Annotated in this window: 41 protein-coding genes, 3 tRNA genes and 5 pseudogenes; 32 read left to right on the top strand and 17 right to left on the bottom strand. The window is 39.9% G+C overall.

Annotated features, from left to right (window positions below):
- Nucleotides 1-266 precede the first annotated feature (266 nt).
- Entirely contained in the window at nucleotides 267-584 is a 318-nt protein-coding gene (locus tag FTV09_RS06160) for an MGMT family protein (RefSeq protein WP_067762337.1), read from the top strand.
- 71 nt (nucleotides 585-655) lie between these two features.
- Here FTV09_RS06160 and FTV09_RS06165 read toward each other — a convergent pair whose 3' ends face one another.
- Together FTV09_RS06165 and FTV09_RS06170 are read right to left on the bottom strand one after the other, a co-directional pair.
- On the bottom strand, nucleotides 656-1,096 hold the full coding sequence (locus tag FTV09_RS06165) for a universal stress protein (RefSeq protein WP_067762339.1): 441 nt from the start codon (nucleotides 1,094-1,096) through the stop codon (nucleotides 656-658).
- Nucleotides 1,097-1,367: 271 nt separating this feature from the next.
- Nucleotides 1,368-1,772, bottom strand: coding sequence for a hypothetical protein (locus FTV09_RS06170; RefSeq protein ID WP_067762341.1), 405 nt, complete (start codon nucleotides 1,770-1,772; stop codon nucleotides 1,368-1,370).
- Nucleotides 1,773-1,951: 179 nt separating this feature from the next.
- Here FTV09_RS06170 and FTV09_RS06175 point away from each other — a divergent pair.
- Nucleotides 1,952-2,028: transfer RNA gene (locus FTV09_RS06175), tRNA-Met, on the top strand.
- 241 nt (nucleotides 2,029-2,269) lie between these two features.
- Here the strand turns inward: FTV09_RS06175 and FTV09_RS06180 are convergent.
- The gene (locus FTV09_RS06180; RefSeq protein WP_180057340.1) at nucleotides 2,270-3,895 is read right to left on the bottom strand and encodes an NAD+ synthase; all 1,626 of its coding nucleotides are present in this window, start codon (nucleotides 3,893-3,895) and stop codon (nucleotides 2,270-2,272) included.
- A 415-nt stretch (nucleotides 3,896-4,310) separates the two neighbouring features.
- Nucleotides 4,311-4,811, bottom strand: a complete 501-nt coding sequence (locus FTV09_RS06185; protein ID WP_180057342.1) for a hypothetical protein — start codon at nucleotides 4,809-4,811, stop codon at nucleotides 4,311-4,313.
- A gap of 163 nt (nucleotides 4,812-4,974) precedes the next feature.
- On the opposite strand from FTV09_RS06185, the gene FTV09_RS06190 reads away from it, so the two are divergent.
- The 5 genes and pseudogenes from FTV09_RS06190 (at nucleotide 4,975) to FTV09_RS06210 (ending at nucleotide 11,606) form a co-directional block, all read left to right on the top strand.
- On the top strand, nucleotides 4,975-6,477 hold the full coding sequence (locus FTV09_RS06190) for an AAA family ATPase (RefSeq protein ID WP_180057344.1): 1,503 nt from the start codon (nucleotides 4,975-4,977) through the stop codon (nucleotides 6,475-6,477).
- Nucleotides 6,465-7,901 carry a VWA domain-containing protein gene (locus tag FTV09_RS06195; RefSeq protein WP_180057346.1) on the top strand — a complete coding sequence of 479 codons (1,437 nt, stop codon included), beginning with the start codon at nucleotides 6,465-6,467 and terminating at the stop codon, nucleotides 7,899-7,901. Before FTV09_RS06190 ends, FTV09_RS06195 begins: the two co-directional genes overlap by 13 nt.
- Nucleotides 7,902-8,140: 239 nt before the next feature.
- A pseudogene (locus tag FTV09_RS06200) lies at nucleotides 8,141-9,097 on the top strand (metal-dependent hydrolase).
- Nucleotides 9,098-9,111: 14 nt separating this feature from the next.
- Nucleotides 9,112-9,978, top strand: a pseudogene (locus FTV09_RS06205) (SDR family NAD(P)-dependent oxidoreductase).
- Nucleotides 9,979-9,980: 2 nt separating this feature from the next.
- The gene (locus FTV09_RS06210) at nucleotides 9,981-11,606 is read left to right on the top strand and encodes a flavin-containing monooxygenase (protein WP_373684996.1); all 1,626 of its coding nucleotides are present in this window, start codon (nucleotides 9,981-9,983) and stop codon (nucleotides 11,604-11,606) included.
- A gap of 295 nt (nucleotides 11,607-11,901) precedes the next feature.
- Here FTV09_RS06210 and gltA read toward each other — a convergent pair whose 3' ends face one another.
- Nucleotides 11,902-13,179, bottom strand: a complete 1,278-nt coding sequence (gene gltA / locus FTV09_RS06215) for a citrate synthase (protein ID WP_067762358.1) — start codon at nucleotides 13,177-13,179, stop codon at nucleotides 11,902-11,904.
- A gap of 1,028 nt (nucleotides 13,180-14,207) precedes the next feature.
- Here gltA and sdhC point away from each other — a divergent pair.
- From sdhC to FTV09_RS06265, 10 genes are all read left to right on the top strand, one after another.
- Complete coding sequence (sdhC, locus tag FTV09_RS06220; RefSeq protein ID WP_162270468.1) at nucleotides 14,208-14,606, top strand: succinate dehydrogenase, cytochrome b556 subunit; 399 nt, start codon at nucleotides 14,208-14,210, stop codon at nucleotides 14,604-14,606.
- Nucleotides 14,606-14,971: a succinate dehydrogenase, hydrophobic membrane anchor protein gene (gene sdhD, locus FTV09_RS06225; protein WP_067762362.1), complete on the top strand. Its 366-nt coding sequence runs from the start codon at nucleotides 14,606-14,608 to the stop codon at nucleotides 14,969-14,971. The genes sdhC and sdhD overlap by 1 nt, the downstream gene beginning before the upstream one ends.
- A gap of 12 nt (nucleotides 14,972-14,983) precedes the next feature.
- Nucleotides 14,984-16,882 carry an FAD-dependent oxidoreductase gene (locus tag FTV09_RS06230; protein ID WP_067762364.1) on the top strand — a complete coding sequence of 633 codons (1,899 nt, stop codon included), beginning with the start codon at nucleotides 14,984-14,986 and terminating at the stop codon, nucleotides 16,880-16,882.
- Nucleotides 16,883-16,896: 14 nt separating this feature from the next.
- A complete protein-coding gene (locus FTV09_RS06235) occupies nucleotides 16,897-17,604 on the top strand; it encodes a succinate dehydrogenase iron-sulfur subunit (protein ID WP_067762365.1) in 708 nt (235 codons plus the stop codon).
- A gap of 798 nt (nucleotides 17,605-18,402) precedes the next feature.
- The gene (locus FTV09_RS06240) at nucleotides 18,403-21,225 is read left to right on the top strand and encodes a 2-oxoglutarate dehydrogenase E1 component (RefSeq protein WP_067762463.1); all 2,823 of its coding nucleotides are present in this window, start codon (nucleotides 18,403-18,405) and stop codon (nucleotides 21,223-21,225) included.
- Nucleotides 21,226-21,241: 16 nt separating this feature from the next.
- Nucleotides 21,242-22,462 carry a 2-oxoglutarate dehydrogenase complex dihydrolipoyllysine-residue succinyltransferase gene (gene odhB / locus FTV09_RS06245; protein ID WP_067762367.1) on the top strand — a complete coding sequence of 407 codons (1,221 nt, stop codon included), beginning with the start codon at nucleotides 21,242-21,244 and terminating at the stop codon, nucleotides 22,460-22,462.
- A 60-nt stretch (nucleotides 22,463-22,522) separates the two neighbouring features.
- A complete protein-coding gene (gene lpdA, locus FTV09_RS06250; RefSeq protein ID WP_067762369.1) occupies nucleotides 22,523-23,953 on the top strand; it encodes a dihydrolipoyl dehydrogenase in 1,431 nt (476 codons plus the stop codon).
- 180 nt (nucleotides 23,954-24,133) lie between these two features.
- Nucleotides 24,134-25,300, top strand: a complete 1,167-nt coding sequence (gene sucC, locus FTV09_RS06255; RefSeq protein ID WP_180057350.1) for an ADP-forming succinate--CoA ligase subunit beta — start codon at nucleotides 24,134-24,136, stop codon at nucleotides 25,298-25,300.
- 13 nt (nucleotides 25,301-25,313) lie between these two features.
- Nucleotides 25,314-26,204 carry a succinate--CoA ligase subunit alpha gene (gene sucD, locus FTV09_RS06260; RefSeq protein ID WP_067762374.1) on the top strand — a complete coding sequence of 297 codons (891 nt, stop codon included), beginning with the start codon at nucleotides 25,314-25,316 and terminating at the stop codon, nucleotides 26,202-26,204.
- Between the two features lie 377 nt (nucleotides 26,205-26,581).
- Nucleotides 26,582-26,956 carry a hypothetical protein gene (locus tag FTV09_RS06265; protein WP_245668197.1) on the top strand — a complete coding sequence of 125 codons (375 nt, stop codon included), beginning with the start codon at nucleotides 26,582-26,584 and terminating at the stop codon, nucleotides 26,954-26,956.
- 300 nt (nucleotides 26,957-27,256) lie between these two features.
- Here FTV09_RS06265 and FTV09_RS06270 read toward each other — a convergent pair whose 3' ends face one another.
- The 3 genes from FTV09_RS06270 to FTV09_RS06280 form a co-directional block, all read right to left on the bottom strand.
- Nucleotides 27,257-28,969: a flotillin family protein gene (locus FTV09_RS06270; RefSeq protein ID WP_067762378.1), complete on the bottom strand. Its 1,713-nt coding sequence runs from the start codon at nucleotides 28,967-28,969 to the stop codon at nucleotides 27,257-27,259.
- A 169-nt stretch (nucleotides 28,970-29,138) separates the two neighbouring features.
- Nucleotides 29,139-29,777 carry a YqiJ family protein gene (locus FTV09_RS06275; protein WP_067762380.1) on the bottom strand — a complete coding sequence of 213 codons (639 nt, stop codon included), beginning with the start codon at nucleotides 29,775-29,777 and terminating at the stop codon, nucleotides 29,139-29,141.
- 438 nt (nucleotides 29,778-30,215) lie between these two features.
- Complete coding sequence (locus FTV09_RS06280; protein WP_180057352.1) at nucleotides 30,216-30,758, bottom strand: hypothetical protein; 543 nt, start codon at nucleotides 30,756-30,758, stop codon at nucleotides 30,216-30,218.
- A 322-nt stretch (nucleotides 30,759-31,080) separates the two neighbouring features.
- Here FTV09_RS06280 and cysD point away from each other — a divergent pair, with 322 nt between their 5' ends.
- From cysD to FTV09_RS06315, 7 genes are all read left to right on the top strand, one after another.
- Nucleotides 31,081-31,995 carry a sulfate adenylyltransferase subunit CysD gene (gene cysD / locus FTV09_RS06285; RefSeq protein WP_067762384.1) on the top strand — a complete coding sequence of 305 codons (915 nt, stop codon included), beginning with the start codon at nucleotides 31,081-31,083 and terminating at the stop codon, nucleotides 31,993-31,995.
- A gap of 114 nt (nucleotides 31,996-32,109) precedes the next feature.
- The gene (cysN, locus tag FTV09_RS06290) at nucleotides 32,110-33,726 is read left to right on the top strand and encodes a sulfate adenylyltransferase subunit CysN (protein ID WP_180057354.1); all 1,617 of its coding nucleotides are present in this window, start codon (nucleotides 32,110-32,112) and stop codon (nucleotides 33,724-33,726) included.
- A gap of 147 nt (nucleotides 33,727-33,873) precedes the next feature.
- A complete protein-coding gene (locus FTV09_RS06295) occupies nucleotides 33,874-34,140 on the top strand; it encodes a hypothetical protein (RefSeq protein ID WP_180057355.1) in 267 nt (88 codons plus the stop codon).
- Nucleotides 34,141-34,179: 39 nt separating this feature from the next.
- Entirely contained in the window at nucleotides 34,180-34,590 is a 411-nt protein-coding gene (locus FTV09_RS06300; RefSeq protein ID WP_150923031.1) for a hypothetical protein, read from the top strand.
- Between the two features lie 128 nt (nucleotides 34,591-34,718).
- The gene (locus FTV09_RS06305; RefSeq protein WP_180057357.1) at nucleotides 34,719-35,240 is read left to right on the top strand and encodes a PadR family transcriptional regulator; all 522 of its coding nucleotides are present in this window, start codon (nucleotides 34,719-34,721) and stop codon (nucleotides 35,238-35,240) included.
- Complete coding sequence (locus FTV09_RS06310) at nucleotides 35,237-35,557, top strand: DUF3861 domain-containing protein (protein WP_180057359.1); 321 nt, start codon at nucleotides 35,237-35,239, stop codon at nucleotides 35,555-35,557. Before FTV09_RS06305 ends, FTV09_RS06310 begins: the two co-directional genes overlap by 4 nt.
- Before the next feature lie 10 nt (nucleotides 35,558-35,567).
- On the top strand, nucleotides 35,568-35,849 hold the full coding sequence (locus FTV09_RS06315; RefSeq protein ID WP_180057361.1) for a DUF2798 domain-containing protein: 282 nt from the start codon (nucleotides 35,568-35,570) through the stop codon (nucleotides 35,847-35,849).
- Nucleotides 35,850-35,861: 12 nt separating this feature from the next.
- Here FTV09_RS06315 and FTV09_RS06320 read toward each other — a convergent pair whose 3' ends face one another.
- The gene (locus FTV09_RS06320) at nucleotides 35,862-36,206 is read right to left on the bottom strand and encodes a co-chaperone YbbN (protein ID WP_067762398.1); all 345 of its coding nucleotides are present in this window, start codon (nucleotides 36,204-36,206) and stop codon (nucleotides 35,862-35,864) included.
- A gap of 132 nt (nucleotides 36,207-36,338) precedes the next feature.
- Here FTV09_RS06320 and FTV09_RS06325 point away from each other — a divergent pair, with 132 nt between their 5' ends.
- Entirely contained in the window at nucleotides 36,339-37,331 is a 993-nt protein-coding gene (locus FTV09_RS06325; RefSeq protein ID WP_180057363.1) for an NAD(P)H-quinone oxidoreductase, read from the top strand.
- A 159-nt stretch (nucleotides 37,332-37,490) separates the two neighbouring features.
- On the opposite strand, the gene FTV09_RS06330 is transcribed toward FTV09_RS06325, so the two are convergent.
- Together FTV09_RS06330 and FTV09_RS06335 are read right to left on the bottom strand one after the other, a co-directional pair.
- Nucleotides 37,491-37,576: transfer RNA gene (locus FTV09_RS06330), tRNA-Leu, on the bottom strand.
- A 10-nt stretch (nucleotides 37,577-37,586) separates the two neighbouring features.
- Nucleotides 37,587-37,660: transfer RNA gene (locus FTV09_RS06335), tRNA-Cys, on the bottom strand.
- Nucleotides 37,661-37,812: 152 nt separating this feature from the next.
- Here FTV09_RS06335 and folD point away from each other — a divergent pair.
- On the top strand, nucleotides 37,813-38,661 hold the full coding sequence (folD, locus tag FTV09_RS06340) for a bifunctional methylenetetrahydrofolate dehydrogenase/methenyltetrahydrofolate cyclohydrolase FolD (protein ID WP_067762402.1): 849 nt from the start codon (nucleotides 37,813-37,815) through the stop codon (nucleotides 38,659-38,661).
- Nucleotides 38,662-38,926: 265 nt separating this feature from the next.
- Complete coding sequence (locus FTV09_RS06345; RefSeq protein WP_180057365.1) at nucleotides 38,927-39,595, top strand: methyltransferase; 669 nt, start codon at nucleotides 38,927-38,929, stop codon at nucleotides 39,593-39,595.
- A gap of 80 nt (nucleotides 39,596-39,675) precedes the next feature.
- On the opposite strand, the gene FTV09_RS06350 is transcribed toward FTV09_RS06345, so the two are convergent.
- From FTV09_RS06350 to FTV09_RS06360, 3 genes and pseudogenes are all read right to left on the bottom strand, one after another.
- Nucleotides 39,676-40,104 (bottom strand): hypothetical protein, encoded by a 429-nt coding sequence (locus FTV09_RS06350; protein WP_180024130.1) that lies wholly within the window; start codon nucleotides 40,102-40,104, stop codon nucleotides 39,676-39,678.
- Nucleotides 40,105-40,262: 158 nt separating this feature from the next.
- Nucleotides 40,263-41,612: an MFS transporter gene (locus FTV09_RS06355; protein ID WP_373684995.1), complete on the bottom strand. Its 1,350-nt coding sequence runs from the start codon at nucleotides 41,610-41,612 to the stop codon at nucleotides 40,263-40,265.
- 259 nt (nucleotides 41,613-41,871) lie between these two features.
- A pseudogene (locus tag FTV09_RS06360) lies at nucleotides 41,872-43,192 on the bottom strand (MFS transporter).
- 303 nt (nucleotides 43,193-43,495) lie between these two features.
- On the opposite strand from FTV09_RS06360, the gene glpD reads away from it, so the two are divergent.
- The gene (gene glpD, locus FTV09_RS06365; RefSeq protein WP_180057369.1) at nucleotides 43,496-45,013 is read left to right on the top strand and encodes a glycerol-3-phosphate dehydrogenase; all 1,518 of its coding nucleotides are present in this window, start codon (nucleotides 43,496-43,498) and stop codon (nucleotides 45,011-45,013) included.
- Between the two features lie 636 nt (nucleotides 45,014-45,649).
- Here glpD and FTV09_RS06370 read toward each other — a convergent pair.
- The gene (locus tag FTV09_RS06370) at nucleotides 45,650-47,479 is read right to left on the bottom strand and encodes a phosphoenolpyruvate carboxykinase (GTP) (protein ID WP_067762414.1); all 1,830 of its coding nucleotides are present in this window, start codon (nucleotides 47,477-47,479) and stop codon (nucleotides 45,650-45,652) included.
- A gap of 413 nt (nucleotides 47,480-47,892) precedes the next feature.
- Between FTV09_RS06370 and FTV09_RS06375 the strand changes: the two genes are divergently transcribed.
- The 4 genes from FTV09_RS06375 to groL all read left to right on the top strand — a co-directional run bounded on the left by FTV09_RS06375 (nucleotide 47,893) and on the right by groL (nucleotide 51,777).
- Entirely contained in the window at nucleotides 47,893-48,831 is a 939-nt protein-coding gene (locus FTV09_RS06375; protein ID WP_180057371.1) for a diacylglycerol kinase family protein, read from the top strand.
- Nucleotides 48,812-49,573 (top strand): metallophosphoesterase, encoded by a 762-nt coding sequence (locus FTV09_RS06380; RefSeq protein WP_180057373.1) that lies wholly within the window; start codon nucleotides 48,812-48,814, stop codon nucleotides 49,571-49,573. The genes FTV09_RS06375 and FTV09_RS06380 overlap by 20 nt, the downstream gene beginning before the upstream one ends.
- 206 nt (nucleotides 49,574-49,779) lie before the next feature.
- Nucleotides 49,780-50,070 carry a co-chaperone GroES gene (gene groES, locus FTV09_RS06385; protein ID WP_180057375.1) on the top strand — a complete coding sequence of 97 codons (291 nt, stop codon included), beginning with the start codon at nucleotides 49,780-49,782 and terminating at the stop codon, nucleotides 50,068-50,070.
- A gap of 72 nt (nucleotides 50,071-50,142) precedes the next feature.
- Nucleotides 50,143-51,777 (top strand): chaperonin GroEL, encoded by a 1,635-nt coding sequence (gene groL, locus FTV09_RS06390; RefSeq protein WP_180057377.1) that lies wholly within the window; start codon nucleotides 50,143-50,145, stop codon nucleotides 51,775-51,777.
- Nucleotides 51,778-51,844: 67 nt separating this feature from the next.
- Here groL and FTV09_RS06395 read toward each other — a convergent pair.
- A pseudogene (locus tag FTV09_RS06395) lies at nucleotides 51,845-52,030 on the bottom strand (copper resistance protein NlpE); the annotation flags it as partial.
- 28 nt (nucleotides 52,031-52,058) lie between these two features.
- Nucleotides 52,059-52,158: pseudogene (locus tag FTV09_RS06400) on the bottom strand (IS1 family transposase); the annotation flags it as partial.

Consider the following 52,158-nt stretch of genomic DNA (forward strand, 5'->3'; position numbering starts at 1 on the left):
AAACTTTAACTGTATTGAGTGTGGTTTTAGCGAGAATGCGGATATAAATGCTTCTCGCAATATTTTGGCGGTGGGACACACCGTTTTGTCTGTGGAGGGTGGATGCGGTAAAGGTCGCCTTGTGAAGTAGAAAGCAAGTGAAATCCGTGAGGAAGTCGCCTAAGAGCTTTTGCTTTTAGAATCCTCCACTTGAGCTAGTCGAAAGTGGTGGGAGTATGTCAATAAATCATTGTGTAAGATGCGCATGGGAAGGAAAGGAACAACATTTGAAAAATAGTAATGAGTTAGCTATTCCAATTTTGGCTGTGATTCAACAGATTCCAAAAGGGAGAGTTGCGAGTTATGGACAAATTGCAAAATTAGCAGGTTTACCTAAACATGCTCGTTTAGTTGGCTATGTCCTCAAACATCTTGATCCTGCATCGAATATCCCATGGTATCGCGTGATTAATTCACAAGGTAAATTGAGCCTGGCTAAATTAGATGAGTATGGGCAAAACATTCAGCAATTGAAGTTACAAGATGAAGGTGTATACATGCTGAATGGCAAAGTAAATTTAAAGCATTATCAGTGGCAACCATAGCTCAGTGAATTGGGACATTAAAAAAGCCATCTACAATGAGAAGGCTTTTTGTACTTAGACTTTAAGTTAGCTTATTTGCGTACTACAAGTACTGGCACGTCAGATGCACCCAATACACTTTGAGCTACGCTGCCTAAGAAGAATTTTTTGATACCTGTACGGCCGTGCGAACCAATAATAATTAAGTCTGCATGGCTTTCTTCAGCAGCTTTTACAAGCTCAGCATGTACAACTTGTCCTTCAAGTAAGCGAGTTTCTACTATTACACCTTCAGCCGAAAATTTTTCTTTCGCTTCTTCAAGTGTATTTAGAATTGAAGCACGTGCGCGTTCAATTAAGTCATTGGTTTGAGATGCAGAAATATATTCAGCGGCAATATAAGGGTCAAGTGTGAGTACTTGCACCACAGTAATTTTACTGCCAAATGCTTTGGCAAATTCAACAGCTTTAGCAACCGCTGCATAAGAAGTTTCTGAACCGTCAACTGGAACTAAAATATTATTTAAAGCCATTTTATTTCTCCTTCTAAGATGAACTACGCTCATCAATCAAAACAACATTATTAACATTAAAATATTGGTTATAGTTTAATCATACGCTGTTTTGAAACTGAATAAAACCTAGTAAATACATAGGGATAAATAACTAAACATAAAAATAAACGATATAAAGCATGGGCTTAGCTTAGCCAAATTATGCAATGGCAAAACGCTTTGAAGTTGTAAAAATATTTAACCGAATGAGAACTCCAAGTTGCATGAATTTATAAGCATTTAAAGAATATTATTCACATTGAATAGATTGGGCATCGAGTTTAAATTTTGGTGCAACCTGTTCAAATTGCTTTAATTTTTCAAAGTCAGCGGGGTTAAAAATTTGTTCTTGTAGCTTTTTAATCTTGTTTGCACTGACATGATGTATTTGTGCACAGTGGAGCGCAATTTGATTATTCTTCGCAATGTTATGAACAGCAATAGAATCATTTAGATTTAAACGGACAATTGGTTGCTGCGCTTTGCTAAGTTGAGCGAGGCTGCGCTTCTGTTGCATGCTTAGTAAAGTCTGTCCATTGATCCATTGTGCTACATCACGGCGCACACCGTTATAATCGACAAATATAGGAGAGATCAATTGGCAGCCTACCAGACTACTGATGACACAGCTCAACACTAAGATTGATTTTTTCATATTATGCTCAATGGGTAAAACCCTAATATCTAACAATAAAATGTGATAAATACGATAAAAATTGTCATATTTGATTAAATAATATCATGTTGAAGTCTGCTTGTTTAAACTCTGAACAAATACGCATATTTATGCTTGACGCTGCTGCATGAAATCTACATAATGCCAACACAGTTTAAGGCTATGTAGCTCAGTTGGTTAGAGCACCGCACTCATAATGCGGGGGTCACAAGTTCAAGTCTCGTCATAGCCACCATTTTTATAGACCAAGCTCTCAGCTTGGTCTCTTTTTTTGTGCTTTAAGAAAGTAAAAACAAGATTCAGTATAACGTTATTAATAATGTAGTTTGCAAAAACGATCAAAACAGATTTTATATTTAAATTTTCAAGTTCAAGTTCAAGTTCAAGATTGAAATGCAATTTATCCTTTAAATTGTATTTAAAATTCACAGATATAATAAAGCCCAGTCGAAACTGGGCTTTTAGTCATCTTTAAATTAGATGCCAGGTTTCCAACCATTCACGATTGGGTAGCGGCGTTCACGGCTAAAGGCACGTGAGCTAATACGTGGACCAATGGCACCTTGGCGACGTTTGTATTCATTTAAATCGACTAAACGAATGACTTTTTTCACGACGTCAGCATCAAAGCCTTTTGCAATAATGTCATCTTGGCTCATATCTTCTTCAATGTATGCATACAAAATTGCATCCAATACATCGTATTCAGGAAGTGAGTCTTGGTCTTTTTGATCTGGACGAAGCTCAGCAGAAGGTGGGCGTGTAATTACACGTTCTGGAATGACTGGTGTCTCAGAAATGCTATTACGGTATTTGGCAAGTTCAAACACAATCGTTTTGTATACATCTTTTAAAACTGCATAACCACCGACCATGTCACCATAAAGCGTGCAGTAACCGACAGACAATTCAGACTTGTTACCTGTTGATAGAACCAAGTTACCAAATTTGTTTGAAAGTGCCATTAACAGTGTGCCACGTGAGCGTGCTTGAAGATTTTCTTCTGTAGCATCGGCAGGTGAGTCACCAAAGAATGGGAACAATGTTTGCATGAAACCGTTCACAATTGGATTGATCTCAGCAATACCAAATGTAACGGCCATGTTTTTCGCTTGTTCAGCAGCATCTTCAACACTGATTTGAGCTGTATAGGTGTATGGCATCATCACAGCTTGAACTTTATCTGCACCAATCGCATCAGCAGCAATGGCTAGTGTTAATGCAGAGTCAATACCACCAGATAAACCAAGAATCACACCAGGGAAGCCAGAACGTTGAACATAGTCACGCGTTGCAATTACAAGGCTTTGATAAATTTCAGCCATAGTGTCGAGTACGGGAACAATATTGCCTTTCTTATAGGCTTTTTGATCGGCATCGTATTCTACAAAGTAAAGGTCTTCGACAAAACTTGGTGCTTGTACAACGACTTCACCTGCATTGTTGATCACAAAACTTGTACCATCAAATACAAGGTCATCTTGACCACCAACTTGGTTGCAATAAACCAAATTAATATTCAATTGTTTGGTTAATGCAGACATGGTTTCAATACGATGTTGTGGTTTACCTACTTCGTAAGGAGACGCATTAAGTACGAGTGCTGTTTCTACATTGAGTTGTGCCAATTGTTGTACGGTTGGGAGAGCCCAAACGTCTTCACAAATAAGTACACCAAATTTATGACCTAGATATTCAAATACAAGATGTTGATGGCCTTCGTTGAAATAACGTTTTTCATCAAATACGCTGTAATTCGGTAGGTTTTGCTTGTTATAAATACCCAACACTTGACCATTTTTCATGACTGCTGCTGAGTTATAACGCTGACCATCTTCAGTTTGATTAACAAAACCAAACACTAAAACGATATCTTGGATTGACGCCAATTGTTCGAACGCTTGTTGAGTGCGTTTATTTAAACTTGGGCGTAGCAATAAGTCTTCAGCAGGATAACCTACTGTAGATAGCTCAGGAAAAACAATAATATCTACATTCTGTTCTTTTGCAGCATTGGCTTGTTGAAGCATTTTTGCTGCATTTGATTCTAGGTTACCAATATGTGGAGAGAACTGAGCAAGTGCAATTTTAAAACTATTCATTCCAACTAAATCCTATTCCTATAGGTGAATACACTTAACACACTGATTTGTATCATTGTAATTATTCAGCGAGTGTATTTAGATACGAAAAATACTGCCGAAAGGCGAAAACTAAATACCATCATCGTATGATAATCAAACCGCATTTATTGCGTGGCAAAAAAGGCTAGCCCTATTTTATCTGAAATTAAGCGAGATACTAGGGTTATTGATAGCTTTTAAAAGGTTGACCATAGATATTCATAATAAATGTGACCATGATGCGGCTTTTTTATTCAATATGGCTATCTTTGGACTCATTTTCCCCCCAAGCTTTATGCATGTTTAATCGTAATTTTTAGCTGCTGATGGTGAGTTGTGAATTTGCTTTAAGTGTCGGTTTTTACTTAAGTCATTACAGCATTTAAACTAAAAATCAATGTGCTGATTCCTTCATTAAAATAATGTTTTCAATACGCTTAAGGTAGATGTCGCGGGCGATATCGCCTTGTTGCTCAATGTTGTAATCAAAATAGGCTTTGTTAGGTTTTAGCTGGTAGTGATATGGATTGTATTTTTTGAAACTACAAAAATAAGCCAACTGTAAGATTGCCCCGAAAACTAGAACATTGATGTTTTTTTGATGTTGATAAACGTGGGCCATCTCGTGGATAAAAAGAGCACGATAGCCTAAGCGTTCTTGTGAATAATCATCTTTATACAATAAATTTCGCGCATGGATATAGCCACTCGGTGCCATGACCACATTGGATGCTTGCCAAGGCAAAAATGGATGATTCATGATTTTGACCTGCTGATAATCAATTAAATCCCCAAATACTTCACGGCACATGGTGATTTCACCTTGTGTCAACATTCGCCATTTAAAACTTTCGAGTTTTAATAGCTTAATGAGTGGAGGTAAGTAATTTAGCATAAAGGGGAGTGATAAAAAATAGCCTATTTACAATCTACTATAACCTGAATATGTCGTTGAAATGTGTATTTATAATGCTAAATCGCACAGGAAAATGTAGCTAAATGCAGCATATTACTTGATACAGCGCTACAATTTCGTTTTCGGTTTTATAGATAGCAGCATGCAAGCACGGATCAATACTTTAATTTCTGAAATTAGTAAAAATATGTATGAACGTGAGCAAATTATTGCTTTAAGTTTGCTTGCTGGTATTGCTGGAATGAATACCTTTTTGTATGGTCTACCAGGTACTGCAAAGAGTTTGATTTCAAGACGCATCGCTTCGGCCTTTGAAGTGCACGACTATTTTGAATATTTGATGAATCGTTTTAGCACACCTGAGGAAATTTTTGGACCCGTATCTATTAAAGCCTTAAAAGAAGATCAATACATTCGTAAAACTGAACACTATTTGCCGCGTGCTGATTTTGCTTTTCTCGATGAAATTTGGAAAGCTAGTCCTGCGATTTTAAATACATTATTAACTTTGGTGAATGAACGCAGTTTTAAAAATGGTGAAATCATTCAAAAAGTACCTTTAAATGTATTAATCAGTGCCTCTAATGAAATTCCAGAACAGAATCAGGGTTTGGATGCATTATATGACCGTTTCATTCTGAGATTAGAAGTACCGCCGATTACCGAAGCAAATAATTTTCATGCTTTATTGCAAGCGAAACCATCTAAAGTGACTGTAGAGGTCGATGCAGCATTAAAAATTAAAAAAGCTGAGCTTGACGATTGGCGTGAGCAAATTTATGCCATTGAATTGCCTGCGCCGATTTTGCATATTTTTGACTTAATCAAACATCGACTTAAGCATAACGTTGAAGATCATGTGATTTATGTTTCAGATCGTCGTTGGCAGCGTGTGGCATATTTGGTGAAAGCATGTGCTTTTTTGAATGATCGTCAGCAGGTGATCGTCAGTGATCTATTGATCTTAAAGCATTGTTTATGGAATCAACCGGAAGATATTGAATTTATAGCCACACAGTTAGATGACATACTGGCTGAACAAGCTTTGAATGATGGCTTGGACTATGAGAAATTAGTATCTGAAAAAGATCAGCTTGAGCAGCGCGTTTTAAATTATTTTTATTATACCGATGATGTGTATGAGTCATATCTCATTCAGGGCAAGGATTATTTGCGTGCGGTAACCAATTTAGATCGCCATTATAAAGATAAATTACTTTACCTTGAGCTGGATAAAATGGACACCAAAAAGGACTTTTTTGCCTTGGATGAAACAGGTGAAGAAGTGCGAGGTATTGTGTGTAATTTTAATGGCGTGCGAGTATGTACATTAAAAGGTGGTTATTATGGTTTAGAAGAGGTCGTCACGCCGTATATTAAATATCATAAGGGCGCTGCACGAAGCACATTGTCAGCACAGGATAAATACACTTTATTGCAGGAAGTACAGGCACTAAAATCGAAATTTTTACATGCATTCCATACACATGCTGAACGCTATAAAGTACAAAAAGATCAGTTCCAGTCGGCTTTTGTAGTGAAAGATGATATTGAAAAATTACAACAAGCCATTGAGCAACAACAAGCGCGTTATCAGCTTCAATTACAGGATTGTGAGCGTCTGGAACAGTTATGTCGCAATTAAAACCGACACGACAACAAACCCAATCGGCACTCGATGAATTAAGTTCGCAGCTTTATGATGAATTAAAACAATCCAGCTTAAAACATTGGTTGGATGATCATAAAGTGGCAAAAAAGCTCGATCAAAAAATTCAGGAATGGGCCTTTCAGGCAAAGTCGAGTTTAGATCAGCAACATCCTTATTTACATGCTCAACAGCAGCTAGAACATTGGTTAAAGGCTGAGTTCTCTGTTGCTGAATTAAAGCAGTTGATGGATGAATATGCCGACTTTAATCAAAGTTTGGGACAACTTGAGTTAACTGGATATTGGCAAGTTCAAAATGATATTCAGTTATTGTCGCCACAAAACATTGCCTTGCAAGCTGCTTTGGTAAAACAGAAATGGCAACGTAAGTTAATGGAAGCTGTCGCACATTGGGAGTTTGAGCAACTCAGTTTGCAGCGAGATACTTTTTTAGAAGAAATAAAAGACTTTCTGGCGACCTTGGCGAAAATGGCAAAATATCAAGATAGCTTGGGTTTTGAGACAGGAATTTTCATTGATTATTCTAAGGGGCAACTGACTGAACAAGACATGCAGCATTTTGAGCAGTGGGCCAGTTGTTTAGAGCAAGATGCTGAGTTAAAGCGTTTATGTCATCAAATTGGTAGTGCTCAGCCGCACAAACCTCGTAAGCGCTTAAATGCAACACTCAGTGCAACGCCAGAGCAATATGTAGAGCAATCGGCACAAGAAGAAATCACTGGTATTAAATTGGCGCATGACTTAAGTCTGGCATTGCCAAGTGAGCTAGCATTATTGTCAGATCCAGATTTACAGATTTTATTTGATTTAAAATTTCTAGAAGCCAATTTGATGAGCTTTAATATGCAAGGCCAGCAACATGGTCGTGTTATTGAAGACCAGCATCAGAAGCGACAACGAATGGGGCAGAAAGGTCCGATGCTGATTTGTTTAGATACCAGTGGTTCTATGAATGGGCAGCCTGAACTGATCTCTAAAGCCATTTGTTTATATTTGAGTATGCAAGCCTTACGTGAAAAACGTGCAATGTATATTGTGAATTTTTCGACCAATATTACGGCGCTGAACGTAAAGCGTGACGGTGGGCTCGATGATGTTATTCATTTTTTGGCACAGTCGTTTCATGGCGGGACGGATATTTTGCCAGCAATGAGTCATGCTGTAGAAATGCTAAAACAGCTACAATTTGCTCATGCCGATGTTGTGGTCATTTCCGATTTTATTATGGGACATTTGACAGACGAGTTAATGCAGGAAATTAGTCAGTATAAAGAGCAAGGCAATGGTTTCTATGCAGTGGCCATTGGCAATATTCGATTAGATCATTTGGATGAAAGCCTGTTTGATCATCAATGGATCTACCAATCAAATCGTGGCGAAGTAGTGCAACTGCACTGAATTTAAACTCAGAACTTAAAATTACGCTGACCTTAAATGATAAGGTTTTGAGTCCTTTAGCAGTGAAGTTTTAAAGATTGTCAGACAAAGAAAATCTTTGAGCAAATTTGCAAATCGATAGGTTGATTTTGCTAATGGGTTCACATTTTTTCTACCTTAGTTTGTTCTCAATACATGTGTTTTGACCTGTTACCAACATGATGTCAGTGCAGGAAAACACCCATATTGAGAGACGAACTATGAGCGCTTTTCAACCGATTAAAAAAACATTAGCTCGCGTATTTTCATCGCCTGTATTTGATGCGACGAAGCAGTCTGCTGTTGTTCCGATTCGCCATATGAAATTTGATTTTGAAGCGGATAAAATTGACCCTAAATTTTATATGAATGCGGAATTGGCTAGTGCCTATTTTGGCTCTTTGTCTATTTTCTTAACACACGGTGAAGATTTAGTGATTGATACGGCGCGCTACCACCGTGATTTCATTGATGATCCTATACTTAAGCAACGTGTAACATCATTGATTGGTCAGGAAGCCATTCACTCACGTATGCATGAAGAATTAAATGAAGCATATAAGTTACAAGGTTTGCCAGTATCAATCTTTAGAAAATTTGAACACTACGTATTTGAGTATGGATTTGAGCGTTTACCCCAACCGATGAAATTGTCTTTAATGGCAGCAATTGAGCATTTTACGGCAGTCCTTGCTGAATACATGATGAATCATGAAGAAGTGTTTTTTAGCTCATAAGATGAAAAGCAGCGTGCGATTTGGATGTGGCACATGCTAGAAGAATCTGAACATAAAGATATTGCTTATGATGTCTTCCAAAAACTATCAAATAATTATGCTTTACGTGTCGCTGGTTTTTTTCCGGCTTTAATTACTATCTTATTATTAATTTCATTTGCTTCATTCTTTGCACCGTTTTATCGCAAACCTTCGAACTTAATAAGTTTGGATTATTGGAAAGATTTGCCACGTAGCGTTGGACTGATTTTTGGGCTTAAAGATGGTGTATATGGCAGTAGCATCAAACACATATTTGATTATCTGCGTCCAAGTTTCCATCCAAATGATTATGACACTTCAGCCTTTCTTGAATACTACAAAAAACGGCTATTAAATCCAGTGGATGGGGTGTTGACGCCATATTTTGTTAAAGAATTTACCCCTGCATTAAAAGTATAAGAAAGGATAAAACCATGGGTCTATTTGGAAAAAAGAACAAGCCAAGCGAAAATGCCTATGCAGTGGTCACTGGTGCAGGTAGTGGTATTGGGCGAAGCTTTGCTTTGGAGTTGGCACGTCGGGGCGGGACAGTGGTCTGTGCCGATATTCATTTAGAGGCAGCGCAAGAAACAGTTGATCAAATTCAGTCTACAACCTCATCAAATGCTTATGCGGTGCAGTGTGATGTGGGTAAGGCTGAACAAGTGCAAGCACTGGCAGAGCAAGCAGAGCAGTTGATGGGGCACGACGTGACCTTGGTGATCAACAATGCAGGCGTCGGGCTTGGTGGTAAATTTGATGAACTCACCCTAGATGATTGGCAATGGTGTATGCATGTCAATCTTTGGGGTGTCGTACATGGCTGTCACTACTTCGTACCAAAGTTAAAACAAAATAAGCAGGGTGGTGCGATTATTAATGTTGCTTCTGCTGCGGCATATACTGCTGCACCTGAAATGACAGCATATAACGTGACGAAGTCGAGTGTGCTGGCATTGTCTGAAACTTTATCGGCAGAGCTGTGATCGGCAAATATCCGTGTGAATGTACTGTGCCCAACATTGGTGCCGACCAATATCATGAAAAATGGTCGCTTACCTAAACGATATTCAGGCCTGGCTGATCAATTGCTGATGAATCATACATTTACGACTAGCCATGATGTAGTCAATTTGACCTTGAATAATTTAGATGCAGGGAAGTTGTATACCATTCCACAACCTGATGCCAAATTATTTTGGTGGTTAAAACGTTTATCCCCGCAAACCTATACCCGTTTATTGGGGGTGGGTTATCCCATATTTAACAACTATATTAAAAAGTCGGGAGCAAAAGCATGAACATGCCGACACAATTACATGACGATGATGTAAAAGCATTAGATCAAGAGAAAACTCAAACTAAAAAGCCTACAACGCATACTAATGCACGTCGTTCTGCATCGTCTTCTGCCAAAGCTAAAAAAGCCGCACAAGACCGATCAGACTCAGAACCAAGCCTAGAAGTATCAAGTCTAGAAAATCAAGTGCGTATCTACGATACCATTGTGATTGGTGCTGGGATATCAGGTTTAGCTGCCGCTCATCAAATGAATGAACGAGGTTATACCGATTATGTGGTTTTGGAAAAAGCCAATCGCGTGGGGGGAACATGGCGCGACAATACCTATCCTGGCTGTGGATGTGATGTGCCCTCAGCGTTGTATTCGTTTTCATTTGCGCCGAGTCATAAATGGAGTCATTTATTTGCCAAGCAACCTGAGATTCTGACCTATTTGGAAGATGTTGCAGAGCAGCATGCGCTTTATCGCAACATTCAGTTCAACTGTGAGCTAATTTCAGCGGAATGGAATGAGCAATTAAAGCAATGGCAATTGGAGACGAGCAAAGGTCAGTATGCGGCAAGAACAGTGATCTTTTCCACTGGGCCGATTACTGAACCACAAATACCTAAAATTAAAGGTATTGAAAGCTTTAAAGGGGAAATGTTCCATTCTGCGCGTTGGAATCATGATTATGATTTAACCGGTAAGCGTATAGCTGTGATTGGTACTGGAGCATCAGCCATACAATTTGTGCCGCAAGTACAACCTTTGGCCAAGGAGTTAATCGTTTTTCAACGGACTACGCCATGGGTATTACCTAAGGCTGATTTCCCACTGAATGATCGTGCAAAAGGTGTGCTGACACGTTTCCCTGCCATTCAGCAAACATGGCGTAAAAGTGTATCGGGTATCCTAAATGGGATTAACCTAGGCCTACGTAATCCTTCTTTGCTTGAACCAGTAAATTATTTAGGCAAGCAATTGCTGAAAAGCCAAATTCAGGACGATGAATTGCGTGAGAAAGTTACACCAAACTTTTCTATCGGCTGTAAGCGCTTACTCTTTGCTAATAATTACTATCCTGCATTGCAACAAGCAAATGTTGAACTTGTGCCACATGGCCTGGTAGAAATAGAAGGAAATACAGTAATTGCAGCCAATGGTGAGCGGCACGACGTTGATGTGATTATTTGGGGTACAGGCTTTGAGGTGTCGCATCCACCGATTGGAAATCGTGTACGGAATGCACAAGGTCAATTATTGTCAGAACTGTGGAAAGATAGCTCGCCTGAGGCCTTTTTAGGCACAAGTATTGCGCAAGTGCCAAATGCTTTCTTGGTGCTTGGGCCAAATATTTTGGTTTATGATTCCTTTATTGGAATTGCAGAAGCACAAGTTGGTTATATCGTTGATGCTTTGGTACGGATGAAGCAGCAGCGTATTGAAATTAAGCCTAATGTTCTAGCTTATCATAATGCCAAAGTGCAAACGCATTTGCAGACGACAGTGTTCAATCGAGGTGGTTGTAAGAGTTACTATTTGGATGCCAATGGGCGTAATTTTGCTGCTTGGCCATGGTCGCTTAATCAGTTGAAACAGCGTTTAAAACATGCAGATTTGAGTCATTATGATACGGTTGCTTAGATTAGCAGGCGTTGAGTATTTTTTATTTATATGGAACGAGACCTAATTTCTTAGAGAAATTGGGTCTTTTTTAATATATTTGGCTGACTCAACTTTTATGATTGCTTGGAGCTGTATACATAAGCAGCACTTGTTGTGATTGACGATACTTTATAACTTGTGCTTCATTATTAAATCAAATGATGAATGTTTTATTTAATCGGTATTGAGTGTTTGTTTTGAGGCAATAGAGTTTCATGGCAATAAAAAACCACCCGAAAGGGTGGTTTTTTCAAAATCGGATAATTCTTTCGAATTAACGACCTTGGATATCGCGTTGAGTTTCGCCAGTGTAAAGCTGACGAGGACGACCGATTTTGTATGCAGCGCTGTGCATTTCTAACCAGTGGCTGATCCAACCAACTGTACGTGCAAGAGCGAAGATTACTGTAAACATTTCAGTCGGGATACCAATCGCTTTAAGAATGATACCTGAGTAGAAGTCTACGTTAGGGTAAAGGTTACGTTTGATGAAGTATTCATCAGAAAGCGCAATGCGTTCAAGTTCCATAGCTAAAGCTAATTGTGGATCGTTGATACCAAGTGCAGTTAACACTTCGTCGCAAGTCTCTTTCATTACTTTCGCACGTGGATCGAAGTTTTTGTAAACTCGGTGACCGAAGCCCATAAGTTTAACTTCTTTAGTTTTCACTTTTTCCATGAACGGAGCAACGTTTTCTACAGTGCCGATTTCATCAAGCATCTTAAGAACAGCTTCGTTTGCACCACCGTGAGCAGGACCCCATAGAGCCGCAATACCAGCAGCGATACATGCATACGGGTTAGCACCAGTAGAACCAGCTAGACGTACTGTAGAAGTAGACGCGTTTTGTTCGTGGTCAGCATGAAGCGTGAAAATACGGTCCATTGCTTTCGCAAGAATTGGGTCAACTTTGTAGTCACGGTCTGCAGGAGTAGCAAACATCATGTACAGGAAGTTTTCTGCGTAAGTCAAATCGTTACGTGGGTAAACGAATGGTTGACCAACTGTGTATTTGTAAGTCCAAGCAGCCAGTGTAGGTACTTTAGCGATCAAACGAATCGCAGTGATTTCACGATGGTCGATGTTTTCGATGTCAAGGCTGTTGTGATAGAACGCAGAAAGCGCACCAACAACACCACACATGATCGCCATAGGATGCGCGTCACGACGGAAACCATTGAAGAAGCGGCTAACTTGGTCGTGAACCATAGTGTGGTTACGAACTTTAGCGTCAAATTCAACTTTCTGTTCAGCAGTTGGAAGCTCGCCATTTAGAAGAAGGTAGCAAGTTTCTAGGTAGTCTGCTTTAGTCGCTAACTGGTCGATTGGGTAGCCACGGTGTAAAAGAACGCCTTTACCACCATCGATGAATGTAATTTTAGATTCACACGCCGCTGTAGATACGAAACCAGGATCAAAAGTAAAGTGGCCTGCAGCCAATACATCTTTAACATCAATTACATCTGGGCCCAGAGTGCCACTGTAAATTGGTAAGTCAATTTCTTTGCCATCAAGCTGTAAAACGGCTTTTTTGCCAGTTGCTTCAGACATTCAATAGATCTCCTGTCCTGGTGAATGTATATCTGACTCTGAGTGCTAATCTTTTAATGCTCGAATCAGACGGATCAAAAATTTGCTATAAGATTAGTGAGTACTGAAATTTTGTCAATTATACTTATGGATAAAAGTGACGCCTTAATAGAGGCTTGGTCAGAAATTATACATTTAAAAAAATGAGTAAAATCACAGCACGGACGCAGTATAATAAGTCAAATTGCAGGGGAGGTGCAGAATAAAAAAAGCCTGTTGGATTAATTGTAAGCAATTTTTAATTCTTAAAAACTCTGACACTTTTGGATTTATCAAGAGTTACATTTAGCTAAATTATTATAATTTTCGTAACTTACACGCATTCCTTAAAATAAATCGGTCTTTTCTTACTCATAATTAAAACGACTAACTGAGCCTTTTAAAAAAGTTCGTTTGGTTAAAAAATAGCTAATTAAATAGCGAAAAATGATTAAAAAAGGTACTAATTGACGCTATAAATACGAGTTGATGATGGATAAATGATCGGTTTTAGAGGTTTGTAGAATTTTATGCACAGACTAAGTGCTTATTTCATTTAATGATCTTTCTATTTAATCATTAATATAAATACCAAACATTTATTTGAGTGATTAAGTCTTGGCGAATGGCGAAGATGCTTTTAAAATGTAGTAGGAAAATAAAGGTTTAGATTTGTTCATCTTTAGTCTAAATAAATTTTTCTGCTTATAAACACAAAAACGAAAAATAAAATATCTATTTAACTTTTTAAAACCAATGACATAGTGGAAATTTGTTAGATCTACAGCTTCTATGTTGGCACCAATGTTATTGTTAATGATTCTTATTTAAAGGTTTTTTGTTCAAATCATATATTGTCATCGTTTGTATTTTAATAGTTCACGTTTTATAATTCCCTGTCGTTTATAAGATCAGACAGCTGCAGAGTTTATTATATTGTGTCGTCTGACTATGCCAGCTTTCCTACGAATTAATTCCAACAAACTCCGGATGGAGTTTTTACTTACAGGATGCCCGCTGTGAAAAGCAACAGACCTGTCAATTTGTCCATGGGTCAAGTTTTAGAAGTAAACTTAAAATCCCCTGTGGCTATTGCATCAATATTACACCGTCTATCTGGTGTTATCGTATTTTTACTTGTACCAGTCCTTTTATGGATTCTAGACAAATCACTTTCTTCACCTGAAGGTTTTGCGCAAGTTCAAGAAATCTTCAGTGGTTTCATTGTGCGTTTTGTTGTATGGGTATTTGTAGCCGGCTTACTGTATCACCTCATTGGTGGTATTAAGCATCTACTTGCAGATCTTGGTATTGCCGAAGAACTTCAAAGTGGTCGTATCGCAGCTACTATTTCATTGATCTTGTCTGCAATTAGTATTATTGCAGCGTTTGTATGGATTGTTCTCTAATGAAAAGTGCTACAGGTTTAACAGGATCAGGTTCTCGCGATTGGTTTATCCAACGTGTAAGTGCTGTTGTATTGGCTGTTTATACTATTGTTGTACTGGGTTGGATCCTTTGTAATAGTGGATTTAGCTTCGAACAATGGTATGGCTTTATGATGACAACTCCAATGAAGATTTTATCTTTGTTGTCAGTCTTATCTCTTGTTGCGCATGCTTGGATCGGTATGTGGCAAGTATTCACAGACTATGTGACTACTCGTCAAATGGGTCCTTCGGCGAACGGCTTGCGTTTGGTGCTTACTTCAGCAGTGATTATTGCTGTACTTGCATACGCAATCTGGGCGATCCAGATTTTTTGGGCAAATTGATAGGAAGATATCATGGGCGCTATAACCCCTAAAGAAGATTACACAAATATTCCGCACCAAACTTTCGATGCAGTCATCGTTGGTGGTGGTGGTTCAGGTATGCGTGCTTCTTACCAACTTGCTCAAGCTGGTTTGAAAGTAGCAGTACTAACTAAAGTATTCCCTACGCGTTCACACACTGTAGCAGCGCAGGGTGGTATTGGTGCATCTCTTGGTAACATGCAAGAAGATAACTGGCACTACCACTTCTACGATACAGTTAAAGGTTCTGACTGGTTAGGTGACCAAGACGCAATCGAGTACATGACTCGCGAAGCGCCACAAGTTGTTTATGAACTTGAACACCTAGGTATGCCATTCGACCGTAATGCTGACGGCACAATTTACCAACGTCCATTCGGTGGTCACGCTGCGAACTATGGTGAAAAACCAGTTCCACGTGCTTGTGCTGCTGCTGACCGTACAGGCCACGCACTTCTTCATACGCTTTATCAAAGCAACGTGAAAATGGGCACTCAATTCTTCGTTGAATGGATCGCGCTTGATCTTATTCGTAACGAAGCAGGTGATGTGCTTGGTGTAACAGCGATTGACCAGGAAACAGGTAACATTGCAGTATTCCAAGGTAAAGCAACATTGTTTGCTACTGGTGGTGCTGGTCGTGTTTACCGCGCATCTACAAACGCTTATATCAATACTGGTGATGGTCTTGGTATGGCTGCTCGTGCGGGTATTCCATTACAAGATATGGAATTCTGGCAGTTCCACCCTACAGGTGTAGCGGGCGCTGGTGTATTGTTGACTGAAGGTTGTCGTGGTGAAGGTGCAATCCTTCGTAACGATGCTGGTGAGCCGTTCATGGAACGCTATGCTCCGACACTGAAAGACTTGGCTCCTCGTGACTTCGTTTCACGTTCTATGGACCAAGAAATTAAAGAAGGTCGTGGTTGTGGTCCTAAGAAAGATTACATCTTGCTTGATATGACGCACTTGGGTGCGGATACGATCATGAAACGTCTACCATCTGTATTTGAGATTGGTCGTAAGTTCGCGAACGTTGACATCACGAAAGAGCCGATTCCTGTAGTACCTACTATTCATTATCAAATGGGTGGTATTCCTACAAACATTCATGGTCAAGTGGTTCTTCCAGAAAGCCGTGAAACTGAAGCACTTGTAGCGAATTACAATAAAGAAACTGATGTGTATTCACACAATGGTGGTGAACGTAACTTCACTAAGCCAGTAAAAGGTTTCTATGCAATTGGTGAATGTTCATGTGTATCTGTACACGGTGCGAACCGTCTTGGTACGAACTCACTTCTTGATTTGGTTGTATTTGGTAAGGCAGCTGGTGAACACATCATCGATTACGTGACTAAGCATCACGGTGATGAATATGCGCCACTTCCTACAACTGTTCTTGAGAATACGTTTAAACGTATTAAACAACTTGATGAATCTACTTCAGGTGAGAATGCTCAAGAAGTTGCTGATGCAATCCGTGATATCGTTCAAGATCACGCTGGTGTATTCCGTACATCTGCACTTCTTGAAGAAGGTGTGAAGCAGATTCTTGCAATTGAACCGCGCGTACGCAATATTCACTTGAAAGACAAATCTAAAGTATTCAACACTGCACGTATTGAAGCACTTGAAGTTGAAAACTTGTATGAAGTTGCTAAAGCGACATTAATCTCTGCGGCTGCTCGTAAAGAGTGTCGTGGTGCGCATACAGTTGTTGATTTCGAAGAATCTCCGGATCATCCAGCTTACCCTTATGGTCGTCGTGATGATGAGTGGATGAAGCACACATTATGGTTCTCTGTTGATAACCATCTTGAGTACAAGCCTGTGCGTTACAAACCATTATCGGTTGACGCGATTCCACCTAAACCACGTACATTCTAATTAGGAGAAGTAAGATGAGTAGAGGTACTCGTACATTTAATATCTACCGCTACGATCCTGATAAGGATACAGCACCGTACATGCAAACTTTCAAATTGGAGTTGACTGACAAGCACCGTATGTTGCTTGATGCACTTCTAGCATTGAAAGTACAAGATGAATCTTTAACGTTCCGTCGTTCATGCCGTGAAGGTATCTGTGGTTCTGATGGTGTAAACATCAACGGTAAAAATGGTTTGGCGTGTCTTTGGAACCTAAACGATTTGCCAAACGAAATTACAATCCGTCCTTTACCTGGTTTGCCAGTGGTTAAAGACTTAGTTGTGGATATGAACCAGTTCTACGATCAGTATGACAAAATTCACCCATTCCTAATCAATAATCAACCTGCACCAGCGAAAGAGCGTTTACAGTCTCCAGAAGACCGTGAACATTTAGATGGTTTGTATGAATGTATTCTTTGTGCATGTTGTTCAACTTCATGCCCATCATTCTGGTGGAACCCTGATAAATTCTTGGGTCCTTCAGCATTGTTGAATGCATACCGTTTTATCATCGACTCTCGTGATACAGCAACTCAAGAGCGTTTGGCTCGTCTTGACGACCCATTCTCGTTGTTCCGTTGTAAAGGTATTATGAACTGTGTGTCTGTATGTCCTAAGGGTCTTAACCCAACTAAAGCAATCGGTCACATCCGTAATATGCTTTTAGATTTAGGCTAATAGAGTTAGCAGAAAAAAAGAGCGCACCTTGGGTGCGCTTTTTTTTGTCATAGTAAATAGTGATCGTCACGAGAGGAAAAAATTGTAAAAGGTGATGTTTTATTAAGCGTATGATTTTATGGGGAAAGATATTTTTAAAGTATAAAACGATAAGTATGTGGTTATTTATTGATGAAACGGACAAGCAAACCTGTCAAATGATTAAGAAAATGTTATTATGTAACGTAATTAAAAGGGAGAGGATAGTAATGTCAGCTCTCTTTTGTTTTATGTGGATATGATGGGGTAAATCTGACGTAGACTTTGGTCTCAATTGAAAGATATTTTTATATGTAGCACCATATCATAGATGAAAATACATACTCTGTATTTAGCTAATTTATGAATGGTATGTGTCAAAAAAATCAATTGAAAATGCCCGAACGTGTTAGCATTTATAGCATCAGTGTATGTAAAAAATAGGCTTGATATAGGTACATTTTTTCAACAAATTTAGTGCTTCAGACAGTATATAAATGTGCTTAAGTCGGTTTAGAAAAGCCAAATGGTCAATATTTGATTTTTCCAAGACGATTTGCAAAAAATTGCCCGATTAATGTCGGGTATTTCTCAATGAGTAATGATGCCGCTGAGGGCGTTATTGTTCATTAATCACATCAGGTATTCCTGATGTTGTGATAACGCCTCATGGCTTCAGCCTGATGGGGATTAATGTCATGTTACCAATTTGACATTATTAATCATGGGTTCGCTTAAAAAGCATCCTGAAATGTTTTGCAATAGGAAATGGGTCCACAAATGCAAGAAGTTGCTGACGCACTGCGTCTTGACACTGAACTTAGCGCTGACAGTGCAGCGTATATTGAAGAACTTTATGAGCAGTATTTAACGGCTCCAGATTCAGTAGAAGCTGACTGGCGTGCATACTTCGATAAATTCCCGAAAGGTGATCAACCACACAGCAATGTACGCGAGCAATTCCTATTATTAGGCCGTAATTCAAGCCGTGTTCAACCTGTCGTTCAAAGCGCAGTAAGTTCTGAACACGAGCGCCGTCAAATCGGTGTTTTACAGTTAATCGCTGCTTATCGTAACCGTGGTCACCAAAACGCTAAATTAGATCCACTTGGTCTTGCAAAACGTGAAATCGTGCCAGATCTTGATCTTGCTGCACATGGTTTGACTCAGTCTGATCTAGATACAGTATTTAATACTGGTAATCTAGCAATTGGTAAGTCTGAAGCAACTCTAGGTGAAATGGTTCAGGCAATGGAAGCAACTTATACAGCTTCTATTGGTGTTGAATACATGCACATTGTTGATACCAAAGAAAAACGTTGGATTCAACAACGCCTTGAAGGCGCACGTGGTCAATTCGGTTTCTCTGCTGAACAAAAGAAACATGTATTAGAGCGTTTGACTGCTGCTGAAGGTCTTGAAAAATACCTTGGTAATAAATTCGTTGGTGCAAAACGTTTCGGTGTTGAAGGTGGTGAATCATTCATTCCTATGGTGAATGAACTTATTCAACGTGCAGGTTCAGTTGGTTGTAAAGAAGTGGTTATCGGTATGCCTCACCGTGGCCGTTTAAACCTTCTTGTCAACATCATGGGTAAAAACCCAGCAGACCTTTTTGGTGAATTTGAAGGTAAAGCACTTCATAAGAAAGGTTCTGGTGACGTTAAATACCACCAAGGTTTCTCTTCAAACGTAATGACTCCAGGTGGCGAAGTTCACTTAGCATTAGCGTTTAACCCATCTCACTTAGAAATCGTTGGACCTGTAGTTGAAGGGTCTGTACGTGCGCGCCAAGTACGTCGTAAAGACATTGGTGGTGATGACGTATTGCCAATCATTGTTCATGGTGATGCTGCATTTGCTGGTCAAGGTGTAAACCAAGAAACCTTCCAGATGTCACAAACGCGTGGTTACACCGTGGGTGGTACAGTTCATATCGTTGTAAACAACCAAGTTGGTTTCACAACTTCAGATCCACGTGATGCTCGTTCTACAGAATACTGTACTGACATCGCGAAAATGATCCAAGCGCCGATTTTCCATGTGAACGGTGATGATCCTGAATCTGTATTGTTTGTTTCTCAATTGGCACATGACTTCCGTCATACCTTCCGTAAAGACGTCGTTATTGACATGTTCTGCTACCGTCGTCGTGGTCATAACGAAGCGGATGAACCTGCTGCAACTCAGCCAATGATGTATCAAGTGATCAACAAAAAAGCGACAACTCGTACGCTTTATGCAGATCAATTGGTTCAAGAGGGTGTATTAGATCGTGCAGCTGCTGACGCAATGGTTGAACAATATCGTTCAGACCTTGAAGCAGGTAAACACGTAGCGAATGCACTTGTTTTAGAGCCAAATACTAAAATGTTTGTGGATTGGAAACCTTACCTAGGCCACGAATATACAGATAAATGGGATACTACTTTCCCAATCGAACGTCTGAAAGAGCTTGGTGCCAAAATGCGCGAGCTTCCAGAAGGCTTCGTAATGCAACGTCAGGTTGCGAAAGTGATTGATGACCGTCTGAAAATGCAGACTGGTGAAATGCCATTGAACTGGGGTGCTGCAGAAACTTTAGCTTATGCATCTATCTTAGACGAAGGTTTCCTTGTTCGTTTAACAGGTGAAGATGTTGGCCGTGGTACATTCTCACACCGTCATGCAAAACTACATAACCAAGTAGATGGTTCAACTTACATTCCATTATGTAACTTGAAAGAAAATCAACCACGTACTGCAATTTATGACTCATTATTGTCAGAAATGGCTGTATTGGCATTCGAATATGGTTATGCAACGACTCTTCCTAAGAGCCTTGTGATTTGGGAAGCGCAATTCGGTGACTTCGCGAACTGTGCGCAAGTTGTAATTGACCAATTCATCGCTTCTGGTGAAACCAAATGGGAACGCGTATGTGGTTTAACTATGCTTCTTCCACACGGTTTTGAAGGTCAAGGTCCTGAGCATTCATCAGCTCGTTTAGAGCGTTTCTTACAGTTATGTGCTGAAGAAAACATGCAAGTGATCACACCGACTACACCAGCGCAGATTTACCATGCGATGCGTCGTCAAGCACTTCGTCCGATTCGTAAGCCAATGATCGTGACTTCACCTAAGTCGCTTCTTCGTCACAAACTTGCAACGTCTACATTAGAAGAACTTGCAAATGGTACATTCCAAACTGTGATCGATGAAATCGACAACATCAACAAGTCTGACGTAACACGTCTAGTACTTTGTGGTGGTAAGGTTTACTACGACTTACTTGAAAAACGTCGTGAAAAAGAATTGAACAACACTGCAATCGTTCGTATTGAACAATTGTATCCGTACCCAGAAGCACGTCTTGCTGAAGTTCTAGCTCAATATCCAAACGTAACTGAATTGGTGTGGGCGCAAGAAGAACCGAAGAACCAAGGTGCATGGTTATTCATCGCTCCGCGTCTATATGACGACGTGATGAAAGCGGGCAAACAAGTTCGTATTAGTTATGCAGGTCGTGAAGCTTCTGCTGCACCGGCTTGTGGTTCACCATATTTGCATGCAAAACAACAAGCTCAGCTCGTAAATGATGCTTTAGCTATCGTAGCTGAATAACAGGAGATTCTTAAAAATGGCAACCGAAATTAAAGCACCGGTATTCCCAGAGTCAGTTGCTGACGGTACAGTTGCAACTTGGCACAAACAACCGGGTGAAGCAGTATCACGTGACGAAGTTATCTGTGATATTGAAACTGACAAAGTTGTTTTGGAAGTTGTAGCTCCTGCTGACGGTACAATTACAGAAATCGTTAAAAACGAAGGTGATACAGTTCTTTCTGCTGAAGTTATTGCAACTTTTGAAGAAGGTGCTGCTGCATCTGGTGCTGCGCAAACTCAAGCAGTTCAATCTGAAGCTCAAGTTGAACAAGCAGCTGCGCAAACTCAAGCGGGTGCTGCTCCTGTTGTTGAGCGTGCACAACCAGTTGCTGATCAAGCTCCTGCTGTTCGTAAAGCATTAACTGAGTCTGGTATTGCTGCTGCTGACGTGGCAGGTACTGGTCGCGGTGGTCGCATCACTAAAGAAGATGTTGCTGCTCATCAAGCGAAACCAGCTGCTCCTGCTGCTGCGCCATTAAGCGTTGCTGTAGGTGAACGTATCGAAAAACGTGTTCCTATGACTCGTCTTCGTAAACGTGTTGCTGAACGTCTTCTTGCTGCAACTCAAGAAACTGCAATGTTGACTACGTTTAACGAAGTGAACATGAAACCAATCATGGAAATGCGTGCACAATACAAAGATGCGTTTGAAAAACGCCATGGTGCTCGTCTTGGCTTCATGTCATTCTTCGTTAAAGCTGCAACTGAAGCACTTAAACGCTACCCAGCTGTAAACGCTTCAATTGATGGTAACGATATCGTTTACCACGGTTTCTATGACATCGGCGTAGCTGTTTCTTCTGATCGTGGTCTAGTGGTTCCGGTACTTCGTGATACTGACCGCATGAACTATGCTGAAGTTGAAAACGGTATCCGTGCATATGCTGGTAAAGCACGTGACGGTAAATTAGGTATCGAAGATATGACTGGCGGTACATTCACTATTACTAATGGTGGTACTTTCGGTTCATTACTTTCTACGCCAATTTTGAACACACCACAAACTGCAATCTTGGGCATGCACAAAATCCAAGAGCGTCCTATGGCAGTAAATGGTCAAGTAGAAATTCTTCCAATGATGTACTTAGCGCTTTCTTATGACCACCGTCTAATCGATGGTAAAGAAGCTGTAGGTTTCCTTGTAACAATCAAAGAATTGTTAGAAGAACCAGCTAAGCTAATCCTTGATCTTTAATACTTCAGAATAATGCAATGGGCTTAGAGTGATCCTCTAAGCCCATTTTTGGAGATACACATGTCTCAATTTGATTTAGTTGTTATTGGTGGCGGTCCTGGTGGTTATGAAGCTGCTATCCGCGCTGCTCAATTAGGCTTTAAAGTAGCTTGTATTGAAAAACGTATTCATAAAGGTAAACCATCTTTAGGTGGTACTTGCTTAAACGTGGGTTGTATCCCATCTAAAGCATTACTTGATTCATCTCACCGTTACGAAGATACAGTTCATCACTTAGATGACCACGGCATTACAACTGGTGAAGTGAAGTTTGACCTTGCAAAATTACTTGCACGTAAAGACAAAATCGTTGACCAATTAACTGGCGGTATTGACCAGTTATTAAAAGGTAACGGTATTGAATGGTTAAAAGGTACTGGTAAATTACTTGCTGGTAAAAAAGTTGAGTTCGTATCTCACGAAGGCGAAACTCAAATTTTAGAACCTAAATACGTGATTCTTGCGACTGGTTCTGTACCTGTAAATATCCCTGTAGCTCCTGTAGATCAAGACATCATTGTTGATTCAACTGGCGCTCTTGAATTCCAAGAAGTGCCTAAACGTCTTGGTGTGATTGGTGCAGGCGTAATTGGTCTAGAACTTGGTTCTGTATGGCGTCGTCTTGGTGCGGAAGTTGTTGTATTTGAAGCAATGGATGCATTCTTACCAATGGCTGATAAAGCTTTGGCAAAAGACTACCAAAAACTGTTAACTAAACAAGGTCTTGATATCCGTGTTGGTGCTAAAGTTGCTGGTACAGAAATCAACGGTTCTGAAGTTACTGTTAAATACACACAAGGTGGCGAAGAAAAAACTCAAGCATTCGATAAATTAATCGTTTGTGTGGGGCGTCGCGCTTATGCTGAAGGCCTATTGGCTGATGACTGTGGTATTAAACTGACTGAACGTGGTTTGGTTGAAGTTAATGATTGGTGTGCAACTTCTGTTGAAGGCGTATATGCAATTGGTGACTTAGTACGTGGTCCAATGCTTGCGCATAAAGCAATGGAAGAAGGCGTAATGGCTGTTGAACGTATCCACGGTCATGCAGCTCAAGTGAACTATGACACAATCATTTCTGTTATCTACACACACCCAGAAGCGGCGTGGGTTGGTTTAACAGAACAGCAAGCTGCTGAAAAAGGTCATGAAGTGAAAACAGGTCAATTCGGTTTCGCTGTAAATGGTCGTGCGTTGGCTGCTGGTGAAGGCGCTGGTTTCGTTAAGTTTGTTGCTGATGCGAAAACAGATCGTCTACTTGGTATGCACGTGATTGGACCAGCAGCGTCTGACATCGTTCACCAAGGTATGATCGCACTTGAATTTGTATCTTCTGTTGAAGATCTTCAATTAATGACTTTTGGTCATCCGACATTCTCGGAAGTTGTTCATGAAGCTGCGCTTGCAGTAGATGGACGTGCGATTCACGCGATTCAGCGTAAACGTAAATAAGATGTAAAAAGAGCGGCTAAGGCCGCTCTTTTTTGTTTCAGGTGGTTGTTTTTGTTTGAACAATCATCTAAAAATAAAGATAAGAAATATTTTAAGATTTAAAAAGGTTAAAGCTGCTTTGACGGATGTCTGGGCTTTAATAGTTCATAACAAAGCGAAAAAAGAGTAAAAGGTTGTTCAATGAATCTACATGAATATCAAGCGAAAGCGTTATTAAAAAAATATGGTATGCCGGTTCAAGAAGGTATTCTTGCAACAAATGCAGATGAGACAGTGGCTGCATTTGAACAACTCGGTGGTAAATTTGCAGTTTTAAAAACCCAAGTACATGCGGGTGGTCGTGGTAAAGCGGGTGGTGTAAAAGTAGTGAAGTCTGCTGCTGAAGCTGCAGAATATGCCAATCAAATAATTGGTTCGCGTTTAGTCACTTATCAAACCGATGCAAATGGTCAACCTGTAAACAGTATTTTAGTATCTGAAGATGTATATCCGGTTGAACGTGAATTGTATTTAGGTGCTGTGGTTGATCGCTCAAGCCGTCGTGTAACTTTTATGGCATCGACAGAGGGCGGTGTTGAAATTGAAAAAGTCGCAGAAGAAACCCCTGAAAAAATTATTAAAGTTGAAGTTGATCCACTCGTGGGATTATTGCCATTTCAAGCACGTGAAGTAGCATTTGCACTGAACTTAAAAGATGGTCAAGTAAATCAATTCGTTAAAATCATGTCAGCGGCATATCAAGCTTTCATTGAAAATGATTTTGCATTGTTTGAAATTAACCCATTATCTGTACGTGAAAATGGCGACATTCTATGTGTTGATGCAAAAGTAGGTATTGATTCAAACGCGCTTTACCGCTTGCCAGAAGTTGCAGCACTACGTGATAAATCACAAGAGAATGAGCGTGAATTAAAAGCATCTGAGTTTGATCTAAACTATGTTGCGCTAGAAGGTAATATTGGTTGTATGGTAAATGGTGCTGGTCTTGCAATGGCAACCATGGATATTATCAAACTCTATGGTGGCCAACCTGCAAACTTCCTTGATGTAGGGGGCGGCGCAACCAAAGAACGTGTTATTGAAGCATTTAAAATTATTTTAGCGGACAGTTCTGTACAAGGTGTATTAATTAACATTTTTGGTGGAATTGTACGTTGCGACATGATTGCTGAAGCAATTATTGCAGCGGTTCAGGAAGTAAACGTAACTGTACCTGTGGTTGTTCGCTTAGAAGGGAACAATGCAGAACTTGGTGCGAAATTACTTGATGAATCAGGTTTGAAATTAATTTCTGCAAATGGTCTTGCTGACGCTGCGGAAAAAATTGTTGCTGCAGTGAAAGGTTAAGGGAGTATCAATCATGAGCGTATTAGTTAATAAAGACACAAAAGTATTGGTACAAGGCTTCACAGGTAAAAATGGGACTTTTCACTCTGAGCAATCGATTGCCTATGGTACGAAAGTTGTTGGTGGCGTGACACCGGGTAAAGGCGGTCAAACGCACCTTGATCTACCTGTATTTAATACCATGAAAGAAGCGGTGCGTGAAACAGGTGCGACAGCAACGTCAATTTATGTGCCAGCACCATTTGTTTTGGATTCAATCATTGAATCGATTGATTCTGGTATTGAACTGATTGTAGTGATTACTGAAGGTGTACCTACACTAGATATGTTGAAGGCCAAACGTTACTTAGAAACCTATGGTAATAATGCACGTTTAATTGGGCCAAATTGTCCTGGGATCATTACGCCAGGTGAATGCAAGATAGGAATTATGCCAGGTCATATTCATCAGCCAGGTAAAATCGGTATTATCTCGCGTTCAGGTACATTGACATACGAAGCAGTAGCGCAAACGACTAAACTAGGATTAGGTCAATCGACGTGTATTGGTATTGGTGGTGACCCAATTCCAGGTATGAACCAAATTGATTGTTTGAAACTCTTCCAAGAAGATCCGCAAACTGAAGCCATCATAATGATTGGTGAAATTGGCGGTACTGCGGAAGAAGAAGCAGCTGAATATATTCAATCGCATGTCACCAAACCTGTGGTGGGTTATATTGCAGGTGTAACAGCACCGAAAGGCAAGCGTATGGGGCATGCGGGAGCAATTATTTCTGGTGGTAAAGGGACAGCGGAAGAAAAGTTTGCAGCATTTGAAAAGGCGGGGATGGCGTACACGCGTAGCCCAGCAGAACTCGGTTCAACGATGTTCCAACTTTTAAAGGATAAAGGTTTAGTTTAAGCCTTTTATATTTTAAAGGAAAAAGCCGTATGTCTTAATTGCACATACGGCTTTTTTGTGGAGAGCATATTGGTTTGCACTAATACATTTCTCTGTATAAAAATAATATGGGTATTAGAGTGTTTAATCTCAGCTGAAAACTATATTTAGCCACATTGAAAAATCCATATTGGACAAAAGACAAAATGGTTAAATTAGAGCAAGATTTACTATGTACTTAACAATCTGAGAATTGATAAATATTTGGTGTTCACTGTTTCTATAGGAGACTATGCTATATTCATAATTAAAATAATTCTTTTGAAGACATAATATTACAGATGTTAAAGCCGATTCATTTATTGTTTTGTCGTTGCTTATTCTTGTTCGGGCTAGCGATGAATAGCACTTATGCTGAAAATGAAGACGTCTACTTGGCTGAGTCTTTGAGTGATGATATTTTCCACTATTATCAGCAGTTAGCCGCACAACATGATGAAGAGGAAAACGATTATACATTGATCAATAACGATTTTTATGAGAATGAATATATTCGTGTATTTAACTACTCGGCCTACAACTCGGATGGTTTGAGCCATAAACTAGGGACAGGGGAGTTTCACAGTTCAGACTTGGATGTACTCAGTATTTCATTCGGGTATGGTATTGAAATTAAAGTCAACAAAAGAAATAAAGTGGGATATGAGTACCTTTCAAATTTTCCTTATGATCGTGGGCAATTGATTCGTTTCTTTTGGGTGCGTTTGCACTAAATGGCTTAACTCGGCTTATTTGAAAAAAAGTTTTTTCCATTACTGTTTAGAATATTTTCACTCAATTGTAGCGTCTAGGATGTTTACATTACTTCTTTGAATTTTCTGATGGTCGGCGAATCGATTACCTAGCTAAACTAACTTAAATTTTTATAATAAATGATAGGTTTGCTGTGCTGAGTGAATTCTTAGCTCTATCGCTTTAACAGCTTAAATGTGTATTTTATTGAAAGTTGAATATTAAAGTAGATGATAAAAAACGCGACAGATCGTCGCGTTTTTTGCTTGTAAGTCTAACTACTATTGAGCTTTGCTTTGCGGTTTTAAGCTTTGGGTTAAACCATTGATGTCGCCGCCTTGAATCCCTAGTTCATTCATCAAGCTATCAATTAGTGGTGCTTGAGTACGATAGCGTAGCGCACTATTTACCACTTGATCAGACAAAGCAACTTGTGAAGATTCCGCACCATCAACCCCAGATGCTACTGAACCGACATTGCCTAAACCATTGACCTGTAAAATTTTGATGTCATCAATATTTTCCATCGGTTTAACACTTTCACGAATGATTTCAGGTAAGTATTTTAACAATGCTAGGCGAATTTGCATTTCAACCTGCTCAGAAGACAATACGTTATTTGCTTCATTCACAGCACGTGTACCTTCAGCATCAACTTGGTATTGTTTTTCCATTGCTTGAGCAAGTAATACTTTTGCGTCTGCTTCACCTTTTGCTTTAAGACGGACTTTTTCAGCTTCAGCTTCAGCTGCAATACGAATCGCTTCTGCATCATCAGCTGCTGCTTGTTTACCTGCTTCAGCAGCTACAGTAATCGCAATTGCATCTTTTTCGGCTTTCTCTTTTGCCGATACCAACTCAACTGCTTTTTGACGTTCAGCTTGTTGAATCTGACGAACAGTAATAACTTCTTCTTCAGCTTTTACCGCTTGAGCACGTGCTTGGTCAGCATGTGCTTTAGCTTCAGATTCAGCACGTGATTTTTCAGCAATCGCAATTGCACGGTCTTGTTCAGCCAGTTCAATGGTTTTCTTTTGTTCGACTTGAGCTTGCTGAATAATCTGTGATTTTTGAATATTCTGGTTTTCAACATCACGTGCTGCAGTAATACGTTTTAAGTCAACTTCACGTTCTGCTGCAATACGCGCTTCTTCAGCTTCACGTTTTTTCGCAGCTTCTTGAGAAGCAATTTCTGCAAGCTGTTCTGCACGGCGTACAGAAATTTCACGTTCTTGTTGCAGTTTCGCGTATTCTTCTTCACGTAAGATTTGTAAGCGTGCTTGTTCTGCTTCTAGGTTTTTAGTTTTAATTGCAAGGTCTGCGTCTTGCTCAATGGCATTACGCTTACGACGACGGTCTTCAATGGTTTCGGTGAGTTTGGTTAAACCTTCAGCATCGAACGCGTTTTGTGGGTTAAAGTATTTAAAACCAGTTTGGTCTAAACCTGTTAAAGAGACAGTTTCCAATTCCAAGCCGTTTTTGTGTAAATCTTCAGAAACCACTTGCTGAACTTTTTGTACGAAGTCGACACGCTTTTCATGTAGTTCTTCCATCGCCATTTCAGCTGCAACGGCACGTAATGAGTCAACGAATTTACCTTCAACTAAGTTTTTCAACTCATTTGGAGACATGGTTTTTTGACCTAATGTTTGTGCAGCAGTTGCGATTGAGTCAGCAGTTGGTTTTACACGTACGTAGAATTCAGCCATGACATCCACACGCATACGGTCACGGGTAATCAAGGCTTGGTCATCAGCACGGCGCACTTCAAGACGAAGTGTATTCATATTTACTGGAATGATTTCATGAAGTACAGGCAATACAATTGCACCACCACCGAGAATGACTTTTTCGCCACCAAAACCTGTACGGACAAATGAAATCTCTTTACTTGAGCGACGATAAAGTCGCGCAATAATAAAACCAATAAAAATGAGCGCGGCAAAAATTATCCCGACTGTTACAAGGATACCGCTTGGAATAATGTCTAACATGGATCTTATCTCTGTTGTTGTAGTTCAAATTAGCGTACAAGGCTAATTATTTTGGTTTAAAAAAGTTATTTTCAGCCCCGTTTTGTAGTTTCTAAATGAACAATTTGATCGGGTCTTTTAATATGTATTCATTCAAACAGCATTGAATGTCAATCAAATGAAGACTGTTTTAAAGGTTAGTCGCTTGAAAGCCGACAGCTGTTTTTTGGGTGAGTACGACGGACTGACCTTGATTAAAAACTTCATCTAATTCAGGTTCGACCAGAATATAATGGGTCAAACCGTGTTGATCTTGAACACGCGCTTGAGCTGGGTATTTCTGGCGTGCGTTACCTAAAATAATAGTTGCTGTACGACCTATCAATTCATCGCTATAAATAGCTGTAGTTTCATCTTGAGGTAAAATGCGGGCAAGTAGCATTGTGCTATATCGCACGATTGGCATGCACAGGAATACACAAGCAGGTGCAATGAGCCAAGCGCTGAACATCATATTGGTAAACTGATTGACCAAGGCTTGGATCGTGAAGCCAAGTAAACTGTAGGCACATAAGAAAATAATCAGCCATACAAATAGGGGAACACGACCTAAATATAACCAATCAAGAACTTTGGTAAACACACTATGGTCGGCATCAACGCCAAGTTCGGCGTTGTGTCCAACATCTTCAGGCAGGAATTGATCTAAAAAACCTTGCGAGCCGCCACCCAGTAGCGTTAAGACAATTTCAAAAATGCCGAAGAGGAACATCAGGCAAAGACTGATGCTAAATACGATATTGGAAGGATGTGTGAACAGTTCCCACATTATATTTATCTCTATATTTATGCTTATAAAAAATAAAAAAGTAATTCTGGCTGAATCGTTTTTTCCTGTATGTAAAATAGCATTATCTGTCTATATTGTGTAATCAAATTACATGACGAGTTAACAGACTGTTAAGAATTATGTGATGAATGGCAGCTTATTTAAGCGAAATTTCACATTTAAATGTAAAGTTGATACTTAGCAAAGACTTTGTTTTGGTGTTTTTGCTCTAAATATTTAAACTTAACTTGCTGTTGTGTAATTTTTTTTAGATATAAATAAAAGCAGAGCAGATCTCAATATAAACGCTGAATTAGCATGCTTTGTATTAAATGTTAAAAAGTGTAACTTAAATACTGGCTGCTAAATTCCGATGAAATACAGCAGCTATTTTTGACCTTTAATTAAACTAATTATGCTTCAGTATAAAATTAGATCTTATAGCAAAGAGGTCTGGATACGCACTTTCATATCCAGGGCCGCCTGAACAATAAATGTTTTCATCCATTTGACTTGTTCACCCATTGGGTTGGTTTTTACAGCTGTATCTAAAAAGCCCATGCTTGCTAACTGAAACAACTGTTGTTCAATCGCATCTTCCATTTGAGTACTGTTTGCAGCAAGCGGTAGGTGAATTAAGTGAAATGCTTTCGGAAAATTATAAAAAGCATAGAGTAAGTTAAAGGCACGCTGATCACCTTTTAGATTACCTGCACCAATTTCATAGCCACGGTCTTGATTACTGTGCGTCACCCCAATTAAAAACTCGAGGTTATTGTCCAAAAGTTGTAGACCAAATTGCAGTCCAATTTGATCGGCTGACAGTTCGTGTTGTACAAAGTTATTTAACGGGCTTCCATCGTCATTCAATGCTTCTTGTAAAACCAAAATGTTATTGGAATGCTGATAGAGATAGCCTGCAAGACTTGCTCTCTCAATCAGTGCTTTTAAAGTTTCAAGTGTGTAATGACTATATGGCATGATCGACAGAATTTGTGAGAGACATGCTCACTGTAGGAGATTTTTATAACTTTTTATATGGATTTATTAGAGGATTTAACGATGAGTTCATTGCTAAAAAATTAATTACAATAGCGAAAAATTTATTAGAATAAGCCACCCATTTTATGTTGCTAAAGACTTAAATTAATTAAAATTGATAAGTGCTATCAGACATTTTGTATATGACGAATAAGAATATCAATATCACAAAACAAGCAATCGTTATGAAGGCTTAATCACTATAATGCATAAATATCTTTAAAAGTGTAATAAGTACACATATTCTAAGCTGGTGTTGTCCATGTCATTAAATGAGGAAAGACTTACTCATCTTAAACAGCTTGAAGCTGAGAGTATTCATATCATCCGTGAAGTTGCTGCTGAGTTTGAAAACCCAGTCATGCTGTATTCAATTGGTAAAGATTCAGCTGTCATGCTGCATTTAGCCCTCAAAGCTTTCTATCCTGCCAAACTACCATTCCCACTACTACATGTAGACACGGGCTGGAAGTTTAAAGACATGATCAAATTCCGTGACAACATGGCGAAAGAGCATGGCTTTGACTTAATCGTGCATCAAAATAAAGAAGGGAAAGACGCAGGCGTAAACCCATTCGATTATGGTAGCTCGAAATATACCGACATCATGAAAACTCAAGGCTTAAAACAAGCGCTTGATAAATACCAGTTCGATGCTGCTTTTGGTGGCGCACGTCGTGACGAAGAAAAGTCACGTGCAAAAGAACGCGTATATTCATTCCGTGATTCGAAACACCGTTGGGACCCTAAAAACCAACGTCCAGAACTTTGGAACCTTTACAACGGTAAAGTGAACAAAGGCGAAAGTATTCGTGTATTCCCATTGTCTAACTGGACTGAGTTGGATATTTGGCAATATATCTACCAAGAGAACATTCCTTTGGTGCCTTTATACTTGGCTGCTGAACGTCCTGTTGTGGAACGTAGCGGTACACTGATCATGGTTGATGATGAGCGTATGCCACTGAAAGAAGGTGAAGTGCCTCAAATGAAATCGGTACGTTTCCGTACTTTAGGTTGTTACCCATTAACGGGTGCGGTTGAATCAACTGCAACAACTTTGCCGGAAATTATCCAAGAAATGCTTTTAGCAACCAGCTCAGAGCGTCAAGGTCGTATGATTGACCATGATGAAGCGGGTTCAATGGAAAAGAAAAAGCAGGAAGGTTACTTCTAAGAATCTCTCCCGACCTCTCTTTAATAAAGAGACGAGAAAGTTCCCCCTTTTATAAAGGGGGAAACAGGGGGATTAAAGAAACCGATTTCAAAAGAATTTGTGGAGCTTTGAGCAATGTCTCATCAATCAGAACTGATTAGCCAAGATATCTTGGCGTATTTAAAACAGCACGAAAATAAAGACTTATTGCGTTTCTTGACTTGTGGTAACGTCGATGATGGTAAATCAACTTTAATTGGTCGTTTACTTTACGATTCAAAATTGATTTATGAAGACCAGTTGCAAGCTGTAACGCGTGACTCGAAAAAAGTCGGCACTACAGGTGATGCACCTGACTTGGCTTTACTTGTAGATGGTCTACAAGCTGAACGTGAGCAGGGTATTACCATTGATGTGGCTTACCGTTATTTCTCTACAGAAAAACGTAAGTTCATTATTGCTGACACCCCAGGACACGAACAATACACGCGTAACATGGCGACAGGTGCGTCGACTGCAGATCTTGCGATTATCTTGATTGATGCGCGTTATGGCGTTCAAACACAAACGCGTCGTCACTCGTTTATTGCTAGCCTTTTGGGAATTCGCAATATTGTTGTTGCAATCAACAAAATGGACTTGGTTGAATTCTCTGAAACGCGTTTCAATGAAATTCAAGCGGAATACAACGAGTTCGTGAACCAATTGGGCGATCGTAAACCTGCAAATATTATCTTCACGCCAATTTCTGCGTTGAATGGCGATAACGTGGTAAATCCATCTCCAAATACGCCATGGTACAAAGGTCAAACTTTGATGGCGACTTTGGAAACTGTGGAAATTACCCGTGATACTAGCAAACACGAATTCCGTTTCCCTGTTCAATACGTAAACCGTCCAAACCTCGACTTCCGTGGTTTCTGCGGTACGATCGCACTAGGTGAAGTGAAAGTTGGTGATACGATTACCGCATTACCATCAGGTAAATCATCAACAGTAAAAGAGATTGTTACTTTTGACGGCAACTTGGAACGCGCGGTTGCAGGTCAGGCTGTAACGCTTACTTTAAATGATGAAATTGATATTTCGCGCGGTAATATGCTGATTCGTGCGGATCAAGCTGTTCCTAGCATTTCACGTTCGGTAAATGCGACTGTGGTGTGGATGGCGGATCAACCGCTGGTGATTGGCAAGTTGTACAACATTAAGATTGGTACGCAAACCGTTCCGGCCAAAGTAACCGCGATTCATTACCGTACCAACGTTAACACACTGGAGAAGGTTCAAGTCGAAAACCTTGAGCTGAATGCGATTGCCAATGTGACTGTTGAATTTGATGCGCCCGTGGTATTTGATCGTTACCAAGACAGCCGTTACACCGGTTCATTCATCTTTATTGACCGTTTAAGCAACGTAACTGTTGGTGCGGGTATGGTGGAAGAGTCTGTTGAATGGACTGCGCATAGCAACCCTGTAACAGTGGAAGATCGTGCTGCACGTTTAGGTCAAAAACCTGCTGCGGTGACGGTGTCTGCACAAGCACTGGAAAATGCACAAGCAATTGAAAGCTTGTTGATTCAGCAAGGTGTGGTTGCGATTGCGAAAGCAGGTTTAACTGCTGAGCAAGTTGCGCTTGTTCGTGAAACTGGTGTAGTTGTGATTACTGATGCTGCTGAAGGCACTGATGTGACTTATGCATTCGATACTGCTGAAGAAGTTGCTGAGAAAATTGTTGAGTTGGTTCGTCTGTAATCGATTAATCCACTTCAAATAAAAGACCCGCCGGAAGGCGGGTTTTTTATTGCTATAGATTAATTGCTGAAAAATAAAACACTTAAATTGTGTGTGATGGTTCTCATAAATATTTTCTCTGTAAAATGATTATATTGAGGGGTTTTTATGAAAAAGTTTTTATTTTTAATGGGGTTATGTTTGTCTTTTACAGTAGAGGCTAAGCAAAATGGGCAAAGTACAGAGGTAATTAAGCAGAAAATAATACAGCAGTCTATTGATAGTTATCCGGGAAATTGCCCTTGTCCTTACAATACTGCAAGAAATGGTAGTCGGTGTGGTAAGCGAAGTGCCTACAACCGTGCGGGTGGTTATACGCCACTTTGTTATCCTCAAGATGTGAATGACCAAATGGTTCGAGAGCATCGTAAGTAATTAAAAAATATATTTGAATGAGTAGTGATGGGGGGGAGTATGCCTAAAAATTTATTGGCGATTATAATAACTTTAATGGCTACATCGGTCTTTGCGGAAACTGAATGGGCAAATATTGGCTTTGATGCTGATAGAGAGTTTTATTATGAATATAATCCAGCCTCGATTAGTCAAGTTAAAGAGTATTCTTATAAAGGTCATCAAAAGGTTTGGATAAGAAGTACTGTGATTAATGATATTTCTCAAGATGGATTGGCAGTTGGTGATTATAGACTTCAATTGATGTGGGTAAATTGCTCTGATAATACCTTGGGATTAAAATCTATTGTTGGTTATAAAAAGACTGGAAACGTAATTGCTAACTATGGACGCAATTATTCATATGTTGAAATGCAAGATGCAATACCCGGTACTATGGGGCAAGCATTTGTTGATAGTGTTTGTAGCTGATAAGTTAATTAAAACAAAATTATATTAAGCCACTTCACAGTGGCTTTTTTAATATTTTAAATAAAACATGACAAATAGTAAATTAATGATAAGATATATCTTAATTAATCTTAAGGTGTATCTTTGCTATGCCAAATTCAGACCTCATTGCCGATATTGAAAGTCCGGTCAAGACACGTAAGCGTCTATTTGAAGCAGGGCACATGAAAATATTGGTGCTGCACCTCATCTCCCAAGCGCCCAAGTTCAGCTACGACATTATTAAAGATGTCGGCACAGTTGTCGGTGGCGGTTACAGCCCAAGTACGGGTACGATTTACCCAACGCTGAATTACTTAGAAGAACAACAGTATATTCACGCTGAACTTAATGCTGACGAGCGCAAGCAGTACAGCATTACGGCTCTAGGTACGCAACACTTAGCGGCACAACAGAGCACCATTGAAAAAATCCTCTGCCGTTTTGATACCCGTAAACAAATCCATAACAACGAAGTGTATATCGACATTAAACGTGCGATGGAAAACCTTAAAGCCTCATTACGCATCAAGATTCAGCATTGTGAACTAACACCTGAACAGGTTTTTGAGATTGCAGAAAAAATCGATCAGGCGGCCGTCGAAATCAGCCGTATGGAGGTGACACAATGAAACAGCATCAATATGAAATTACGGTAAAACACGTTGCCGACGCTCAAGGTAATCCATCGAATTATGCAGAATCATTGCAATTTAATGCCTATAACCATGATGACATATTTAAGGTGTTAGAGCATTTGACTAAAGCGCAGCTCTTTGATGATGAAAAGACCAAAGCCTTTGCTGTGGGTCTGAAGCTGTTTGGTGAAACCTTGCTAGAGAACAAAGACCATCCTTTATTTAAAGATTTCATGCCGCATTTTGGCCAATTTATGAAAACACTGAAACAAACCGTAAAAGCCCAGAACGCAGCCCAAGACGAACAATAGGTATTTACAGATGAATCAACTCCCAAAATTTCATCCCAAACATCTGGCATTGCTGATGCCGTTATTTTTATCAGGCATTATGAGCGGTTCAATCTCATGCTTTAATATGCTAATGAATAAAGGCCTGGTCGACGGTTTTATTGGTATTTGGCTACGCGCTTGGGGTATGTCGTGGGTGGTGGCGTTTCCGCTAATATTAATTATGCTGCCGTTGGTACGTAAGTTTCTGATGCAGTTTGTACAGATGCCGCCAGCAGTTCAAGAAACAGTTAAAAAACCTGCAGCTGAATAAAATACGAATGCTTTAGGCTTGATGTTCCTGCATGGTTTTTAAAATGATACTTTGCAGGTTAGATTTCGTTTTTACACCTGCTATTCGTTGTACCACTTGCCCTTGATAGAAAATCAAAGTGGAAGGCAAGCCATAGACGTTATAGCGCAGGGTAAGAATGGGCGATTGATCAACATTCACCTTACCAAATTTCAGGTTTAGAAATTGTGCTGACATTTGCGTAGCGCATTGTTCAAAGATTGGAAAGTTTTGCACGCACGGTGCGCACCAGTCCGCATAAAAGCGAATTACTGCAAAACCGTCAAACCATTCATAATCGCTGTAGTTATCTTCGTTATATTCAACAACCTGAACCATGTGCTGCCTATTATCAATTTGCTAAATAGTCAGCCAATTATACATAAGTCCATTGTTATTCAATCTGCATGCTTTCTATGTTCAAATAGTGCAGAGATAGATGAATAGTCAATAATTGAAAAAGGAAGAACAATGTCACAGGCTTTGATGCAACAAGTCATTATTACCGAACCGGGCGGCGTAGAAAAATTGGCCTATGAAAGCGTTGCTGTACCTACTGCAAAATCTGATGAAGTACTGGTAAAGGTTCATGCCTTTGGTATTAACCGCCCAGACATCTTACAGCGTCAAGGTTTATATCCAATGCCTAAAGGTGTAACACCTGTACCGGGTTTAGAAGTTGCAGGCGAGGTGGTTGCAGTCGGTGCTGATGTCACCTTATTTAAAGTGGGTGATAAAGTCTGTGGCCTAACCAATGGTGGTGGTTATGCTGAGTATTGTGTTGTACCTGAAAGCCAAACTTTGAGTATTCCTGAAGGGGTGAGCTTTACTCAAGCAGCGGCCATTCCTGAAACGTTCTTTACAGTTTGGGCAAATGTATTCCAAATGGGTAAAGCCAAAGCAGGTGAAACGGTACTTATACATGGCGGTACTAGCGGTATTGGTACTACAGCGATTATGTTGTGTAATGCTTTAGGTATGAAAACCTTTGCGACGGTAGGTTCAGATGAAAAAGTCGCTGCTATTTCAAATATCACTCATGCCATTAACTATAAAACTCAAGACTTTGAGCAAGTGATTAATGAGGCGACCGCTGAGCAAGGCGTCGATGTGATTTTAGATATCGTGGGTGCACCGTATTTAGCACAGAACTTAAATCTATTACGTCGTGATGGTCGTTTGGTTTATATCGCATTCTTAGGTGGTGCAAAAGCCAAAGAGGTGAAGTTAGGTCAAATCATGATGAAACGCTTAACCATTACCGGTTCAACCATGCGTGCACGTAATACCGAAGAAAAAGCAGAAATTGCTAAGGGTATTCAGGAAAATGTTGTGCCTTTATGGGCAAAAGGTGAATGCCTGCCAATGATCTACAAGACATTTAAGTTTGATCAAATCCAAGACGCGCATGCAGCCATGGATACAGGTGATCATGTGGGTAAGATTGTGGTCGAAGTAATTTAAATATAAATTTTTGAGAATAAAGTATTTAAGAAATACAGTTACTAAAGTAAGAAGAGAGGGCGTTGTCCCTCTTTTTTTATTGGTGTGTTAAATTTTAGGCATAAAAAAACCAGCTTATCGCTGGGTTCTTTATTTACACCATCTTCAGTAGTAGAAGAATGGTGCCCGAGGCCAGACTCGAACTGGCACGCTTTGTGGGCGGGGGATTTTAAATCCCCTGTGTCTACCGATTTCACCACTCGGGCTTAACAAGATTGGAGGCGGAGGTCGGAATCGAACCGGCGTACACGGAGTTGCAGTCCGCTGCATGACCACTCTGCCACCCCGCCATGTCTTGTTGATGCGTATATTAGCAAGCTCTGAAAAAAAAACAATAGCAGATTCATCTGTATGAGCATAAAAGCAGCATACAAGGTAAAAAATTTAAAATAATCATGTATTATGTGCAAAATTGATTCATATCATCACTTGGAGAAGTGCCGTGGCATTAGTTTTAGATGGTCGTGCATTGGCGAAGCAAATTGAAGCTGACTTGTTAACTCGCGTTGAAGCGCTAAAAGAGAAAACTGGTCGTACCCCAATTCTTGCGACTATTTTGGTAGGTGACGATGGTGCATCTGCAACTTATGTACGTATGAAAGGGAATGCTTGCCGCCGTGTTGGTATGGATTCATTAAAAGTTGAGCTTCCTAAAGAAACCACAACTGAACAATTACTTGCTGAAATTGAAAAATTAAATGCAAACCCAGATGTTCACGGTATTTTGTTACAACACCCAGTACCTGCTCAAATTGACGAACGTGCTTGCTTCGATGCAATCTCACTTGAAAAAGACGTTGATGGTGTTACTTGCTTAGGCTTCGGTCGTATGGCGATGGGTGAAGCTGCGTATGGTTCTGCAACACCAGCAGGCATCATGACCATTTTGAAAGAAAACAACATTGAAATCGCAGGTAAACACGCGGTAGTTGTGGGTCGTTCAGCAATTTTGGGTAAACCAATGTCTGCAATGTTACTTGAAGCAAATGCGACAGTGACTACTTGCCACTCACGTACTCAAAACTTGGCTGACTTTGTTAAACAAGCTGACATTATTGTAGGTGCGGTTGGTAAAGCTGAATTGATTCAAAAAGATTGGATCAAACCGGGTGCTGTAGTGGTTGATGCTGGCTTCCATCCACGTGATGGCGGCGGTGTAGGTGATATCCAATTGGTGGGGATTGAAGAAGTTGCTTCTGCTTATACTCCTGTTCCAGGTGGTGTAGGCCCAATGACCATTACAACTTTGATTCGTCAAACTGTTGAAGCTGCTGAAAAAGCGTTGGGTTAATCTTTTAATTAAAAGATCTTAAAGTCACAACGGAGTCTTACCGTTATGACTTATAAATGTAAGAAGCCCGTATGTTACTTTTTTTTCGGCAAAAGTAACCAAAACCATTTGTCATCTGCTGAACTCGACATAATCAGTCTTTTGATTAATGGTGTCGCAGAAACAGTGTTCATTCGATTGAGGCCTGTCTCGCACAGCAGCAGATGACGATGTCGCGTATCTAATACGTTTATAAATTCAAATAAAATCATCTCCAAGGCTTAATATGAGCTGTACTTTTCAATTTACTAAAGCCCCAGACCACCTAATTCAAGCCTTGCATGATGTGATTCCAAATTGTGAATTACATGCACAACAGTTACCTGAAACGCCAATTTCTCTGTGGCTAATTCCACCCGTATTTCCAACGGATAAAATGGATGACGAAGTCATTCGAAGGATTTGGAACGACACGCCGTATTGGATATTTTGCTGGGCATCTGGTTTGGCGATGGCGCAGTGGTTGTTGGCACAACCGCATCATGTCAAAGACAAAGTGGTATTAGATTTTGGTGCAGGCTCAGGCGTGGTAGCGATTGCTGCAAAAATGGCAGGGGCCAAGCGTGTAATTTGCTGTGATATCGACCAAGTCAGTTTAGATGCTTGCCGTGCGAATGCTGAGCTGAATGATGTTGAATTAGAATATTTGGATGATCTATATAAAGCCGAGCAGGTGGATATTTTGCTAGCAGCGGATGTTTTATATGATCAATGTAATCGCTTCTTTCTAGACGAATTTCTTAAGTTTGCGCCTGAAGTATGGGTGGCGGATAGTCGAGTGAAAAATTTCAGTCATCCAAAATATGAAAAACTTGATGAGCGAAGTGCAACGACATGGCCAGATTTAGATGAATCGCCAGAGTTTCGTAATGTGAGTTTTTATAAAACACTGTAATTGCAAATTTAGAAATTCAAAGTAAAAAAATAAGACGCATGCAGCGTCTTATTTTTTGTCCTAGGACAGGTCATTTTTTATTAAGAACATGTATAGCGAACGACGCGTAAAGTTGCTGGACGTGCATCTAAAGCATCACGTGCGCCTAGATTGTCTGAGTTACGTAGATCTGGGGTATTCGATAAACCAAAATTCGCACGGGTATTGCCAATTTGGCGACCGTATTGGGTGTTTTCTAAAGCTGGATTGGCAATTTCATTGACGCTAAGAATTTGTAATTTATAAGTTTTTTGTGGGCTTAATACTTTTTGGCAGGCACGTTGAAGTTTGTTGGCATCGAGTTGTTGGTTTTGGCGACCAGCTAATGTATAAGCCAAAGTTGCCGAATCCGCCGACTGTGATTCAATTTGAAAACCTGTTTGTCCATTATAAGCACGTGGTGTGCTTTGGCATGCAGCCATCGACATTGCAACAATACCCAAACTCAAAACTTTATAAATATTTTTCATATTTCATTCGCCGTGTGTATTTATAACTTCAGTATGCCATAGCTTGGACAGGGACTCGATGGCTAAAGTAATTATTGTTGAAATAGATCATTTCGATATGACATAAAAAGCCCATCAATGTGTATTGATGGGCTAGGCTTAAATCACAATAAATCGAATTAATTATCTGTAATCATGCTGTGTTTTTTAGTGTCTTTCATGAAAATGTAAGTCAGTAGTGACAGACCGATCATGAAGGTAATGTAGTAGAAGAAATAATTTTCATGGCCTGCATTTTTGAAGCTCAAAGCGACAAGTTCTGCTGTACCACCAAATAAAGTGTTAGCAATAGCATACGGCAAAGCAACCCCGAGTGCACGGATATGTGCGGGGAACAATTCAGCTTTAACTACAGCGTTAATGGCAGTATAACCAGTCACAATCACCATACCACTCATACAAAGCATAAATGCAGTTGTTGGGCTGGTTGTTGAACCAATACCGTTGAAAATTGGAATCGTGAACAATACACCCAGAACACCAAAGGCAATCATAATTGGCTTACGACCTATTTTGTCAGAAAGCGCACCAACAGCAGGTTGTAACAACATGAAGATGAAAATCGCAGCAGTGGTAATTTCAGTTGCTGTGGTTTTTTCAAAACCTGATGTATTTACAAGATATTTCTGTAAGTAAGTCGTAAAAGTGTTGAAGGCCAATGTACCACCAGCAGTCAACATAATCACAGTGAAAGCTTGTTTAGGGTATTTGGTAAATAACGCCAAGGCACCAGATTTTGGACCACCATTTTTGGCTTGTTCTTGTGCTTCTTTAGATGACTGTGTTTCTACTAAGCCACGACGAATCCAGAACACGACAATCGCGAGTAATGCCCCGATAAAGAACGGTACGCGCCAGCCCCATTCAGTCAAAGCTTGTTCTGATAGGTTGCGTTGCAAAATAATCAACACACACAGTGCAAGTAACTGACCTGAAATGAGAGTGACATATTGGAAACTTGAGAAGAAGCCACGGTGATTTTTACCTGCCATTTCGGTCAAGTAAGTTGCACTTGAACCATATTCACCACCAACACTCAAGCCTTGTAGTAGACGTGCAAGTAATAGAATTGCTGGGGCAAGCATACCAACTGAATCATAGGTTGGAGCGCAGGCAATCATTAATGAGCCGACACACATCAAAGACACAGAAACTGTTAAACCCGCTTTACGGCCTTTGCGGTCAGCATAAATACCCATCACCCATGCGCCAATTGGACGCATTAAAAAGCCTAAGGCAAATACAGCCGCAGCTTGTAAGAGTTTAACGGTGCTGTCGCCATCAGGGAAAAATTGTGGCGCAAAATAGAGGGTAAACGCTGCATAAACATACCAGTCGTACCATTCTACGAGGTTGCCGGCAGATCCACCGAGGATAGATTTGACACGAGTTTTTCTATCAAATTGCTCTGGAGCAACTTGTTCAGATGAGTTTGACACATCATTCTCCGAGGAATGAATGCAAAACATATCCATTTAAACTCTTGAGAGAAAAAGTTTAAATCAATATGTTTTGTCGAAATGGAAGATGGGAGGATATTTATTTAATTTATACTCCGATCTAAAGCTAAAATCATGCGACTTTAGTCTAAAAAAAGCGAAATAATTATGCATATAAAGATTTTTCGACTAACTGGAAAAGCTTAAAGCCCCAATAGATGGGACTTTAACTGTGTATGAAGGTGAATAATTGATCGCTATGATTAATATATCGTCAAGCTGAGGTTGGTTAGTGTTCCTTAATTTGCGAATGATGTTTGGTGTCCTTCATGGAGATATATACCAGTAATGAAATGAAAATCATGATGGTGACATAAATAAAGAACCAACTCTCATGTCCTGCTTCCTTAAAGCTCAGCGCAAAAAATTCCGCTGTACCACCAAAAATAGTATTTGCTAAAGCATAAGGTAAGGCTACACCGAGTGCACGTATGTGAGCGGGGAACATCTCGGCTTTTACTACAGCATTAATCGAGGTGTAACCCGTAACAATGACTAGACCTGCCAAACATAGCCAAAATGCAGTCCAATAATCTTGTGTTGCTCCAAGTGTTTGAAACAATATATAGGTAAACAGCACACCCAATACACCAAAGGCAATCATGAGTGGTTTTCGACCTATCTTGTCGGATAATCCACCAGCAAGTGGTTGTAAACACATAAAGATAAACAGCGCCAGTGAGGTGATTTGGGTGGCCTCAGGTTTGGTGAATCCTGAAGTATTTACCAGATATTTTTGTAGATAGGTCGTATACGTATAAAACGCTAATGTACCGCCAGCAGTTAAAAACAGTACCGTGAAAGCTTCTTTAGGATAATGCTTAAACAGTGAAAATAAGCCAGATTCAGGTTGGTCTTTCTGTGTTTGGGCGTTTTTAAAAGATTGAGTTTCCAATAATCCACGTCGAATATAAAACACTACAATCGCTAAACACGCACCAATAAAGAAAGGAATACGCCATCCCCAATCATGTAATTGTTCTTCGGTGAGGAGCCATTGCAAAATGAGTAAGACACACAGTGCGGTTAATTGACCGGCAATCAGCGTGACATATTGGAAACTGGAAAAGAAACCTCGACGATTTTTTTCCGCCATTTCACTTAAATAGGTTGCACTTGCACCATACTCACCACCAACACTTAAGCCCTGAATTAATCGTGCAACGACCAAAATGATTGGGGCAAGTATGCCGGCCTGATCATGTGTCGGTGAAACGGCTATCATTAATGAGCCAATACACATTAGGGTTACAGATAGCGTTAAACCTGATTTACGGCCTTTTTTGTCGGAGTAAATCCCCATAATCCAAGCGCCAATTGGGCGCATGAGGAAGCCGACGGCAAAGATTGCGGCAGCTTGTAATAGTTGAGCTGTTTGGCTGCCTTCAGGGAAAAAAGGCATGCGCAAAATACAGGGTAAATGCGGCATAGACATACCAATCATACCATTCAACCAAGTGACCAGCTGAACCGCCTAAAATGGATTTGACCCGTGTTTTTGTATCTAAATTTGAGTGAACTACCGTTTCATCCGTCATTCTGAAATCCATATTTTTTTTATTGTGTGGGTTTATCTTAAGCGCATAAAAAAGTATGAAATGTAAACTAAAAAAGAGGTTTTGTTTGTAAAGTGTACAATTTATCGTGCTGTCATAGTTTTTGCTTGAACTATGGGTTATGCGCTTTTAAAGCGAAGATTTTTAATTTGATTGAATGTGCTATTGAGATGTGTGGTTTATCAACCTACATTTGAAAATAGGTATATAAAAATGATGATTAAAACAAAATTAGGCTTTAAACAGAAAAAGGTCAATTTAGATCATTTTATTGGTCAATAAAACTGAGAGGTGTTTATGCAAGAACAACACCCAATTTATGACATGGTCGTCATCGGTGGTGGTATTAATGGCGTTGGAATTGCTTGTGATGCAGCTGGACGCGGCTTATCTGTACTGTTGTGTGAGAAGGATGACCTTGCGAGCCATACCTCATCGGCCAGTAGTAAGTTAATTCACGGTGGTCTGCGTTACCTCGAGCATAAAGAATTCCGTTTGGTACGAGAGGCATTGGCGGAACGGGAAGTACTACTAAGTAAAGCACCACACATTATTCGCCCAATGCGTTTCATCATGCCGCATGAACCACATTTACGTCCTGCATGGTTAATACGCACAGGCTTATTTTTCTATGATCATTTGGGTAAGCGTGAGCAACTTGCAGGTTCAAATCAAGTTGAATTTAGCTCAATCAATAGTCCTTTACATGCAGAAATCACACGCGGTTTTGAGTATTCAGATTGTGCAGTAGATGATGCAAGATTGGTGGTCCTTAATGCGATGCAAGCGAAGGAACTTGGTGCTAAGGTTTTAACCCGTACACAATGTCTGTCTGCAAAAACAGAAAATGGTGTATGGACGGTTAAGCTTGAAAATTCGCATGGTGAATCGGTTGTTCGAGCCAAAGTATTGGTGAATGCGGCAGGGCCGTGGGTCGCAGAATTTCTTCAGCAAAATTTAAAGCAAAAGTCACCTTATGGAGTCCGTTTAATACAAGGCAGCCATATTATTGTGCCTAAACTGTATGATGGTGATAAAGCCTTCATTATGCAAAATGATGATCAGCGTATTGTTTTTGCTATTCCATATTTGCAGGACTACACCTTAATCGGTACGACAGATCAGGAATTTCAGGGTGATCCGAATCATGTCGAAATTACTCAACATGAAATTAATTATCTGCTCGATGTTTCAAATGATCATTTTAAGGTTCAGCTTACACAAGACGATATTGTTGCGGGCTATTCGGGTGTGCGCCCATTATGTGATGATGAGTCAGATAATCCTTCAGCCGTGACGCGAGACTATACATTGTCTTTAACGCAGGTAGACGGTGCAGCACTTTTGCTTTCGGTATTTGGTGGAAAGTTAACGACTTATCGTAAATTGGCTGAATCTGCGATGACCTTATTAAAGCCATACTTCGAGCATATGCGCGGGGCATGGACGGCTGCTGCAAAATTACCAGGCGCAGAGCATTTGGTGTCTTTGGATATTTTAAAGCTGAATATTTTAGAGCAGATTCAAAATTTGGATGATAATACGGCGGAACGATGGACACATGCTTATGGGTCAAGGGTATGGGATTTTTTAAAGAATATTCATAATGTAGATGAGTTAGGTCAGCACTTCGGATGTGGTTTGTATGCACAGGAAGTGGATTATTTAGTTGAGCACGAGTGGGCGAGAACCAGTCAAGATATTTTAAAGCGCAGAACGAAATTGTATTTAAAATTTGAAGAAGAATCAGTTCAAGTTTTGGATAAATATTTGATAAGTTTGCGTGAGCGAAGATTAAAAAAAGAAGTGGCTTAAGGTTTGTGTTCTGACGATATGGTTTGAATAGCCTGAAACGCAAGACTGGAAAAGAGTCTTGTTATTTTTATTAACTCGGCGATTGCTTCATCCGAATATGGTGGCTCAACGGTTTCTGAATTTAACCAGTATTGTAGTTGTAAATGATTGGAATGAACGTATGAACTCAAGGCATTCCAATTCTTTTGATTGAATTGGTTGTTGGTAGAAGCGTATTGGATGGCAATTAATTCAACCATTTGTTTTGTATTTTTTATTTCCTTGCCATTTAGGTATTTGTCTATTTGATTTTTAGTTGCGACAAGCTTAATCCTAGACCTTTATCACTGCTTCGCACAGAGGTCTTAGGAGTGCAAATGCTGAGGCTTGAAGTGTTGGGAAATTTAGCAAAAGCAAAAAAATTGAATATTGATGCTGTTGTGCAATTGCAAATAAAGAGGCTGCTACTCGCGAGCGCAAGTCAGTATGAATTATTCTTAATGCTAAGTGCTCGGCTTCTTTATTTGACTCTTGAAATGCTCGTTCTAATTGCATGGTTGTTCAAATAATAAATGGTGTAGAAATAATAAAGCTTTATTTTGAAAGCATAAAAAAGACCGCATAAAGCGGTCTTTTTTTAACTTAATCTAGAAAGAATTAAGCAGATTTAACAGCAGCGATTAACTCAGCTTGACGAGTTTTAAGCGCTTCTGGAAGGCGATCACCTAATTTGTTGAACAATTCAGTGTGGCTTTCAAGCTCTTTGATCCATTGATCTTTGTCTTGAGAAGTAACAAGGTCAAATTGTTCTTTAGTGAAATCTGAACCGTTCCAGTTCAATTGTTCGAAAGTTGGTACACGGCCAATTGGAGTGTCAACAGCAGTTGCACGACCTTCACAACGATCAATGATCCACTCAAGTACACGCATGTTTTGACCGAAACCAGGCCATACAAAGTTACCTTCAGCATCACGACGGAACCAGTTCACGTTGTAGATACCAGGTAGTTTGTTACCGTGAGCAGCAGCTTTAGCAGCAACTTCTTCACCAAGTTCTAACCAGTGAGAGAAGTAGTCAGCCATGTTGTAACCCGCAAATGGAAGCATTGCGAATGGATCACGACGAACGATACCTTGTTGACCAACAGCAGCAGCAGTTGTTTCAGAGCCCATAGTTGCAGCTTTGTAAACACCGTCAACCCAGTCAAATGCTTCTGAAATTAGAGGCACTGTATCTGCACGACGACCACCGAAGATGAACGCAGAAATTGGAACACCTGCTGGATTTTCCCAATCAGCGTCAATAGAAGGGCATTGACCAGCTGAAACTGTGAAACGAGCATTTGGATGCGCCGCTTTTTCACCAGCAACGTGTGGCTGACCTTTCCAGTTTGTAAGGTTAGCAGGTGCTTCTTTAGTAAGACCTTCCCACCATACTTCGCCGTTGTCAGTTACAGCAACGTTTGTATAGATAACATCTTTAGTTAATGTAGCCATACAGTTCGGGTTGGTCTTTGTATTTGTACCAGGTGCAACACCGAAGAAACCAGCTTCTGGGTTAATCGCATATAGACGACCATCTTCACCTGGTTTGATCCAAGCAATGTCATCACCTACAGTTTCGATTTTCCAGCCTTCGTAGCCTGCTGGTGGAATCAACATAGCGAAGTTTGTTTTACCACAAGCAGAAGGGAATGCAGCTGCGATGTAGTGTTTTTCGCCTTGTGGGTTTGTCACGCCAAGGATGAGCATATGTTCAGCTAACCAGCCTTGTTGACGACCCATAGAAGAAGCAATACGTAAAGCTAGGCATTTTTTACCAAGCAATGCGTTACCGCCGTAACCAGAACCGTAAGACCAGATTTCACGAGTTTCTGGGTAATGAACGATGTATTTTTCAGGGTTGCAAGGCCATGCAACGTCTTTTTGACCTTCTTCTAGCGGAGCGCCTACAGTGTGTACACAAGGAACGTATTCACCGTCAGTACCAAGAACGTCATAAACAGCTTTACCCATACGAGCCATTTTTGACATGCTTACAGCTACGTAAGGAGAGTCGGTAAGTTCGATACCGATGTGAGCAATATGAGAACCTAAAGGCCCCATAGAGAAAGGGACAACGTACAAAGTACGACCTTTCATTGAACCGTCAAATAAACCGTTAAGGCGAGCACGCATTTCAGCTGGAGCTTCCCAGTTGTTAGTTGCGCCAGCATCTTCTTGCTTTTCTGAACAAATAAAAGTACGACCTTCAACACGAGCAACGTCAGAAGGATCAGAATTAGCAAGGTAAGAACCAGGGTGTTTTTCTTGGTTAAGTTCTTGCATAGTGCCGTTAGCGATCATCAAGTCGATATAACGTTGATATTCTTCTGCGCTACCGTCACACCATTCGATTTTTGCTGGTTTGGTTAATTTGGCAATTTCTTCCACCCAAGCAATAAGCTTAGGGTGACGAACGAATTCTGGTGCGTTCACTTGGGTCATGGTGAGGCCTATCTCAAAAATGTACTAACCGTACAAAGTCTAATCTGCATCATGGGGTACATCATGCAGATAAAATATGAAAAAAAAGTCGCTGTATTAAAGCATAAAATCATAAAAAAAATAAGACTAAAGAAGTGGTAGATTTTATTTGGTAGTTAATGCTATTTAGTAATAAAATTAAATAAAAACAAATGGTTAATAATTTTATTGTGTTTATTTTGTTCTATTTAGAAAAATAATGAACAATATTTTATATAATTATATTTATTAAAAACAATAGCTTGAAATAATTTCTTACATGAGAATTATTATTGATTAAATAAATGGTGGTAATTCGAATTTTACATAAAGGTGCTTTTAATTGTTTGTTAATTCGACAAAATATAAATCAAACGGGTAGAAATGTATAAAAAATGTCTCTTCAAACGAAGCCATTATCTATTATTTACAATAAAAACTCTGGTTTTCATGCTGCAAATAAAGAAGCAGTTTATGAAGAACTGGTTCAAGTCTTGTCCAGTCATGGTTATGAAATTCAATCGTTTGAACTGGGGCAGGATGTCAGTTTTGATGCCTTAATGGATAAGGTGCTTGCACGCCATCAGCAACAGCAAGAGGTTGGTGTGGTGGTTGCAGCAGGCGGTGACGGGACTTTAAATGCCGTCGCGCAGCGTCTAATGCATACCAATATTCCAATGGGTATTTTACCTTTAGGTACCTTCAATTATGTTGCGCGTGTGCTCAATATTCCATTGGATTTAATCCAAGCGGCAAACATAATAGCAACGGGTCAAAACAGGGAAGTGCATGTTGCGCAGTTAAATGATCATATTTATTTAAATAACGCTAGCTTAGGCCTGTATCCGCTATTCATACAAAAGCGTGAATTTTACAATCAAAAATTTGGGCGCTTTCCTTTACACGCCTATACCTCAGGGCTTGATGTTCTCATTCGTGATCGTAAAGAATTGAAGCTTGAAATTGAAGTAGATCATCATATCTATCCAGTCAAAACACCGTTGATTTTCTTTGGTAATAATCAATTGCAACTTGCGGATTTAAACTTAAAAATTGCCAAAGATGCTGCACAAGGAAAGGTCGCCGGTGTGGTGGTTGCAAAAAGTGATAAACGCACCTTATTCAAACTGCTGTGGCAGTTGATGCGTGGAAATATTGAAAAAGCACCAGATGTTTATAGTTTTGCAGCGGAGCAAGTCACGATCCACACCAAACGCAATAAAATAACAGTCGCTATCGATGGTGAAATTGTCGAAATGAAACCACCATTACAGATTTCTGTGAAAAAAAATGCCTTAAATATACGAGTTCCACATGATCCTGCATCTGTCTGATCTGCATTTTGGAACTGAAAAGCCTGAATGTATGTGGGCGATACAACAGTTTTGCCAGCAACATCAGATTGAGGCTGTTGTGGCGAGTGGTGATTTAACTCAGCGCGCACGGTATGCGCAGTTTTTTGCCTGTAAGCAATTTTTAGAAAGCTTGAAACGACCTTATATCGTGGTTCCGGGCAACCACGATATACCTCTTTATCATTTATGGAATCGGGTATTTAGTCCATTTACTCGGTATAAACTGTTCTTTGATAATTTAGAAAATGTGCTGGAAACGGAGCACTTTTATTTGGTGGGAGTGAATAGTATTCGCCGGCGTTACCACACACGGGGACATATTTCTTTAGACCAAATACAACGTGTGGATGAGCAGTTAAAAGCTGCGCCAAAAAATAAGTTGAAATTGGTGATTGCCCATCAACCTTTTTATACACCTCCCAATGATCCACATGGTGTTAAAGATTGTCCTGTACAAGGCCGATTGGCACTCGAGCAGTGGAGTAAACATGGTTTAAACGGGCTGTTACATGGACATTTACATGTGCCAGCAGCTTACGATTTAAATCAAATCTATCAATTAGGTGCTGCACATCCAGTTTGGGATATTCATGCAGGAACAGCGACGTCGTATCGTTTGCATGACAATCTTCCCAATAGTTTTAATGTCATTGATCATCATATGGATGTACGGCATTATTTCTTTAATGCTCTATCTCAGCAGTTTGAACAGAAGCCTTGATTTTAAGAATTGTTGATCATTGCGATATACAAAAGAGTAATTAGTCGAAAAAAAGTACAAAAAGATTAAAAAAATTAAATTTTACCCTTGAAGCGTTTTTTTCCATCCCCACAAAAGTGTCATCTGAATTAATTTTTGGCGATGGCTTACGGAAATCAAAATGTCATCGTCATTCATCTATAAATAGACTTAGTCTGGAGTTAACTATGAGCAATATTCGTCCTCTACACGATAACGTTGTAATTCGCCGTGTTGAAAAGGAAACTAAAACTGCTGGTGGTCTTATTTTAAGTACTTCAGCAGCTGAACAACCTGCTCAAGGCGAAGTGATCGCTGTAGGTAATGGTAAAGTAACTGACAATGGCGTTCGTGTATTAGACGTTAAAGTTGGCGACAATGTATTGTTTGGTACTTATGCAGGTACAAAAGTAAAAGTAGAAGGCGAAGAGCTTCTTATTATGAAAGAGTCTGACATCTTAGCGGTACTTGAAGCTTAAGCTTCATACACGCATTTAGACCCTTTTATAAAGTATAAATTGTTAAAAATTTAAAAAGATTCGGAGTTAGATATGTCAGCTAAAGACGTAAAATTTGGTGATTCAGCGCGTTCAAAAATGATTGCAGGTGTTAATGTACTTGCAGACGCAGTAAAAGTAACTTTAGGTCCTAAAGGTCGTAATGTTGTAATCGACCGTTCTTTCGGTGCACCACACATCACTAAAGATGGTGTAACTGTTGCAAAAGAAATTGCGCTTAAAGACAAATTTGAAAACATGGGCGCGCAATTGGTTCGTGAAGTTTCTTCAAAAACCAATGACATCGCAGGTGACGGTACAACAACTGCAACTGTACTTGCACAAGCAATCTTAAATGAAGGTATCAAATCAGTGACTGCGGGTATGAACCCAATGGACTTGAAACGTGGTATCGACATCGCTGTACGTGCTGTAGTTGAAAACATCAAAGCAACGGCTAAACCAGCTTCTGATACCAAAGCAATTGAACAAGTTGGTTCGATTTCTGCAAACTCTGACACTACTGTTGGTAAACTTATTGCGCAAGCAATGGAAAAAGTAGGTAAAGAAGGCGTTATTACTGTAGAAGAAGGTTCAGGCTTTGAAGATGCTTTGGACGTTGTTGAAGGTATGCAGTTTGACCGTGGTTACATCAGCCCGTACTTTGCAAACAAACAAGACACGCTAACTGCTGAACTTGAAAATCCGTTCATTCTTCTTGTTGATAAAAAAATCAGCAACATCCGTGAATTGATTGCTGTACTTGAAGCTGTTGCTAAAACAGGTAAACCGCTTCTTATCATCGCTGAAGATGTTGAAGGCGAAGCGCTTGCAACTCTTGTTGTAAACAACATGCGCGGCATTATTAAAGTATGTGCGGTTAAAGCCCCTGGTTTTGGCGATCGTCGTAAAGCAATGCTTCAAGACATCGCGATCTTAACTGGCGCAACTGTTATTTCTGAAGAAGTAGGTATGTCTTTAGAAACTGCATCTCTTCAAGATTTAGGTACAGCGCACAAAGTAACTGTTTCTAAAGAAAATACAGTGATTGTTGATGGTGCTGGTAATGCAGATCAAATTGCTGAGCGCGTAACTCAAATTCGTGCGCAAATTGAAGAATCTACTTCAGAATACGACAAAGAAAAACTTCAAGAACGCGTAGCTAAATTGGCTGGCGGTGTTGCAGTGATCAAAATCGGTGCTGCAACTGAAGTTGAAATGAAAGAGAAGAAAGACCGTGTTGACGACGCGCTTCACGCAACTCGCGCTGCGGTTGAAGAAGGTGTTGTAGCAGGTGGTGGTGTTGCACTTGTACGCGCTGCATCTGCACTTGAAGGTGTTGTTGGTAGCAACGATGACCAAAACGTAGGTATCAACATTTTACGTCGCGCAATCGAAGCACCGCTTCGTCAAATTGTTGCGAACGCAGGTGATGAGCCTTCTGTTGTAATTAACGCAGTTAAAAACGGTGAAGGTAACTACGGTTACAATGCTGCAACTGGTGAATACGGCGATATGCTTGAAATGGGTATCCTTGATCCAGCGAAAGTAACACGTTCAGCACTTGAACATGCTGCTTCTGTTGCTGCTTTAATGCTTACAACTGAATGTATGATCACTGATATTCCAGAAGACAAACCGGCTGCTCCAGACATGGGTGGTATGGGCGGAATGGGCGGCATGATGTAATTCATGTTGATCATCCAATCTTAAAAAAATCCCCGCAATAGCGGGGATTTTTTTATTCTTTACAAAATTATGATGAAGACTTTTTAACTAATTTATAATTTAAATTACTCTCAATTTTTTTACCTGATTCAACATCACGTGCTTCGATAAAATTTTCGCCAACAAAGAATTTACGGTTTTCAGCTTTGTTATCTAATGTGATGAGTGACGGATCCTGAGGATCAAAACTAAAACTGCCTTTGAGTTCAAATTCAGGTGGTGTTTCAAAAAGTATGCTGGCATTAAACGAATCCATTATTGATATAAAAGAACACTAAATCAAAGGCTTTGAAATGATTTTCAAGCTTTTTGGAGAAGTTGCAGCTTCTCCTAAAGCCTCGC

The sequence above is a fragment of the Acinetobacter sp. YH12227 genome (assembly GCF_013417785.1).
Classification (GTDB): Bacteria; Pseudomonadota; Gammaproteobacteria; order Pseudomonadales; family Moraxellaceae; genus Acinetobacter; species Acinetobacter gandensis.

What these genes read in the sequence shown, in the direction of transcription:
- groES (WP_180057375.1), top strand. Translation starts at nt 49,780, where the DNA reads ATGAGCAATATTCGTCCTCTACACGATAACGTTGTAATTCGCCGTGTT.
- FTV09_RS06195 (WP_180057346.1), top strand. Translation starts at nt 6,465, where the DNA reads ATGTCGCAATTAAAACCGACACGACAACAAACCCAATCGGCACTCGAT.
- FTV09_RS06300 (WP_150923031.1), top strand. Translation starts at nt 34,180, where the DNA reads ATGCCTAAAAATTTATTGGCGATTATAATAACTTTAATGGCTACATCG.
- FTV09_RS06310 (WP_180057359.1), top strand. Translation starts at nt 35,237, where the DNA reads ATGAAACAGCATCAATATGAAATTACGGTAAAACACGTTGCCGACGCT.
- FTV09_RS06180 (WP_180057340.1), bottom strand. Translation starts at nt 3,895, where the DNA reads ATGAATAGTTTTAAAATTGCACTTGCTCAGTTCTCTCCACATATTGGT.
- cysN (WP_180057354.1), top strand. Translation starts at nt 32,110, where the DNA reads ATGTCTCATCAATCAGAACTGATTAGCCAAGATATCTTGGCGTATTTA.
- FTV09_RS06315 (WP_180057361.1), top strand. Translation starts at nt 35,568, where the DNA reads ATGAATCAACTCCCAAAATTTCATCCCAAACATCTGGCATTGCTGATG.
- FTV09_RS06185 (WP_180057342.1), bottom strand. Translation starts at nt 4,811, where the DNA reads ATGCTAAATTACTTACCTCCACTCATTAAGCTATTAAAACTCGAAAGT.
- gltA (WP_067762358.1), bottom strand. Translation starts at nt 13,179, where the DNA reads ATGTCTGAAGCAACTGGCAAAAAAGCCGTTTTACAGCTTGATGGCAAA.
- FTV09_RS06275 (WP_067762380.1), bottom strand. Translation starts at nt 29,777, where the DNA reads ATGTGGGAACTGTTCACACATCCTTCCAATATCGTATTTAGCATCAGT.
- FTV09_RS06380 (WP_180057373.1), top strand. Translation starts at nt 48,812, where the DNA reads ATGATCCTGCATCTGTCTGATCTGCATTTTGGAACTGAAAAGCCTGAA.
- FTV09_RS06270 (WP_067762378.1), bottom strand. Translation starts at nt 28,969, where the DNA reads ATGTTAGACATTATTCCAAGCGGTATCCTTGTAACAGTCGGGATAATT.
- FTV09_RS06370 (WP_067762414.1), bottom strand. Translation starts at nt 47,479, where the DNA reads ATGACCCAAGTGAACGCACCAGAATTCGTTCGTCACCCTAAGCTTATT.
- FTV09_RS06295 (WP_180057355.1), top strand. Translation starts at nt 33,874, where the DNA reads ATGAAAAAGTTTTTATTTTTAATGGGGTTATGTTTGTCTTTTACAGTA.
- odhB (WP_067762367.1), top strand. Translation starts at nt 21,242, where the DNA reads ATGGCAACCGAAATTAAAGCACCGGTATTCCCAGAGTCAGTTGCTGAC.
- FTV09_RS06230 (WP_067762364.1), top strand. Translation starts at nt 14,984, where the DNA reads ATGGGCGCTATAACCCCTAAAGAAGATTACACAAATATTCCGCACCAA.
- FTV09_RS06265 (WP_245668197.1), top strand. Translation starts at nt 26,582, where the DNA reads ATGAATAGCACTTATGCTGAAAATGAAGACGTCTACTTGGCTGAGTCT.
- FTV09_RS06210 (WP_373684996.1), top strand. Translation starts at nt 9,981, where the DNA reads ATGCCGACACAATTACATGACGATGATGTAAAAGCATTAGATCAAGAG.
- FTV09_RS06165 (WP_067762339.1), bottom strand. Translation starts at nt 1,096, where the DNA reads ATGGCTTTAAATAATATTTTAGTTCCAGTTGACGGTTCAGAAACTTCT.
- FTV09_RS06170 (WP_067762341.1), bottom strand. Translation starts at nt 1,772, where the DNA reads ATGAAAAAATCAATCTTAGTGTTGAGCTGTGTCATCAGTAGTCTGGTA.
- sucC (WP_180057350.1), top strand. Translation starts at nt 24,134, where the DNA reads ATGAATCTACATGAATATCAAGCGAAAGCGTTATTAAAAAAATATGGT.
- lpdA (WP_067762369.1), top strand. Translation starts at nt 22,523, where the DNA reads ATGTCTCAATTTGATTTAGTTGTTATTGGTGGCGGTCCTGGTGGTTAT.
- FTV09_RS06240 (WP_067762463.1), top strand. Translation starts at nt 18,403, where the DNA reads ATGCAAGAAGTTGCTGACGCACTGCGTCTTGACACTGAACTTAGCGCT.
- FTV09_RS06320 (WP_067762398.1), bottom strand. Translation starts at nt 36,206, where the DNA reads ATGGTTCAGGTTGTTGAATATAACGAAGATAACTACAGCGATTATGAA.
- FTV09_RS06280 (WP_180057352.1), bottom strand. Translation starts at nt 30,758, where the DNA reads ATGCCATATAGTCATTACACACTTGAAACTTTAAAAGCACTGATTGAG.
- glpD (WP_180057369.1), top strand. Translation starts at nt 43,496, where the DNA reads ATGCAAGAACAACACCCAATTTATGACATGGTCGTCATCGGTGGTGGT.
- FTV09_RS06305 (WP_180057357.1), top strand. Translation starts at nt 34,719, where the DNA reads ATGCCAAATTCAGACCTCATTGCCGATATTGAAAGTCCGGTCAAGACA.
- sucD (WP_067762374.1), top strand. Translation starts at nt 25,314, where the DNA reads ATGAGCGTATTAGTTAATAAAGACACAAAAGTATTGGTACAAGGCTTC.
- groL (WP_180057377.1), top strand. Translation starts at nt 50,143, where the DNA reads ATGTCAGCTAAAGACGTAAAATTTGGTGATTCAGCGCGTTCAAAAATG.
- FTV09_RS06355 (WP_373684995.1), bottom strand. Translation starts at nt 41,612, where the DNA reads ATGTTTTGCATTCATTCCTCGGAGAATGATGTGTCAAACTCATCTGAA.
- FTV09_RS06190 (WP_180057344.1), top strand. Translation starts at nt 4,975, where the DNA reads ATGCAAGCACGGATCAATACTTTAATTTCTGAAATTAGTAAAAATATG.
- FTV09_RS06350 (WP_180024130.1), bottom strand. Translation starts at nt 40,104, where the DNA reads ATGAAAAATATTTATAAAGTTTTGAGTTTGGGTATTGTTGCAATGTCG.
- sdhC (WP_162270468.1), top strand. Translation starts at nt 14,208, where the DNA reads ATGCCCGCTGTGAAAAGCAACAGACCTGTCAATTTGTCCATGGGTCAA.
- FTV09_RS06345 (WP_180057365.1), top strand. Translation starts at nt 38,927, where the DNA reads ATGAGCTGTACTTTTCAATTTACTAAAGCCCCAGACCACCTAATTCAA.
- sdhD (WP_067762362.1), top strand. Translation starts at nt 14,606, where the DNA reads ATGAAAAGTGCTACAGGTTTAACAGGATCAGGTTCTCGCGATTGGTTT.
- FTV09_RS06235 (WP_067762365.1), top strand. Translation starts at nt 16,897, where the DNA reads ATGAGTAGAGGTACTCGTACATTTAATATCTACCGCTACGATCCTGAT.
- FTV09_RS06325 (WP_180057363.1), top strand. Translation starts at nt 36,339, where the DNA reads ATGTCACAGGCTTTGATGCAACAAGTCATTATTACCGAACCGGGCGGC.
- FTV09_RS06375 (WP_180057371.1), top strand. Translation starts at nt 47,893, where the DNA reads ATGTCTCTTCAAACGAAGCCATTATCTATTATTTACAATAAAAACTCT.
- cysD (WP_067762384.1), top strand. Translation starts at nt 31,081, where the DNA reads ATGTCATTAAATGAGGAAAGACTTACTCATCTTAAACAGCTTGAAGCT.